Annotated in this window: 52 protein-coding genes (2 of these 52 only partly in view); 25 read left to right on the forward strand and 27 right to left on the reverse strand. The window is 73.8% G+C overall.

All coding sequences use genetic code 11. The annotated features are described in order from the left end of the window. The 9 genes from Cch01nite_RS03090 to Cch01nite_RS03130 form a co-directional block, all read left to right on the forward strand. Positions 1-403: the 3' end of a ricin-type beta-trefoil lectin domain protein gene (locus Cch01nite_RS03090; protein WP_203748439.1), read on the forward strand. It extends 962 nt beyond the left edge of the window; 403 of the gene's 1,365 nt are visible here — the last part of the coding sequence; its start codon lies off the left edge, out of view; the stop codon is at positions 401-403. 109 nt (positions 404-512) lie between these two features. Then, positions 513-2,153, forward strand: a complete 1,641-nt coding sequence (locus tag Cch01nite_RS03095) for a beta-1,3-glucanase family protein (protein WP_203748441.1) — start codon at positions 513-515, stop codon at positions 2,151-2,153. Positions 2,154-2,409: 256 nt separating this feature from the next. After that, positions 2,410-3,207, forward strand: coding sequence for a transglutaminase-like domain-containing protein (locus Cch01nite_RS03100; RefSeq protein WP_203748443.1), 798 nt, complete (start codon positions 2,410-2,412; stop codon positions 3,205-3,207). Positions 3,208-3,354: 147 nt separating this feature from the next. After that, positions 3,355-4,368 (forward strand): AAA family ATPase, encoded by a 1,014-nt coding sequence (locus Cch01nite_RS03105; protein ID WP_239069819.1) that lies wholly within the window; start codon positions 3,355-3,357, stop codon positions 4,366-4,368. Between the two features lie 7 nt (positions 4,369-4,375). Then, the gene (locus tag Cch01nite_RS03110) at positions 4,376-5,257 is read left to right on the forward strand and encodes a DUF58 domain-containing protein (RefSeq protein WP_203748447.1); all 882 of its coding nucleotides are present in this window, start codon (positions 4,376-4,378) and stop codon (positions 5,255-5,257) included. Next, positions 5,247-5,726, forward strand: coding sequence for a hypothetical protein (locus Cch01nite_RS03115; protein WP_203748450.1), 480 nt, complete (start codon positions 5,247-5,249; stop codon positions 5,724-5,726). The genes Cch01nite_RS03110 and Cch01nite_RS03115 overlap by 11 nt, the downstream gene beginning before the upstream one ends. Continuing rightward, entirely contained in the window at positions 5,711-6,760 is a 1,050-nt protein-coding gene (locus Cch01nite_RS03120) for a vWA domain-containing protein (protein ID WP_203748453.1), read from the forward strand. The genes Cch01nite_RS03115 and Cch01nite_RS03120 overlap by 16 nt, the downstream gene beginning before the upstream one ends. Continuing rightward, positions 6,757-7,746, forward strand: coding sequence for a vWA domain-containing protein (locus Cch01nite_RS03125; protein ID WP_203748456.1), 990 nt, complete (start codon positions 6,757-6,759; stop codon positions 7,744-7,746). Before Cch01nite_RS03120 ends, Cch01nite_RS03125 begins: the two co-directional genes overlap by 4 nt. Then, positions 7,743-8,555: a hypothetical protein gene (locus Cch01nite_RS03130; RefSeq protein WP_203748459.1), complete on the forward strand. Its 813-nt coding sequence runs from the start codon at positions 7,743-7,745 to the stop codon at positions 8,553-8,555. Before Cch01nite_RS03125 ends, Cch01nite_RS03130 begins: the two co-directional genes overlap by 4 nt. 63 nt (positions 8,556-8,618) lie before the next feature. Here Cch01nite_RS03130 and Cch01nite_RS03135 read toward each other — a convergent pair whose 3' ends face one another. The 3 genes from Cch01nite_RS03135 to Cch01nite_RS03145 form a co-directional block, all read right to left on the reverse strand. Next, a complete protein-coding gene (locus Cch01nite_RS03135; RefSeq protein ID WP_203748461.1) occupies positions 8,619-10,394 on the reverse strand; it encodes a hypothetical protein in 1,776 nt (591 codons plus the stop codon). Positions 10,395-10,512: 118 nt separating this feature from the next. Further along, positions 10,513-12,513 (reverse strand): DNA primase, encoded by a 2,001-nt coding sequence (gene dnaG, locus Cch01nite_RS03140; RefSeq protein ID WP_203748464.1) that lies wholly within the window; start codon positions 12,511-12,513, stop codon positions 10,513-10,515. A gap of 52 nt (positions 12,514-12,565) precedes the next feature. Further along, complete coding sequence (locus tag Cch01nite_RS03145) at positions 12,566-13,849, reverse strand: deoxyguanosinetriphosphate triphosphohydrolase (RefSeq protein ID WP_203748466.1); 1,284 nt, start codon at positions 13,847-13,849, stop codon at positions 12,566-12,568. 120 nt (positions 13,850-13,969) lie between these two features. On the opposite strand from Cch01nite_RS03145, the gene Cch01nite_RS03150 reads away from it, so the two are divergent. From Cch01nite_RS03150 to Cch01nite_RS03170, 5 genes are all read left to right on the forward strand, one after another. Continuing rightward, a complete protein-coding gene (locus Cch01nite_RS03150; protein WP_203748469.1) occupies positions 13,970-14,602 on the forward strand; it encodes a hypothetical protein in 633 nt (210 codons plus the stop codon). A 53-nt stretch (positions 14,603-14,655) separates the two neighbouring features. Beyond that, on the forward strand, positions 14,656-15,720 hold the full coding sequence (locus Cch01nite_RS03155) for an amidoligase family protein (RefSeq protein ID WP_239069821.1): 1,065 nt from the start codon (positions 14,656-14,658) through the stop codon (positions 15,718-15,720). After that, positions 15,717-16,337: an RNA polymerase sigma factor gene (locus Cch01nite_RS03160; protein ID WP_203748472.1), complete on the forward strand. Its 621-nt coding sequence runs from the start codon at positions 15,717-15,719 to the stop codon at positions 16,335-16,337. The genes Cch01nite_RS03155 and Cch01nite_RS03160 overlap by 4 nt, the downstream gene beginning before the upstream one ends. Continuing rightward, positions 16,334-16,996: a hypothetical protein gene (locus Cch01nite_RS03165; protein WP_203748475.1), complete on the forward strand. Its 663-nt coding sequence runs from the start codon at positions 16,334-16,336 to the stop codon at positions 16,994-16,996. The genes Cch01nite_RS03160 and Cch01nite_RS03165 overlap by 4 nt, the downstream gene beginning before the upstream one ends. A 154-nt stretch (positions 16,997-17,150) precedes the next feature. Then, positions 17,151-17,732, forward strand: coding sequence for a hypothetical protein (locus Cch01nite_RS03170; protein WP_203748478.1), 582 nt, complete (start codon positions 17,151-17,153; stop codon positions 17,730-17,732). Here the strand turns inward: Cch01nite_RS03170 and Cch01nite_RS03175 are convergent. From Cch01nite_RS03175 to Cch01nite_RS03195, 5 genes are all read right to left on the reverse strand, one after another. Further along, positions 17,725-18,519, reverse strand: a complete 795-nt coding sequence (locus Cch01nite_RS03175; RefSeq protein ID WP_203748480.1) for an AAC(3) family N-acetyltransferase — start codon at positions 18,517-18,519, stop codon at positions 17,725-17,727. The genes Cch01nite_RS03170 and Cch01nite_RS03175 overlap by 8 nt on opposite strands. Continuing rightward, on the reverse strand, positions 18,516-20,348 hold the full coding sequence (locus Cch01nite_RS03180) for a glycoside hydrolase family 13 protein (protein ID WP_203748482.1): 1,833 nt from the start codon (positions 20,346-20,348) through the stop codon (positions 18,516-18,518). The genes Cch01nite_RS03175 and Cch01nite_RS03180 overlap by 4 nt, the downstream gene beginning before the upstream one ends. Then, positions 20,345-21,283: a sugar ABC transporter permease gene (locus Cch01nite_RS03185; RefSeq protein ID WP_203748484.1), complete on the reverse strand. Its 939-nt coding sequence runs from the start codon at positions 21,281-21,283 to the stop codon at positions 20,345-20,347. The genes Cch01nite_RS03180 and Cch01nite_RS03185 overlap by 4 nt, the downstream gene beginning before the upstream one ends. Further along, positions 21,283-22,902: an ABC transporter permease subunit gene (locus Cch01nite_RS03190; protein ID WP_203748485.1), complete on the reverse strand. Its 1,620-nt coding sequence runs from the start codon at positions 22,900-22,902 to the stop codon at positions 21,283-21,285. The genes Cch01nite_RS03185 and Cch01nite_RS03190 overlap by 1 nt, the downstream gene beginning before the upstream one ends. A 115-nt stretch (positions 22,903-23,017) precedes the next feature. Next, the gene (locus Cch01nite_RS03195; protein ID WP_203748487.1) at positions 23,018-24,262 is read right to left on the reverse strand and encodes a sugar ABC transporter substrate-binding protein; all 1,245 of its coding nucleotides are present in this window, start codon (positions 24,260-24,262) and stop codon (positions 23,018-23,020) included. A gap of 246 nt (positions 24,263-24,508) precedes the next feature. On the opposite strand from Cch01nite_RS03195, the gene Cch01nite_RS03200 reads away from it, so the two are divergent. Next, entirely contained in the window at positions 24,509-25,549 is a 1,041-nt protein-coding gene (locus tag Cch01nite_RS03200; protein ID WP_239069829.1) for a LacI family DNA-binding transcriptional regulator, read from the forward strand. Between the two features lie 93 nt (positions 25,550-25,642). Continuing rightward, positions 25,643-27,367, forward strand: coding sequence for a glycoside hydrolase family 13 protein (locus tag Cch01nite_RS03205; RefSeq protein WP_203748491.1), 1,725 nt, complete (start codon positions 25,643-25,645; stop codon positions 27,365-27,367). Between the two features lie 75 nt (positions 27,368-27,442). Here Cch01nite_RS03205 and Cch01nite_RS03210 read toward each other — a convergent pair whose 3' ends face one another. After that, positions 27,443-28,909, reverse strand: a complete 1,467-nt coding sequence (locus Cch01nite_RS03210) for an alpha-amylase (RefSeq protein WP_203748494.1) — start codon at positions 28,907-28,909, stop codon at positions 27,443-27,445. Positions 28,910-28,998: 89 nt separating this feature from the next. Here Cch01nite_RS03210 and Cch01nite_RS03215 point away from each other — a divergent pair, with 89 nt between their 5' ends. After that, positions 28,999-29,895 (forward strand): carbohydrate kinase family protein, encoded by an 897-nt coding sequence (locus Cch01nite_RS03215; protein WP_203748497.1) that lies wholly within the window; start codon positions 28,999-29,001, stop codon positions 29,893-29,895. Positions 29,896-29,908: 13 nt separating this feature from the next. On the opposite strand, the gene Cch01nite_RS03220 is transcribed toward Cch01nite_RS03215, so the two are convergent. The 6 genes from Cch01nite_RS03220 to Cch01nite_RS03245 form a co-directional block, all read right to left on the reverse strand. Next, the gene (locus Cch01nite_RS03220; RefSeq protein WP_203748499.1) at positions 29,909-30,748 is read right to left on the reverse strand and encodes a MerR family DNA-binding transcriptional regulator; all 840 of its coding nucleotides are present in this window, start codon (positions 30,746-30,748) and stop codon (positions 29,909-29,911) included. 61 nt (positions 30,749-30,809) lie between these two features. Then, positions 30,810-32,015 carry a tRNA dihydrouridine synthase DusB gene (gene dusB / locus Cch01nite_RS03225; RefSeq protein WP_203748502.1) on the reverse strand — a complete coding sequence of 402 codons (1,206 nt, stop codon included), beginning with the start codon at positions 32,013-32,015 and terminating at the stop codon, positions 30,810-30,812. An 80-nt stretch (positions 32,016-32,095) separates the two neighbouring features. Continuing rightward, the gene (locus tag Cch01nite_RS03230) at positions 32,096-32,719 is read right to left on the reverse strand and encodes a response regulator transcription factor (RefSeq protein WP_203748505.1); all 624 of its coding nucleotides are present in this window, start codon (positions 32,717-32,719) and stop codon (positions 32,096-32,098) included. Further along, a complete protein-coding gene (locus Cch01nite_RS03235; RefSeq protein ID WP_203748509.1) occupies positions 32,716-33,963 on the reverse strand; it encodes a sensor histidine kinase in 1,248 nt (415 codons plus the stop codon). The genes Cch01nite_RS03230 and Cch01nite_RS03235 overlap by 4 nt, the downstream gene beginning before the upstream one ends. 50 nt (positions 33,964-34,013) lie before the next feature. Continuing rightward, positions 34,014-34,820: an ABC transporter permease gene (locus tag Cch01nite_RS03240; RefSeq protein WP_203748512.1), complete on the reverse strand. Its 807-nt coding sequence runs from the start codon at positions 34,818-34,820 to the stop codon at positions 34,014-34,016. Then, positions 34,817-35,797, reverse strand: a complete 981-nt coding sequence (locus Cch01nite_RS03245; protein WP_203748515.1) for an ABC transporter ATP-binding protein — start codon at positions 35,795-35,797, stop codon at positions 34,817-34,819. Before Cch01nite_RS03245 ends, Cch01nite_RS03240 begins: the two co-directional genes overlap by 4 nt. A gap of 130 nt (positions 35,798-35,927) precedes the next feature. On the opposite strand from Cch01nite_RS03245, the gene Cch01nite_RS03250 reads away from it, so the two are divergent. Continuing rightward, positions 35,928-36,533, forward strand: a complete 606-nt coding sequence (locus Cch01nite_RS03250; RefSeq protein WP_203748518.1) for a SigE family RNA polymerase sigma factor — start codon at positions 35,928-35,930, stop codon at positions 36,531-36,533. Continuing rightward, positions 36,530-37,522, forward strand: coding sequence for a hypothetical protein (locus Cch01nite_RS03255; RefSeq protein ID WP_203748520.1), 993 nt, complete (start codon positions 36,530-36,532; stop codon positions 37,520-37,522). Before Cch01nite_RS03250 ends, Cch01nite_RS03255 begins: the two co-directional genes overlap by 4 nt. 51 nt (positions 37,523-37,573) lie before the next feature. On the opposite strand, the gene Cch01nite_RS03260 is transcribed toward Cch01nite_RS03255, so the two are convergent. Further along, entirely contained in the window at positions 37,574-38,959 is a 1,386-nt protein-coding gene (locus tag Cch01nite_RS03260; RefSeq protein WP_203748522.1) for a glycine--tRNA ligase, read from the reverse strand. Between the two features lie 147 nt (positions 38,960-39,106). Here Cch01nite_RS03260 and Cch01nite_RS03265 point away from each other — a divergent pair, with 147 nt between their 5' ends. The 4 genes from Cch01nite_RS03265 to Cch01nite_RS03280 are packed head-to-tail and all read left to right on the forward strand — an operon-like array spanning position 39,107 to position 42,437. Next, positions 39,107-40,066, forward strand: coding sequence for a metal ABC transporter substrate-binding protein (locus tag Cch01nite_RS03265; RefSeq protein ID WP_203748524.1), 960 nt, complete (start codon positions 39,107-39,109; stop codon positions 40,064-40,066). Positions 40,067-40,074: 8 nt separating this feature from the next. Next, entirely contained in the window at positions 40,075-40,866 is a 792-nt protein-coding gene (locus tag Cch01nite_RS03270) for a metal ABC transporter ATP-binding protein (protein ID WP_203749152.1), read from the forward strand. Continuing rightward, complete coding sequence (locus Cch01nite_RS03275) at positions 40,863-41,822, forward strand: metal ABC transporter permease (protein WP_203748526.1); 960 nt, start codon at positions 40,863-40,865, stop codon at positions 41,820-41,822. The genes Cch01nite_RS03270 and Cch01nite_RS03275 overlap by 4 nt, the downstream gene beginning before the upstream one ends. A gap of 48 nt (positions 41,823-41,870) precedes the next feature. Continuing rightward, positions 41,871-42,437 (forward strand): DedA family protein, encoded by a 567-nt coding sequence (locus Cch01nite_RS03280; protein WP_239069831.1) that lies wholly within the window; start codon positions 41,871-41,873, stop codon positions 42,435-42,437. Positions 42,438-42,462: 25 nt separating this feature from the next. Here Cch01nite_RS03280 and Cch01nite_RS03285 read toward each other — a convergent pair whose 3' ends face one another. Next, a complete protein-coding gene (locus tag Cch01nite_RS03285; RefSeq protein WP_203748528.1) occupies positions 42,463-42,831 on the reverse strand; it encodes a VOC family protein in 369 nt (122 codons plus the stop codon). Positions 42,832-43,083: 252 nt separating this feature from the next. Between Cch01nite_RS03285 and Cch01nite_RS03290 the strand changes: the two genes are divergently transcribed. Next, complete coding sequence (locus Cch01nite_RS03290) at positions 43,084-44,259, forward strand: hypothetical protein (protein WP_203748530.1); 1,176 nt, start codon at positions 43,084-43,086, stop codon at positions 44,257-44,259. Between the two features lie 64 nt (positions 44,260-44,323). Here Cch01nite_RS03290 and Cch01nite_RS03295 read toward each other — a convergent pair whose 3' ends face one another. Further along, positions 44,324-45,106 carry an isoprenyl transferase gene (locus Cch01nite_RS03295; protein ID WP_203748533.1) on the reverse strand — a complete coding sequence of 261 codons (783 nt, stop codon included), beginning with the start codon at positions 45,104-45,106 and terminating at the stop codon, positions 44,324-44,326. 30 nt (positions 45,107-45,136) lie between these two features. After that, positions 45,137-45,574: an NUDIX hydrolase gene (locus Cch01nite_RS03300; RefSeq protein WP_203748535.1), complete on the reverse strand. Its 438-nt coding sequence runs from the start codon at positions 45,572-45,574 to the stop codon at positions 45,137-45,139. Positions 45,575-45,742: 168 nt separating this feature from the next. Here Cch01nite_RS03300 and Cch01nite_RS03305 point away from each other — a divergent pair, with 168 nt between their 5' ends. After that, complete coding sequence (locus Cch01nite_RS03305; RefSeq protein WP_203748538.1) at positions 45,743-46,234, forward strand: SRPBCC family protein; 492 nt, start codon at positions 45,743-45,745, stop codon at positions 46,232-46,234. A gap of 23 nt (positions 46,235-46,257) precedes the next feature. On the opposite strand, the gene recO is transcribed toward Cch01nite_RS03305, so the two are convergent. The 8 genes from recO to Cch01nite_RS03345 all read right to left on the reverse strand — a co-directional run. Next, positions 46,258-46,989: a DNA repair protein RecO gene (recO, locus tag Cch01nite_RS03310; RefSeq protein ID WP_203748541.1), complete on the reverse strand. Its 732-nt coding sequence runs from the start codon at positions 46,987-46,989 to the stop codon at positions 46,258-46,260. Positions 46,990-47,217: 228 nt separating this feature from the next. Then, positions 47,218-48,963, reverse strand: a complete 1,746-nt coding sequence (leuA, locus tag Cch01nite_RS03315) for a 2-isopropylmalate synthase (RefSeq protein ID WP_203748545.1) — start codon at positions 48,961-48,963, stop codon at positions 47,218-47,220. Between the two features lie 196 nt (positions 48,964-49,159). Beyond that, on the reverse strand, positions 49,160-50,650 hold the full coding sequence (locus Cch01nite_RS03320) for an outer membrane protein assembly factor BamB family protein (protein WP_203748548.1): 1,491 nt from the start codon (positions 50,648-50,650) through the stop codon (positions 49,160-49,162). Positions 50,651-50,696: 46 nt separating this feature from the next. After that, positions 50,697-52,184 carry a PQQ-binding-like beta-propeller repeat protein gene (locus Cch01nite_RS03325; protein WP_203748551.1) on the reverse strand — a complete coding sequence of 496 codons (1,488 nt, stop codon included), beginning with the start codon at positions 52,182-52,184 and terminating at the stop codon, positions 50,697-50,699. A 10-nt stretch (positions 52,185-52,194) separates the two neighbouring features. Beyond that, positions 52,195-53,400: an RDD family protein gene (locus Cch01nite_RS03330; RefSeq protein ID WP_203748553.1), complete on the reverse strand. Its 1,206-nt coding sequence runs from the start codon at positions 53,398-53,400 to the stop codon at positions 52,195-52,197. A 29-nt stretch (positions 53,401-53,429) separates the two neighbouring features. After that, positions 53,430-55,817, reverse strand: coding sequence for a transglutaminase TgpA family protein (locus tag Cch01nite_RS03335; RefSeq protein WP_203748555.1), 2,388 nt, complete (start codon positions 55,815-55,817; stop codon positions 53,430-53,432). Continuing rightward, positions 55,814-56,962 (reverse strand): DUF58 domain-containing protein, encoded by a 1,149-nt coding sequence (locus Cch01nite_RS03340; protein WP_239069833.1) that lies wholly within the window; start codon positions 56,960-56,962, stop codon positions 55,814-55,816. The genes Cch01nite_RS03335 and Cch01nite_RS03340 overlap by 4 nt, the downstream gene beginning before the upstream one ends. 2 nt (positions 56,963-56,964) lie before the next feature. Next, positions 56,965-57,671: the 3' portion of an AAA family ATPase gene (locus tag Cch01nite_RS03345; RefSeq protein ID WP_203748557.1), read on the reverse strand. 253 nt of this gene lie beyond the right edge of the window; the window shows 707 of its 960 coding nt (coding positions 254-960); the start codon falls outside the window, past its right edge; its stop codon occupies positions 56,965-56,967.

Raw genomic sequence — 57,671 nt, forward strand, 5'->3', positions numbered from 1 at the left:
CGGCGGGGGCGGCACCGTGACCAGCGGCTCGATCACGAACGCGAACGGCCTGTGCCTCGACAACAACGCGGCGAGCACCGCCAACGGCAACAAGATCCAGATCTGGGGCTGCAACGGCACGGTCGCCCAGAAGTGGACCTTCGTCGAGGCAGGCACGACGCTGCACGTCCAGGGCAAGTGCCTCGACATCGCCGGCGGCGGCACCGCCAACGGCACCAAGGTCCAGCTCTACGACTGCAACAACACCGGCGCGCAGGTGTGGATCCCGCGCAACGGCGGCTACTACAACCCGCAGTCGAACCGGTGCCTCGACAACCCGAGCGCCTCGACGACCGCGGGCACGCAGGTCCAGATCTGGGACTGCAACGGCAGCGGCGCCCAGAAGTGGACCCTGCACAGCTGACCTCCCGACCCGGTGCCGGGGAGCGGGATCGTCCACTCCCCGGCACCGCCCCGTGCGCGGGCGTCCCCGTCCCGCGCAGTCCGCCGGCAACAGAGAAGGAGCACGGCCTATGAGGCACAGGAACAGGTTGTTCGGAGCGCTCGGCGCGCTCGTCGTCGCGGTGTCCACGGCGGTCGCCGTGGCGCCGGCAGCACAGGCGGTCGGCCCCGACCGCCTCCCGTTCACCATCACGAACTCGAGCGGCCGCGGCGACGCGGTCTACGTGTACGTGCTCGGCACGAACCTGAGCACCGGCCGCCTCGGGTACGTCACCGCGGGTGGCACGTTCACGCCGTGGCCGGCGGGCGGGAACCCGCCGACGGCCGCGCCCGACGTCGCGATCGCGGGGCCGGCGAACGGCAGCAGCACGACGATCCAGCTGCCGCGCGGCATCTCCGGTCGCGTCTACTTCTCGCTCGGCGAGAAGCTGAAGTTCTTCCTGACGCCCGACGGGCTCGTGCAGCCCGCCCCCTGGTCGTCCGGTGACGCGAACAAGAACATCCTGTTCGACTGGAGCGAGCTCACGTACAACGACGCCGGTCTGTGGCTGAACAGCTCGCAGGTCGACATGTTCGCCGTCCCCCACACGGTCACCGTGACCGGCGCGTCCGGCACCCGGAAGTCCGGGGAGCTCGTCGCCGACGGCCGGGACAAGACGATCAACGGGATCGCCGCGCAGAGCGGCTGGGCGAACACGGTGGTCCGCCGGTCGGACGGCACCGTGCTGCGCGTCCTCGCGCCGGGCAAGGCCGCGGGCGCCGGTCTGCTGAGCACCACGTACCTGGACGCGTACATCGCGTCCGCCTGGAGCGCGTACACGAGCAAGACGCTCACGGTCGTGCCCTTCGCCGACCAGCCGGGCACGAAGTACTACGGCCGGACCTCGGGCACCGTCATGACGTTCACCAACGCGTCCGGCGGTCAGGTGGCGCAGTTCAACCGGCCCAGCAGCGCCGACGTCTGGGGCTGCGACGGTGCCCTGCTCGCACCGAACGACACGGTGGTCGGCCCGATCGCCCGGACCCTGTGCGCCGCGCTCAACCGCGGGACGCTCGGCACGATCGACACCCAGCCCAGCACGGACGCGTCGCAGTTCTACAAGAGCAACCCCGCCGACCAGTACGCGCGGATCGTGCACGAGAACATGAAGGACGGGAAGGCGTACGCCTTCGCGTTCGACGACGTCGGCAACTTCGAGTCGCTCGTGAACGACGGCTCGCCGTCCGCCGCGGGCCTCGTCATCCAGCCGTTCAGCGGTGGCGGTGGCGGGAGCACCGGTGGCGACACGGGCACCGGCGGCGGCGGCACGGGCGGCGGCGACGTGACCGCCGGCTCGATCACCAACGCCAACGGCATGTGCCTCGACAACAACGCGCAGAACACGTCCAACGGCAACAAGGTCCAGATCTGGGACTGCAACGGCACCGTCGCGCAGAAGTGGACCTTCAAGGAGGCCGGCTCGACGCTCCGGGTCCAGGGCAAGTGCCTCGACGTCGCGGGCGGTGACACGGGCAACGGGACCAAGGTCCAGCTGTACGACTGCAACGGCACCGGAGCGCAGGTGTGGCTGCCGCAGTCGAACGGGTCGTACAAGAACCCGCAGTCCGGCCGGTGCCTCGACAACCCGGGCGCGTCGACCACGAAGGGCACCCAGGTCCAGATCTGGGACTGCAACGGCAACGGGGCCCAGAAGTGGACCCTGCACAGCTGACGTGAGGCCGTCCGGCGCGGGCTCCACCCCGTGCCGGACGGAGCTCTCGCACCGGTCGTCACGGACATCGGGCAGGGCAGCGAGGAGCACCCCGCGGGGCCTCGACGGTGAGCCGTCGAGGCCCCGTCTCGTCGTCCGGCGGCCCGGTGCGGGTGATCCCCGTCCACGGACTGGACGGATGACCTGATGGGCCTCACACTTGCGCTGCTCCCTCTGATGGTCCGGCCACCGACGGCCGAGAAAAGGACCCGCGGCCGTGCTGCGCACCGTGACCTCTCACCTCTCTCTCGACGTGCGCGCGCCGCTCGAGATGCTCCTGTCGATCGCCGTCGCGGACGGGTCCTACGACCGCACCGAGGTGCTGTCCGTGCGGCACGAGGACGGCCCGCTCGACGTGGTCGAGATCAAGGGTCCGCACGGCGGGCGCACGCACCGCGTGCTCGCCCCGCAGGGCCGTGTGGTCGTCGACTACCACGCCACCGTCACCGGTCAGGCGGACCTGCCGCAGATCGAGGACATCGACCTCATCGAGTACCGCCGCCCCAGCCGGTACGCCGAGTCGGACCGGCTGCTGGCGTTCGCCCGCGACCAGTTCAAGGGGCTGTCCGGCGGCGAGCTGCTCGACGCCGTCGTCGGCTGGGTCAGCGGTCATGTGACGTACCTGTCGGGGTCGAGCCTGCCGACGGACGGCGCCACGGACACGCTGCTCAAGCGGCGCGGGGTGTGCCGGGACTTCGCGCACCTCGTCGTCGCGCTGCTGCGCGCCAAGGACGTGCCCGCCCGCCTGGCGTCCGTGTACGCGCCGGGGCTCAAGCCCATGGACTTCCACGCGGTCGCGGAGGCGTACGTCGACGGTGCGTGGCAGGTCGTCGACGCGACCCGGCTCGCGCCGCGGCCCACGTTCGTGCGGATCGCGACCGGGCGGGACGCGACGGACACGGCATTCCTGTCGTACTACGGCGGGTCGCTCACCGTCCGGGCGATGACGGTGACCGCGGCGTACCACCACACGCTGCCGGTCGACGACGGCACGGGAGCGGTCGCGCTGCGCTGAGCGCGCGCGATGATGCGCGCCCGACGCGGGTGACGACCTCCGACACGCCGCAGTGACGGGAGTCTCCCCCGTGTCACGTGCGTCACCCTCAGGAGCACGTCCGAACTGCCGATGAGCAGGGCTGTTGCCCATCGGAAGGACGCATCCGTGACCGCCACCACGACCCGCCACGACACACCGACGAGCGCTGCCGAGCTCGCCGGGGCGCGGGAGGTCCTCGGCCGGCTCGAGAGCGCGTTCGGGGAGTCCGTCGTCGGGCAGCCCGGTCTGCGCCGGAGCCTGCTGGTGGCGCTGCTCGCCGGCGGCCACATCCTGCTCGAGAGCCTGCCCGGTCTGGCGAAGACGACCGCCGCGAACACGCTCGCGACGCTCGCCGGCTCGACCTTCGCCCGCATCCAGTGCACGCCCGACCTGCTGCCCACCGACATCACCGGCACCCAGGTCTACGACGCACGCACCGGCGAGTTCCGCACCCAGCTCGGCCCCGTCCACGCGAACGTGGTGCTGCTCGACGAGATCAACCGGTCGAGCGCCAAGACGCAGGCCGCGATGCTGGAGGCGATGCAGGAGCGGCGCGTCACGATCGGCGGCCACACGCACGCGCTGCCGTCGCCGTTCCTCGTCATCGCCACGCAGAACCCGATCGAGCAGGAGGGCACCTACCCGCTGCCCGAGGCCCAGCTCGACCGGTTCCTGCTCAAGGAGCTCATCGACTACCCCTCCGCGCCCGACGAGCTCGCGATGCTGCGGGGCTTCACGGACCGGACGCTGCGCGACCCCGCGGCCGCTGCTCCCGTGCTCGACGTGACCACGGTGCGCCGGTTGCAGGACGTCGCGGCCCGCATCCACGTGAGCGACGCCGTGCTGCGCTACGCGCTGACGATCGTCGCGGCCACCCGTGACGCCGCGACGTACATCGGTGCCGACCGCGCCCGGTACGTCGAGTGCGGTGCGAGCCCACGCGCCGGGATCGCGTTCGTCACGGCCGCGCGAGCGCTCGCCGTCCTGGAGGGCCGCGACCACGTGCTGCCCGAGGACGTCCGCGAGCTGCGCCACGTCGTGCTGCGTCACCGGGTGCTGCTCCACTTCGACGCCGACGTCGACGGGGTCCGTGCGGAGGACCTCATCGACGCGATCGTCGACTCCGTCACCGCCCCGTAGCCGCGTCGTGCCCGCGCACCTCGTCCGCGTCAAGTCGAAGCTGTACGTCCGCAGCCGGCGCAGGATCGTGCACGCCCTGGACGGCGAGTACGCCTCACGCTCCCGCGGGCGCGGCTTCGACTTCGAGGACCTCCGCGACTACCAGCCCGGCGACGACGTCCGCGACATCGACTGGAAGGCGACGGCCCGGCGCGGCGAGCCGCTCGTACGCCGTCACCTCGTCACACGTCAGCGCAGCCTCGTCGCCCTCGTCGACACCGCGTCGACGATGAACGCCCGGACCCCGGCGCACGAGGACAAGGGCGACCTCGCGGTGCTGGCCGTCGGGGTGCTGGGGTACCTCGCCCTCAAGCACGGGGACCGGGTCGGGCTCGTCCGCGGCGACGCCGGCGGTGTCGTCGCCGCGCGTCCGCGCGAGGGTGAGCGCCACCTCGAGCAGCTGCTCGGGGCGACTCGGACGGCGATCGACACGTCGCGGTCGGCGCCGGACCTCGCGGGCGTCATCGAGCACGCGCGACGTCGCCTGACGCGCGACGCGATCGTCGTGGTGGTCACCGACGACGTCGAGATGGACGAGCGCCTCGAGCAGTCCGTCCGCCGGCTGGCCGCGGCGCACGACACGCTCTGGGTCGCCGTGGCGGACGCCAACCCCGCCCGGGAGCTCGCGCGCGGCGAGGTGGCCGACGCCCGCGGCGGGTGGCGGGTCCCGCGGTACCTGTCCCGCTCCCGGCGGATCGCCGACGAGCACGACGAGCTGACCACGCGCCTGCGCGAGTCGCTCGCCGACGTGCTGGACGACGCCCACGTGTCCCGATGCCGGGTCGAGTCCTCCGACACCGCCGTCCGCGAGCTGCTCACGATGCTGCGGAGGCGCCCCTATGCGCACTGACGCGACACTCCGGCCCACCCTCTACCCGCCGGTGACCTACGGGCACGGCTGGACCGTGCTCGGGCTCTGCCTCGTCGCCGGGGTCGCCCTGGTCCTCGTCGTCGTCCTGCTCTCCACCCGCCCCGGCGGTCTGCCGAGGCTGCCCGGGATGCGCCGCTCGACCCGCGTCCGGCGCCAGGCGCTCGCCCGGGTCGACGCGGTCCTCGTCGCGTACGAGGCGGGCCGCGTCGACGCACCCGGCGCGGCCAGCGAGCTGTCGCAGACCGTGCGTGGCTTCGCTGCCGCGTGGACCGGCGTGGCGTACGAGACGATGACGCCGAGCCAGCTCGCCACCGCCGGGCCCGTGCCGCTCCACGACGTGGTGTCGGCGCTGGCGGTCGCCACGTTCGCCCCTGCTCCGGGGACGGCCGACGTCGCCACCCTCGCCCGCGACGTCCGAGAGGTGGTGACCCGGTGGAGCACGAGCTGAGCCAGCCGGCCGTGCTGGTCGGCACGGCCGTCCTCGCGGTCGTCGTCTGCGCCGCTGCCGTCGTCGCCTCACGCCGGACGGGCCGGTCCCGAGCCGGGACGGTCCGGGTCGCGCACGTCGGCCGCCTGCGCACGCTGCCGGGCTACCGGCGTGCGGTGGCCCGTCGGCGTGCGGGCCTCGTCGTCGTCGGCCTGCTCACCCTCGTCACGCTCGGGACCGCCGGATGGCTGGCCGCGCGCCCGACGGCCGTCGAGTCACGGCAGTCGCACCTCGACAACCGGGACATCGTGCTCTGCCTCGACGTGTCGGGGTCCATGTCCGGGGAGGACCTCGCCGTCGTCCGGACGTTCCGCAAGCTCGTCAGCGGGCTGCACGGCGAACGGATCGGGCTGGTGGTGTTCGACAGCATGCCGCTGGTCCTGTTCCCGCTCACCGACGACTACGACCTCGTGCGCAGCAGCCTGGAGGCCACGGAGGCCAGCATCGCGGGGGCAGAAGGCCACCCCGACATCGCCGCCGGCACCCGGGACATGTCCATCGGCGGGTCACTGGTCGGGGACGGCCTGACCGGGTGCGCCGAGCAGTTCCGCGGCGACGAGGAGCTCGCCCGGCTCGAGGGGACCACGGACCCCGGGACCGTGGATCCCGTCGAGCGCTCGCGCGTCGTCATCCTCGCCACCGACAACAAGCAGATCACCGGCCGCGGGGGCCAGCTCTTCACCGTCCAGGAGGCCGCCCAGCGCACGGCCGAGCTCGGGGCCCTTCTCGTCGTCCTGGACGCCAACGACGACGGGAGCAGCACGTACTCCCAGGAGCTCGCTGCCGCCGCACAGACCACCGGGGGCCAGACGTACCCGGCGGTCGAGGGCGACTCCGCCGTCGGCGCGATCACGTCGATCGTGAAGGGCCTGCCCTCACGCACGGTCGTGGGCCCCCGGGTGACCTCCACGTTCGACGTCCCGGGTGTCGCGCTCGACCTGCTGCTCCCGCTCGTCGTCGGACTCCTGGTCGCGTGGCGGGTGGTGCGACCGTGACGCTCCAGCCCGTCGTCCCCGTCGCCCTCGTGGGCGCGTTCGTCCTCGCCGGTGTCGTCGTGTGCGCGCAGGGCGCCTGTTCGTCGGTCGGGGCGCTCGGTCGCGCCCGCTGGCTGACCAGGGCTCTCGTCGTGCTCGCGGCGGCCGCCGCGTGCCTGCGGCCCAGCACGCCGGCCGAGCTCACCACGGCTGCGCTGTCCGACGCGGACGTCTACTTCGTGATCGACACCACCGCGAGCATGGGGGCGACCGACGGGCCCGACGGGACGACCCGGCTCGACGCCGCGCGGGCCGACGTCGTCGCCCTGAGCGCCCAGCTCGCCGGGATCGGCGCCCGGACCTCGCTCGTCACGTTCGACCGCGAGGCCCGGACGGTCGTCCCGCTCACCACCGACACGACGGCCGTCCCCCGTGCGGCGGCGGTCCTGCGGCCCGAGCTCGCGCTGGCGTCGCACGGCTCCAGCATCACCGTGGCCGCGCCCCTGCTGTCCCGCACGCTGCGGGAGGTCGCCGCCGCGTACCCGGACCGCTCGACCGTGGTCGTGTACCTCGGCGACGGGGAGAACACCGCAGCCGGCGAGCCCGAGAGCTTCGCGCCGTTGCACGACCTCGTCCAGGGAGGACTCGTGCTCGGGTACGGCACCTCTGCCGGCGCACCGATGACCGCGCGGCTCACCGGCGACGGGGCAGGTCCTGTGCTCGACCCCGCCACCGGCCAGCCGGCCGTCTCGCACGCCGACGCAGAGGCGCTCGACACGCTCGCGCGGGACCTCGGGCTCACCCATGTCGCACGTGCGGGCGGTCCGGCCCCGACGGTTCCCGACCCGACCGTCCGTCAGGTCACGACGGACGTCAGCGGTCTGCCGTCCGGCAGCACCGAGTACACATGGATGGCGGCGCTCGCGGTGGTTCTGCTCCTGCTCCTCGACGGCGCCGGCACGGTGCTGTCGCTCGGCCGTGCCGCGGTGCCGAGGGGTGCACGATGAACGCCCCGGCCGACGTCCTGCGTCGTCGGCGCCGGATCCTGGCGTGGTCGTCTCCCGCGCTCGCCCTGTGCCTCGTGGGCGGCAGCACGCTGCTGCTCGGCTGCGGGGCCGCCGAGGTCACCCGGACCGCGTTCGTCGTCGGGCAGTCCCGGACGGCCGCACGCGCGGCCGAGCTCCTCGGGCTCGTCGACCTCGTGGAGCCGTGGAAGGCCCCGTTCGACGCCGGCACCGTCGCCGCGTCGCGCGCGCGCACCGAGCCCGAGTGGCGCACCGCCGAGCGCCTGCTCCGCGAGGCCCTGCGCTCGGCACCGCCGCAGGCGCAGTGCGCCGTGCGGGTCAACCTCTCGGCCGTGCTGGAGGCGCTCGGCGACCTCCATGCCGACGACCCTGCGGCGGCTGCGGCCGACTACGCCGCCGCACGCGACGTCGCGCGGGACGCACCGGCAGGCTGCGTCGACGAGCCGTCCGCGGCGCAGGCGCAGCGGGACGCCGAGGACGCCGCGGGCCAGGGCTCGGACGACGAGGCCGGCAAGGACGGCTCCGGCAAGGACGGCTCCGGGGGCCGGAGCGCGGCCGACGACCTCGCGGACGCGACGCAGCGCACGGAGACGAAGGCCACGGCGGCCGCGGGACGGGCCGGCAACGGCTCGCCGTCCGGCGAGGCCTCCCCTGCGGGCGAGCCCTCCGAGCGCGACCAGGAGCTCGCCCAGCGGACCCAGCAGGCGCAGCAGGACAGCCCCGGCACAGGCGGTGCCGGCGACGGGGCGGGCGCGGGCGACGGAGTGGTGGACGTCCCGTCTCCCTGGTGAGGCCGGGCGCGGACGCCCACGAGCGGCGCCGCCGACATCACGACCGGCGGCGCCGGACCGCCCTCAGCAGCTGAACGAACCCGTGACCGCCGCCGGCATCCCACCGCGGGAGACCACCTGGACGCCGTGTCCGTCGTCGGCCCGGCCGCGCAGCGACACCTCGACGGTGCTCGTCCCGGCGGCCAGGTCGACGACGAGCAACCCGTGGTCGTCGACCGTGAGCGCGTCGCCCGCAGGCCGGACCGTCCCGTCCACGGCCACCTCGGCCACGTCGGTCCGGGCCGGGACCTGCACGAGCAGGCGCGCCGCGGAACCGCCGTCGACCCCCGGGGCCGTCCGCACGGTCAGGCGGACCCCCGGGCGCTCGGCCCACAGGCGGCCGCAGGTCCCCTGCGCGACGACGAGGCCGTCCGCGACGACACCAGCAGGGCCTGTCCCGGCGTCGAGCGACACCACGACCGGCGTCCCGCCGACGGGGTCGGCGGGCAGACCGCCTGCTCCGCGCGAGCCGGCCAGCGCACCCTGGACGGCGGGATCGGCGAACCAGACGCGCAGCCCACCGTCGGTCACGGCGTCGCGCAGCGCGAACGCGACGAGGTCGGCCCGCCCCTGGAACGTCAGGGCGCCCCGCACGACTGTCTCGACGGTCGCGTCGATCGCCCCCGCGCGGCCCTCGGGAGGCAGACCGGCCAGCGTCGCGACGAACGAGGGGGCCGCGGGGACGGGCTCCGCGGAGGCACCGAGCAGGTCGTCCATGCCAGCTGCGGTCACCAGGACCACGGCGGCCGGGGCGGTCCCGGTGGCGGCGGCGACACCGGCCTGGAGGGCGGCGGAGGCGTCGGCCGTCGACGTGAGGCGTGCGACGTCGGGTGCACCGGCCGCGACGAGCGCCGCCTGCGGGCCGGCCGCCGCGGTCGTGTACGCCGCCGACGCGGTCGCGGCGGCGAGGACCGTCCCCGGGTCGACCGGTCGGACCTCGCGCACCGCCCCGTGCTCGGCCGTCAGGACCAGGACGCGCTCGACGCGGCCCCCGAGCGGCTTGGCTGCGGTGTCGTCGAGGAACACGACGGCGGTGCTCGTGGGACCCGAGCCGCCCGCCACCTCGAGCAGCGCGTGCACGGACGGGCTCGCCACGGCCGCGACGTCCGCCGCGGCGTCGAGGGTCCCGAGCGCCGACTCCAGGTAGCGCGTCAGCTCGGGCACGACGAGGTCGGTGCCGACGCCGTCGAGCCGGGCGTGCGCCTGCTGGACCGCACCGGCGATCGCGGCCAGGTCGGTGTCGTGCTCGCTCGCACGGACCAGCATCGCGTACCCGTCGTCCGGGTCGTCGAACGGCCCGAACGTCAACGTCCCCGCGAGGTCGACGACACGCGGCAGGGCGTCGTCGGCGAGGACGTCGGCGGCCTCGACGGTCGCCCGGACGGACGCCATCCGCCCGCCCACGCCCGGCACGTGCTCGTACAGCCGCCAGACCGGGTCGTCGAGCAGCCCTCGGGCGCGCCCGACGGCACCGCGTACCTCGGACACGCTCGCCAGCACGGTCGGGGTCGGGCCCTCGGACAGGGCCGACGCGACGTCCTGCATCGCGGGAGCCGCCCCGACGAGCGACTGCACGGCCAGCGCACCACGTGCACCCACCCACACCAGGGACAGCACCAGCAGCCCGACGACGGACCAGACACCGCGCACGACGACCTTGCGCGTTCGCGACCGTCCGCGCCCTGCACCGTCCTCGACCGGCGGGCTCGTGGCCTCCTCGGGCGCCGGCTCGCCACGCTTCGCCACGACCGGGCGGGCGACCGGTCGGACGGGTGGCAGCAAGGTGGTCGGCTCGGGCATCCGGCATTCGTAACAGCCGACCTCGCACCGACGAAGCCGGCGCCGCAGGTTCACCCGGATGGCCGATGTGAAACCGGTCAGAGGGTGCGGACCGCCCCGAGGTGGCGCACCGGGGTCGTCAGGCGCTCTCGCGCAGCATCCGCCGGCGGCCCTCGACCTCGACGAGCTCGGCGTACGCGGCCCGGTATCCGTCGGCCGCGGGGTCCATCCGCTGGAGGCGGCCGCGCAGCTCGGCGATGTGCCGGGTGTACCCGATCTCGATGAGGCTCATGACGACGCCGCGCACGTAGTTCGGCAGGCTCTCGGGCCGGTCCTCCGGCAGGGGTGCGACGGCGAGCTCGGTGACCAGCGGCCGCACGGGCTCGGCGGCCTGCTCGGCGACGAGCCCGACCCAGCCCGTGGCTGCTCCCCCGGCGGCGGCCTGGACCTCGCGCGCGGCGGCCACTCCGCCCGCCGCCCGGACGGCCTCGTGCACGGCCCGGTAGGCGGGTGCGGCGAACGCGTCGGCGGCGAGGGCGTCGAACTCGAGCGGGACGAGGGCGGGCTGCTGCAGGGCGACCTCGAGCGCGGTCCGCTCGATCTGCGCGACGGGGTCGCGGCGGTCGGGGACGGGCATGCGCGCGACCGGCACCCGGACGGTGTCGTCACGCCCCGGGGCGCCGTCCCGTCGCGGTGCCGGGCCGTCCGCACGGCCGGGGGGGCCGTCGGGGCGACCGGGCGCGCGCGCCGGGCGCTGGTCGGCGGGCCGCGACGGCGCTCGCGACGCCCCGGCGACCGCCCGGCGGACGGTGTCCAGGTCGTCGATGCCGAGCCAGCCGGCCAGCAGGCGGGTGTACTCGGGTCGCAGCGCGGCGTCCCGGATGCCGGCGACGACGGGCGCCGCGGCCCGCAGCGCCCCGATCCGCCCCTCGACCGTGGACAGGTCGTGCGCGGCGAGCGTGGACCGGATGACGAACTCGTACAGCGGCGTCCGGGAGGTCACGAGGGCGAGGACCGCGTCCGGGCCCTTCGCCTGACGCAGCTCGCACGGGTCCATGCCGGAGCGCTCCACCGCGACGAACGTCTGCGCCGAGAACGACTGGTCCTCGCCGAACGCCCGCAGCGCGGCCTTCTGACCGGCCGCGTCGCCGTCGAACGTGAAGATGATCTCGCCGCCCACGGACGTGCCGGACGCGAGCTGCACGCCGCTCGTCGAGCCGGAGTCGCCGAGCAGCCGCCGCACGATGCGCGCGTGGTCGGGGCCGAACGCGGTCCCGCAGGTCGCGACCGCTGTGCCGATGCCGGACAGGTGCATCGCCATGACGTCGGTGTAGCCCTCGACGACGACCACCCGCTTGTCCCGCTGCATGTCCCGCTTGGCGAGGTCGAGGCCGTACAGCACCTGCGACTTGCGGTACAGCGGGGTCTCGGGGGTGTTGAGGTACTTGGGGCCCTGGTCCTCGTCGAACAGGCGGCGAGCGCCGAACCCGAGCGTCTCGCCCGTGACCTCTCGGATGGGCCACACGAGGCGGCCGCGGAACCGGTCGTAGATCCCCCGCTGCCCCTGGCTGACCAGCCCGGACGCGGTCAGCTCGGCCTCCGTGAACCCGCGGCCGCGCAGGTGGCGCAGCAGCCCGTCCCAGCCCTGGGGGGCGAACCCGACGCCGAACTGCTCGGCGGCGCTGCGGTCGAACCCGCGCTCGGCGAGGAACGCCCGGCCCGCGGCGGCCGCAGGGGTGCTGAGCTGCTCGCGGTAGAACTCCTCGGCGACGCGGTGCGCGTCGAGCAGCCGGCGGCGGCGGCCGGGCTCCTCACCGGTGCGGGGGGCGGCGCCGTCCTCGTAGCGGAGCTGGATGCCGACCCGGCCAGCGAGGTACTCGACCGCCTCCGCGAACCCGAGCCCGTCGACCTTCTGCACGAACGAGATGACGTCGCCGCCCTCGCCGCAGCCGAAGCAGTGGTACCGGCCCACCTGCGGGCGGACGTGGAACGACGGCGAGCGCTCGTCGTGGAACGGGCACAGGCCCTTGAGCGAGCCGACGCCCGCGGTCTTCAGCGTGACGTGCTGGCCGACGACGTCCTCGATGCGGACGCGTTCGCGGACCGCCTCCACGTCCTCGCGCACGATGCGTCCCGCCACGCCGTGAGTCTAGGCGTCCGGCGGTGCCCTCCCGACCGGGTCCGTGGGCCGGTCAGTGCCGGGGCGGGTGAACCAGGCGCGCGTGCAGCTCGGCGGCGGAGACGTCCGTGAGCGAGGCCACCTGGTCGATGACGACACGCAGGCGGGCGGCGTCGTCCGCGGCCGCCTTCCAGTCGGCGGCGAACGGCGGCTCGAGGGCGAGCGGCGCGCGGTCGGACATCACGCGGACCAGGTCCGTGAGCACCTCGCGCTGCCGGTGGTACAGCGGCTCGAGCTCGCGCGGGGCCATGACGTACGCGACGGCGAGGCCCTTGAGGACCAGGATCTCGGCCGTCGTGTCGAGCGGCACCACGAGGTTCGCGGCGTACCGGGTGAGCGGGCCCGGGCCGTACTGCTCGCGGGTCGCCTGCTGCGCGGCCTTCGCGAACCGGCCGATGAGCTGGCTCGTCGCGTCCTTGAGCATCGCGAGCGCGCCGCGCGACCCGTCGAAGCCGGTGCTCCACAGCCGGGCGGCGACGAGCCGGTCCATGGCCGCGTGCAGTCCGGCGTCGTCGACGGTGTCGCCGTACCAGGTCTGCACGGCGTCGACGACGCGGGCGCGCTCGTCGGGCCGTCCCAGCACGGACAGGTCGAGGCGGCCGCCCACGACGGCGTCCTCGACGTCGTGCACCGAGTACGAGATGTCGTCGGCGAGGTCCATGACCTGCGCCTCGAGGCACTTGCGGCCGTCGGGCGCCTGCTCGCGCAGCCACGTGAACACCGGCAGGTCGTCCTCGTAGACGCCGAACTTGTGGGTCGGGCGGCCGCTCGCGGCGGACACCGGCCCCTGGCCGTGCCGCCACGGGTACTTCACCGACGCGTCGAGCGACGCGCGCGTGAGGTTGAGACCCACGGCCCGGCCGTCGGGGCCGACGACCTTCGGCTCGAGGCGTGTCAGCAGCCGGAGGGTCTGGGCGTTGCCCTCGAAGCCGCCGATCCCCTTGGAGAGCTCCGCGAGCGCCCGCTCGCCGTTGTGCCCGAACGGCGGATGGCCGAGGTCGTGCGCGAGGCAGGCGGTGTCCACGACGTCGGGGTCGCACCCCAGGACCTTGCCGATCTCACGGCCCACCTGCGCGACCTCGAGCGTGTGCGTGAGGCGGGTGCGGACGAAGTCGTCGGACGACGGGCCGAGCACCTGCGTCTTGGCACCGAGCCGGCGCAGGGCCGAGGAGTGCACCAGGCGGGCGCGGTCGCGCTCGAACGCGGTGCGCTCGCGGGACTTCGGGGCCTCGGGCGCCCACCGTTCCCGGTCGGCGTCGACGTAGCCGTCGATGTCGAGGGTCTCGAGGGCTGTCACGGGGTCCAGGGTAACGAGGCGGCACGCCGCCTCCGGACCGGCTGTGGATCCGACTGCACACCTGGGCGTCGAGCCGCGTTCTAAGGGGGCAGGACCGACCGCGACGCACTGGAGGAACCGATGAACCCGAGCACCACGAACGCCGCCCGCCGCCCGCACCGCCGGATCATGGCCGTGGGCGCCGTCGCCGCTGCCCTGTCCGTCGCCGGGTCCGGCGCCGCGCTGGCCGTCGCGCCGACCTCGTCCGTCGGCAAGGCCGTCTCGGGCGCGCTCGCGCAGGTCGGCGTCGACTGGTCGTCGATGCCCGACGGGTACACCCGCGAGCAGTACGAGGCGTTCTGGGGCGCCGGGTACACCCCCGAGGACGTCGCGGCGCTCGGCGCGCTGTGGAGCACCGACGACACGGAGACGAAGGCACGCGCGGGACAGCTGCTCCTCGACGGCGAGCCCGTGCCGATCGCGCCGGGCTCCACGGCCGGCGAGGTCACGACGCCGGACGCCGGGCCCGAGCAGCCCGCCGCGGGCGCGGCCCCGGCCGACGCCGACGAGTGGGCGTCGATGCCCGACGGCTACACGCAGGCGCAGTACGAGGCGTTCTGGGGTGCCGGCTACACGGTCGACGACGTCGAGGCGCTGGGCGCGCTGTGGAGCACGGAGGCCACCGAGACCAAGGCACGGGCGGGGCAGATGCTCCTGGACGGGCAGACTCCTCCTGTGGCGCCCGGCAGCACACCTGCGAGCGCCTCGTCCTGACCACGCCGCCCGGCACCCCGACGCACCCCGCACGCGAGGAGACGAGCACCGACGTGGACATCCTGACGATGCGCACCGGCTTCGAGGTCGAGCTGCTCGCACCCCCGGGCTCGGACCGGCAGGTGCTCGCGGACGAGATCGCCGCCCGGCTGCACGGGCACGTCCGGCGCGCGTTCCACGCGGACAGCGAGCCGTCGACGGTGCCGGGGGTCGGCGTGTTCCGCCACCTGTCGCCCGCGTTCGACGTGGTCGACGCGGACGGCCGCCCGGTGGCGCGCCTCGTCGACGACATCACGATCGCCGCCGACCTGGCCGCGGTGCCCTCACGTCCGGGGCACCGCGGCTGGTACCGGCTGCTGTCCGACGACGCCCGCCTGCTGCGGCTCGTCGAACGGCACACGGACCCCGCGGCCCCGCTCGCCACGGTGCTGGAGCCGGTGGCCGCGCTGCTGGGCGTCGAGGTGGACGTGGTCGGCTCGGCGGCGCGGGTCGACGACGCGGCGGGTGCGACCGTCGCCGTGGCCCTGCCCCTGCCGCGGGGGCGGGAGCGGCCGTGCGAGATCGTCACGCCGCCGCTGGTGGCGGGGCACCGGGAGGCGCTGGAGCGGCTGCTCGCGCCCGCGCGCGACCTGGGCTTCACCGTCCCGCACGAGGCCGCGGTGCACGTGCACGTGGACGGCGAGCCGTTCCGCAGCCCGCACGCGTTCGCCAACGTGGTGCGGCTGTTCGGGCACTGGCGCGAGGTCCTGTGGGCCGTGCTCGGCACGAACCCCGCGTGCGTGCGGCTCGCCCCGCTGCCGACCGCCCTGCTGGACCTCGTCGAGCAGGACAGTGCCGACTGGGCGGGGCTGCGGGACGCCGCACGCGCGACGGGCCTGACCAAGTACGCGGACGTCAACCTGACCCAGCTGGTGAGCGCCCGCCCCCTGCGGGACACCCTCGAGGTGCGGATCCTGCCCGGTGCGACCGACGGCGACACCGTCGTCCGGTCCGCGGCGCTCGTCGAGGCCCTGCTGCGGCGCTGCCTCGACCCCCGCCCGCTCCCCCGGCCGGACGGCGACGCGGCTCACGACCCGCACGGCGCGCTCCAGGACCTGCTCGGGGTGGGGCACCGATGACGACGTGGACGACGACGGGCGGCCCGGACAGCGCCGCGATCCCCCGGGTCCGGCCGGCACCGGGCTCCGCCAGCTCCGCCGCGGACGCCGACGAGGTGGTCGCCCGCCGCCTCGACGACGTGGTCCGCGACCATCTGCCCGGCCTGCTGCGGTACGCGACGGTGCTCACCGGTGACGGGCACGTCGCGGCGGACCTCGTGCAGGAGGTGCTGCTGCGCGCCCACGTGCGGTGGACGCGCATCGCCCTGATGGCCCGGCCCGACCTGTACCTGCGCCGGATGGTCACCAACGAGCACCTGTCCTGGCGACGCCGCTGGCACGTGCGGACCATCCACGCCACGACCGACGACGTGCTCGCCGCCCGCCTCGCCCCGCAGGCCGACCACGCCCAGCACGTCGTCGAGGACGACGCGATGTGGCGCCGGCTCACCGAGCTGCCGCCCCGCCAGCGCGCCGTCCTGGTGCTGCGCTACTACGAGGGCCTCGACGACGCAGAGATCGCCGACGTGCTGGGCACGTCCGGCGCGACCGTCCGCTCCCACGCCAGCCGCGCGCTCGCCACGCTGCGGCAGACCACCCGTCCCACCGACCTCTCGACCCCTCCGGAGACGTCATGAACGACCAGGCGGACATCCCCCCGAACGACGAGCTGACCGACCGGATCACCCGGGCCCTGTCCTCGCGCGCCGCGGCTCACCCCGACCCGGCGGTCGTCGCCGCCCGTCTGGAGGCCCTGCTCGCGCAGCAGCCGACGCCGGTGGCGACGCTGACCCGCCGCGGCGCCAAGGTCGTCGCCGTGGGCGTCGTCACGGGTGCGCTCGCCGTCGCGGGCGCCGGCGCGGCGGCCGCGGCGAACCCCTACTCGGGCGTCGCGCGCACCGTCGAGGAGGTCGCGCACGCCGTGGGGATCGAGTGGTCGGCGATGCCCGACGGGTACACCCGCGCGCAGTACGAGGCCTTCTGGGCGACGTACACGGTCGACGACATGGAGGCGCTGTCGGCGCTGTGGGGCACCGACGCGGTCGAGACGAAGGCGCGCGCCGGGCAGATGCTGCTCGACGGGCTCACGCCACCCCTCGCACCCTCCGTCGCGGCAGGTGTCTCGACGGACGAGCAGCAGGCGTTGCTCGACGCGTTCTGGGACGCGGGCTACAGCGCGGAGGACCTGGACGCGCTGAGCGGGCTGTGGCACAGCGACCCGTTCGAGACGAAGGCGCGCGCCGGGCAGATGCTGCTCGACGGGCAGACCCTGCCGTTCGCACCGGGGTCCGGGTGACGAACCGGGTCGATTCGGCCCTGCAGGAGCCGGCACGGGTCTAGGGTGTCGAGCGCCACGAGCGTCCCGGCGCAGGTCACGACCCTCGAGCCCGGCGCCGGGCCGCCCGGTCCGGACAGGCACGAAACCTCGCACGAGCGCTCCAGGAGGACCGTTGAAGCCCCTCGCGAGCACCACCCGCTCCCCCCGCCGCCTCGCAGCGGCCGGCGTCGTCGCGGCGACCCTCACGGTCGGGGCCGCGGGAGCCGCCTACGCCCTCGCGCACGACGCCCGCCGAGAGGGCGCGCCGGCCGCGGCGGCGCCGGAGCAGGCCGAGGTCCCGGACGCCTCTGCGACCTGGGTGCTGCCGTCGCCGATACCCAGGCCGGCGACGCCCCTCACGCAGGAGCAGTCCGACGCCTTCTGGGCCGCGGGCTACTACATGGAGGACGCCGACGCGCTCGCCACCCTCTGGGGGACGGACCTCCAGGAGGCGAAGTCACGCGCGGGCCAGCTCCTGCTGGACGGCCAGCCCGTGCCGGTCGCGCCGGGCTCGAGCCTCGACCTGTCCGACCCCGGGACGGTCATGATGCTGGAACAGGGCGCGTTCTGGGACGCCGGGTACACGGCCGAGGACGGGGCGACGCTGGCGGCCCTCTGGCACGTCGACGTCACCGAGGCGAAGATCAGCGCGGGCAAGATCCTGCGCGACGGGCAGGCGCTCCCGATCCCCCCGAGCGGCACGCCGGTCAGCTGACGGTCACCGCCCGGGTGCGGCGGAACCAGTCGGCGGCGAAGTCGACGAGCGTCCGCACCGGCACGAGCCGCGCGTCGGCGCACCCGACGAGCCCCCGCCGCTCACCGGGCCCGTCCGCGAAGGCCGTCCCGACCGCCTCGAAGTCCGCGTCGTCCACGACGGGCTCGTCGAACGTGACCCACCGGCGCACCCCGTCCACCAGCAGGGGCGCACCGTTGGGCACGGTCTCGACCGGCAGACCCGACCGGGCTTCCGCCAGGTGGAGCGACGTGTTCTTGTCGTGCCCGACGCCGAGCAGCAGCACGTGGGCGTCGAGCCGGTACAGCGCCGCGAGCGGGGAGCCCTCTCCGACCGGGTCGGCGAGGTCGTGCCGGGCGACGACCTCGGCGGCGTGCGGCCCGACGGCCGCGAACGACCGGTGCGGGTGGGGCGAGCGGACCGCTCCCGCGCGGGTCCGGACCGCGTCGGCGACCGCGCCCATCGTGCGGGTCGGCGTCCACGCCGGGTCGTACGCGGGCAGCGCGGCACGCACCTCGCCCCACCGGTCCGCGGGGATCCGCGGGTCGGCCAGGTACGCGGGGTCGCACAGGTGCCACGACTGGGTCGGCACGACGAGCGTGCCGTCCGGGCCGAGCACCTCCTCGAGCGCGAGCACGACCGCCTGCTCGCCGCCGACGACCGTCCCCAGCCGGGACAGGCTCGCGTGCACGAGCACCACGGACCCGGCGCTCAGGCCCAGGGCCCGCAGGTCGCGGACGAGGTCAGCCTGCGTGACGACCGCGCTCATGCCAGGCGCCACACCTGCACGCCCGGTCCGTCGCCGCCGACGTGCAGCCCGTCGGGCCGGATCCCGAGCAGGCCGTCGCCGTAGAGCCGCTCGGCGACCTCCCCGGTGAGCAGGTGCCGCGGCAGCCGTGCACCGGACCACGGCGCCCGGGCGGCGACCACGAGCACGCGCTCGTCGGCCGTCTCGCGCAGGAACGCGACGGCGTCGTCCTCGACGACGGCCCACCGCAGTCCGCCCTCGCGCAGCGCACGGCTCGACCGGCGCAGCGCGATGAGACCCCGGTACAGCTCGAACGTCGACGCGTCCCACCGGGGTCCGCCGCCGGCGGCGATCTGGTCCCACGGCATCGGTACGCGGCCGTGCTCACCGTTGGTGCCGGTCGCCCCGCCCTCGTCGCCCGCGAACAGCGCGGGCGTGCCCGGGTAGGTGAACAGCAGGCCGGCGGCGACGCCCACCAGGGCCGGGTCGCCGACGACGGTCCGCAGGCGCGGGGTGTCGTGCGAGCCGAGCATGTTCCACTGCCGGGCGGTGACCTTCCACGGCACGGTCGAGTCGAACTCCCGCATCGTGTCGACGACGGAGCGGCCGCCGCGGCGCGGGATCGTGGTGGGGATGCCGAGGAAGTCGAGCGTGCTGGCCGGGTCCACGAGCCACGTCCACAGCGGCTTCGTGAACGCCGAGTAGTTCATGTTGGCCTGCCAGCCGTCTCCGGACAGGTCGGGGCCGGCGTCGTGGAAGTGCTCGCTGACCAGCACGGCGTCGGGGTTCGCGACCGTCATCGTGCGGCGCACCATGCGGGCGACCTCGTGCGTGAAGTCGTCGGGCCCGTACCGGCCGGTCATGTTGGCGACGTCGATGCGCCACCCGTCGAGCGAGAACGGCTCGGCGAGCCAGCGACCGATCACCGACTCGGGGCCGTCCACCATCCGCCGGGCCAGTGAGCCGCCGCCGTAGTTGAGCTTCGGCAGCGACGGCACGTCGAGCCAGGCCGCGTACCCGAGGTCCGTCTCCTTGTCCCAGTAGTAGTAGCCGGCCTCCTCGGAGCTCTGGTCGCGCAGCGCGTGCTCGAACCACTCGTGCGTGACGCCGGTGTGGTTCGTCGTGAAGTCGCCGACGAGCCGCATGCCACGGGAGTGCAGCGCGGCGCTCAGCGACACCAGGGCCGCGTCGCCGCCGAGCAGCGGGTCGACGTGCGCGAAGCTCGTGGCGTCGTAGCGGTGGTTGGACCGCGATGGGAACACGGGCGTGAGGTACACGGTGTCGACGCCGAGCCGCTCGAGGTGGTCGAGGTGCTGCTCGACGCCGGGCAGGTCGCCGCCGTAGTACTGCACGGGCGTCGACGGCCCGCGGCCGATCGGCTCGTCGTCCCAGGCCGCGGCCTCCGCCCAGGACGGCAGCTCGTTCGCGGCACCGGACCGCGCGAACCGGTCCGGGAAGATCTGGTAGACGACCGCGTCCGACGTCCACGCGGGTGCCGGTGCGTGGACGGTGAGCCGGAAGTCGCCGGCGTCCCCGACGTCCCGCGCGTGCGTGCCGCGCCCGTTGAGCCAGCGGTAGCCGCCGGGCTCGTCGAGCAGCGCGCGGTACTGCGTGACCGGGTTGTGCACCGGGATCTCGGCGACGTACCACCGCTCGTGCTCGTCGGACCGGTCGAGGCGGGCCTCGACCATCCGCGGCTCGGCGTCGCGCACGGTCCGGACCCACACGGCACGCTCGGTGCCCGAGGCGGGAACCCGGAACCGGACCGGGACCACGTCGCCCAGGGCGGGCGTCCCGGCCGGGACGTAGAGCTCGGAGCCGTCGTGGTGAGGCTGGTCGAGCAGTGTCATCCCTTCACCGACCCGGCGGTCAGGCCCGAGACGATGTAGCGCTGCAGGAACTGGAACAGCAGCACGACGGGGATCGCCGCGAGCACGGCCCCGGCGGCGAACACGCCCCAGTACTCGGAGAACCGCTGGCTGACGAACTGGTACAGCCCGACGGGCAGCGTCTGCGAGTTCGGGTCGACCAGCACGACGGACGCGATGAGGAAGTCCGAGAAGACCCCGACGAACGACAGCAGGCCGACGACGGCGAGGATCGGGGCGACGAGCCGCAGGATGATCGTGAAGAAGATCTGCGCGTGGCTCGCGCCGTCGATCTTCGCGGCCTCGTCGAGCTCGCGCGGCACCGTGTTGAAGAACCCGTACATGAGGTACGTGTTCACGCCGAGCGCCCCGCCGAGGTACACGAGGATCAGGCCGAGGCGCGTGCCGAGACCGATCGCCGGGAACACGTCCTTGAGCGTGACGAGCAGCAGGAAGATCGCGACGTACGCGAGCATCTGCGGGAACATCTGCACGAGCAGCAGCGACAGCAGCCCGCCGCGACGCCCGCGGAACCGGAACCGCGAGAACGCGTACGCGGCCGCGGCCCCGATCATCACGGTCCCGAGCGCGGTGACCGTCGCGATCATGAGCGTGTTCCAGAACCACCGGGCGTACGGGTGCACGGGGTCGGTGAGCAGGTCCACGTAGTTGTCGAACGAGACCGCGCTGAACAGGTGGTTCGAGCCGGTCAGCGACCCGGTCGGGTTCAGCGACGACGACACGACGTACAGGATCGGGATGAACGCGAACGCCAGGGCGCCCCACGTCACGACGTGCCGCCACCCGAGCTCGCGCCACCAGCGCAGGCCGTGGGGGTGGACGTCGTTCTGGCCGGGCAGGCCGACCGTGGCCTTCTGGCGCCGGCGGCTGGGCAGGGTGGTGTCGACGGCAGCCATCAGATCAGGTCCTCCAGTGCACGCGTCTTGCGGAACGTGATCGCCGAGATCGAGGCGACGATGGCGAAGATGAGGATCGACACGGCGCAGGCCAGGCCGTACTGCCGGTTCACCCCGCCGAACGCGAGCCGGTAGACGAACGTGATGAGGATGTCCGTCGCGCCGACGTCGACCGGGGCCGACAGGTCGTCGGGCCCGCCCTCGGTGAGCAGGTAGATCACGTTGAAGTTGTTGAAGTTGAACGCGAACGACGCGATGAGCAGCGGCGCGGTCGAGACCAGCAGCAGCGGCATCGTCAGCGACCGGAACAGCCGCCACGGCTTGGCGCCGTCGATCTTGCCCGCCTCGTAGAGCTCGGCCGGGATCGACTGCAGGGCGCCCGTGCAGATGAGGAACATGTACGGGAAGCCGAGCCACAGGTTCACGACGAGCACGGAGACCTTCGCGAGCCACGGGTCGGTGAGCCACGGGATGTGCGCGCCGCCGAGCAGCGTCTGGTTCACGAACCCGAAGTCCCGGTTGAGCATGCCCTGCCACACGAGGGCCGTGAGGAACGCCGGGAAGGCGTACGGGACGATGAGCAGCGACCGGTAGATCTTGCGGCCGCGCACCTTCGGGTGGTTGAGCACGATGGCCATGAACAGGCCCAGCCCGAACGTGGTCGCCACGGAGAGGATCGCGAACGCGAACGTCCAGATGAGCACCCCGACGAACGGGCCGCGCAGCGTCGAGTCGGTGAACACCTTGGTGAAGTTGTCGAGGCCGACGCGGACCTTCCAGCCGGTGCCGAGCTGCGCGCCGATCGGGGACGTGAACGTGCCCGTCTCCTGGTCCGCGGTGTAGACGACGTCGCGGGCCGTGTCGGTGATCGTCTGGGTGTCCTCGTCCCACACCATCGTGGAGCCGTAGACGTAGGCGGTGGAGCCGTCGGGGGTGCGCAGGCTGCCGTCGTTGGGGTCCTGCGAGATCGGCACGCGCAGCGCGAAGACCTCGGCCTGCTGCTCGAGGATGTCGTTGAACGACAGCGTGATCCACCCGTTCACCGAGGCGACGTGACCGTTCTCGATCGGCGCCTCGACGGGGTGCAGCGGCTCCTCGGCGGTGCCCATCTGCGCGGCGCCCTCGGCGTCGACGACGGCGAACCCGAGCTGGTCGCCGTCGCTGATCACCGTGAGCGGGAACGCGGGCGAGTCGGGCAGGCGCGTCTCGTTCTGCACGAGGATCGCCTCGACGGCGTCGGCCTGCGTGGAGTTGTGGCCGTCGCCGTAGTTCGTGAACGCCGTGTAGCCCGTGTAGAGCACCACGAACACCTGGTAGACGAGCAGGAACAGCAGGCCGGGCACGAGGTACTTGGCCGGCAGCATCCGCTTCGAGAAGTAGACGACGTTCACGGCGACGAGCGCGACCACGAGGAACGCGACGATGCCCCACTGCGACTGCGCGCCGGCCGCGAGGACGCCGTACACGCCGAGCGCGTCGACGAGGGCGACGAGCACGAGCTTCACCCAGAAGCCGCGCGTGATGTCCTGCCGGGCCCACCACGACGTGCTGCGGGCGACGGGGGCGGGCGGGGCTCCCCCGGAAGAGGTGAGGGTGGGGCGGGTGGACGTGTCCGTCATGGGGTCACTCCGAGCGGGATCGACGCTGATCAGGGGGGTGCTCACGCGGTTGTGCGTGCGGTGAGCCCGGTGGCCCGGCCGAAGGGCTGCTCGGCCGGGCCACCGGGTGAGGGGATCAGGCCGCGGCGATCTTGCCCGCGATCGATGCCGTCATCTGGTTCCACAGGGCGGCGGGGTCGCCCTGCTGGTTGACGATGGCGACCTCGGTGGCACCCCAGTCGGCCCACACCGTGTCCATGGCGGGGATCGACGGCATCGGGACGCCGTCCTGGCCGACGGCGGCGAAGCCGGCGACGATCGGGTCGTCCGAGATCTGCTCGAGCGCGGCGGTCAGCGCGGGGGCGCGGCCACCGGCCTGGTACAGCGCGAGCTGCACGTCGGGCGTCCCGAGGTAGTTGACGACGAACTCGTTGGCGAGCAGCGCGTTCTTCGACTTCGACGAGATGAAGAAGCCCTGCACGCCGACGAACGGCTGCGACGGCTGTCCACCGGCGGACGGGACCTTCTCGATCGAGATGTCCAGGCCGGCCTTCGCGAAGTCACCCGTGTTCCAGGGGCCCGTGATCATGTAGGGCGCCTTGCCGGCGAGGAACGCCTCCTTGGCGACGTCACCGGAGATCGAGGTGTTGACGACGCCCTCGGTGCCGAGCTTGGCCAGGTAGGCGGCGAACGCACGGCCCTGGTCGGAGTCGAGCGTGAGCTTGTTGGCGTCGTACGCGCCGGTCGAGTCGGTGCCGAAGACGGGCGAACCGAACGACGTCTGCAGCGGGTACATGTGGTACGGGTCGCCGGTCTTCTCGTCCTGCTGGATGAGGACCGAGTAGTCCGTGCCGGCCGCCTTCGCCTGCGCGACGAGGTCGTCGAACGTGGCGGGCGTCGCGTCCTTGACGAGCGCGTTGTTCTTCACGAGGGCGATGTTCTCGACCGAGTACGGCAGGCCGTACAGGGTGCCGTCGTAGCTCATGGCCTGCGTGGCGACGGGGAGGAAGTCCGAGGCCTTGTCGCCGAGCTCGATGGGGGCGACGACGCCGTTCTGCACGAGCTTGCCGAGCCAGTCGTGCGCGCCGACGATCACGTCGGGGCCCTGGCCGGCGGGGACCTGCGAGATGAAGTCGTCGCGGATGTCGCCGAAGTCCTTCTGGACGAACTTGACGGTGACGCCCTTCTCCTTCTCGAAGACCTTCGCCACCTCCTTGACCGGCCCGGACCGCGTGTCGTCGACCCAGACGGTGAGGGTGGCCGCGCTGGCCGGGGCCGCCGAGGTGGCGTCGCCCGACGGCTCGTCGTTCGAACCGGCGCACGCGGCGAGCGTCAGCGCGAGGCCGACCGTCGCCGCGACGACAGGGATGCTCCGTCGCATCGTGTGTCTCCCAGTGGTACGAGGGTTGCCGGGTGCCGGCGTTCCCCGCCGACCCTGGCCTGATGGCGAGGAACGTAACGTCGTTGCAACGCGCCTTGCAAGTCGTTACGGTAACTTTCAGGCAACGGTTTCAGCGGCTCGTCAGCGGTCCGCCCACGCCCCTGTGCAGGCCGTCTGCAGGACCACTGCACGACCCACTGCACCGACCCAGGACGAGGAGGTCCCGTGTCCTTTACGCTGCCAACCGTGCGCACCCGTCTGACCGACCTTGCCGAGCAGGCCGGCGTCAGCACGGCCACGGTCTCGCGGGTCCTCAACGGCAAGCACGGTGTGTCGGCCCAGGCGCGGCAGGCCGTGCTGGCGGCCCTCGACGTGCTCGGCTACGAGCGGCCCGAGAAGCTGCGCACCCGGTCGGCCGGCCTCGTGGGGCTCGTCGTCCCTGAGCTCTCCAACCCCGTCTTCCCCGCGTTCGCGCAGGTCATCGAGTCGATGCTCACCGAGCGCGGGTACACGCCGCTGCTGTGCACGCAGTCCCCCGGCGGCACCACCGAGGACCAGTACGTCGAGATGCTCCTCGAGCACGCGGTCGACGGCATCGTCTTCGTCTCCGGCCTGCACGCCGACACGACCGCCAGCAAGGAGCGGTACCACCGGCTGCGCAGCCGCGGGATGCCCGTCGTGCTCGTCAACGGCCACGCCGAGGGCGTCGACGCACCGAGCCTGTCCACCGACGACGCCGCCGCGCTCGACCAGGCGTTCCGGCACCTCGTCTCGCTCGGCCACCGCAACATCGGCCTCGCGATCGGCCCCACCCGGTTCGTGCCCGCCCTGCGCAAGCAGGAGGAGTTCGCCGTCAACCTCGAGCGGCACCTCGGCATCACCGACCTCGACGGGCACGTCGTCTCGACGCTGTTCACCGTCGAGGGCGGGCAGGCCGCCGCGCTCGAGCTCATCGACAGCGGCCACACCGCGATCATCTGCGGATCCGACCTCATGGCCCTCGGCGCCGTCCGTGCCGCCCGCTCGCGCGGGCTGTCGGTGCCCGAGGACGTGTCGATCGTCGGCTTCGACGACTCCCCGCTGATCGCGTTCACCGACCCGCCGCTCACCACCGTGCGTCAGCCGGTGGCCGCGATGGGTCACGCGGCCGTGTCCGCCCTGGTCTCCGAGATCAACGGCACGCCTGCGTCCCGCACCGAGCTGAAGTTCCACCCGGAGCTCATCGTGCGCGGTTCCACCGGAGCCGCACCGGTCCCTGCTGCCACCCAGGCGCCCGCCGTACTCTGAACGGTCCGGAGCACCGCGCGCCACTGCGCCGCACGGCTCCGATCTCGGCGACGCCGCCTCCCCTCACGCCCCCCTGAAACGAGGCATGCCCGCATGACGACGCTCGACACCCTGCCCACCGGCACCTTCGTGCACGCCCCCGGATCCCCCGACGGCGAGTGGTGGCGGGACGCCGTGATCTACCAGGTGTACCCGCGGTCCTTCGCGGACGCCTCGGGCGACGGCATCGGCGACCTGCCCGGCATCACGTCCAGGCTCGGCCACCTCGCCGAGCTCGGGGTCGACGCCGTCTGGCTCTCGCCGTTCTACCGGTCGCCGCAGGCCGACGCCGGGTACGACGTGGCCGACTACCGCGACGTCGACCCGCTGTTCGGCACGCTCGACGACTTCGACGCGCTGCTGGCCCGCGCCCACGAGCTCGGCCTGCGCGTCATCGTCGACCTCGTGCCGAACCACACGTCCGACGAGCACGTGTGGTTCCAGGCCGCCCTCGCCGCGGGTCCGGGTTCACCCGAACGCGCGCGGTACCTGTTCCGCGAGGGCCGCGGCGCCGACGGCGAGCTGCCGCCGAACAACTGGGAGTCGATCTTCGGCGGCCCCGCCTGGACGCGCCTCGCGGACGGTCAGTGGTACCTGCACCTGTTCGACTCGCGGCAGCCCGACCTCGACTGGGAGCACCCCGAGGTCCGCGCCGAGTTCGAGGACGTCCTGCGGTTCTGGCTCGACCGCGGGGTCGACGGGTTCCGCATCGACGTCGCGCACGGCATGGTCAAGGAGCCGGGCCTGCCCGACTGGGACGGGCACGTCTCCATGATCGAGGGCTCGGAGGAGACCGAGCCCACCGACCGGGCCGACGAGGTCACCGGCTCCGGCAACCAGGGGCCGATGTTCGACCAGGAGGGCGTGCACGAGATCTACCGCGCCTGGAACCGCGTCCTCGCCTCCTACGCCGGCGACCGGGCGCTCGTCGCCGAGGCGTGGGTCGAGCCGCTGTCGCGCCTCGCGCGGTACGTGCGGCCCGACGAGATGCAGCAGGCGTTCAACTTCGCGTTCCTCGCGACCCACTGGGACGCCGCGGCGCTGCGTTCGGTCATCGAGGCGTCCTACGCGACGGCGGACGGCGTCGGCGCGCCCACCACGTGGGTGATGTCCAACCACGACGTCGTGCGGCACGCGTCCCGCCTCGGCCTGTCCGTCCCGGGCTCGCGACCCAACGGCATCGGCCACGGCGACGAGCAGCCCGACGAGGAGCTCGGCCTGCGCCGCGCCCGCGCCGCCACGCTGCTCATGCTCGGACTGCCCGGGTCGGCGTACCTGTACCAGGGCGAGGAGCTCGGCCTGCCCGACCACACCGCGCTGCCCGACGACCTGCGGCAGGACCCGGCGTTCTTCCGGACCGGCGGCGCCGAGCGCGGCCGCGACGGGTGCCGGGTGCCGCTCCCCTGGGCCGCGGACGAGCCCGGCTTCGGCTTCTCCCCGACCGGTGTCACGTGGCTCCCCCAGCCCGAGGCGTGGGCGGCGTACGCGCTCGACGCGCAGCGCGGGGTGGACGGCTCGACGTACGAGACCTACCGGACGGCGCTCGCCGTGCGGCGGGCCGAGGTGCTCGGCTCGGGCGGGCTGGCCTGGGCCGACGGGTTCGGCGACGACGTCATCGCGTTCGTCAACCGGGACGTCCTCGTCGTCGCCAACCTCGGCGGGTCTCCCGTGCCGCTGTCCGAGGGGGCCGTCGTGCTGCACTCCTCGGTCGACGTGGTCGTGGCGGAGGACGGGTCGACGTCCGTGCCCGGCGACGCGACGGTGTGGCTGCGCGCCTGACGTCTCACCGGCGACCTCGTCGGACGCCGTGACGGGGGCGGTGCGACTGCGGTCGCACCGCCCCCGCCGGCGTCGTCAGGGGCGTGCGGCGACGTCCCAGGCCTGCGCGGTGTGCGGCGGGACCCGGACGTCGACGGTGCCGTCGTGCACGGTGACCTCCGCGCAGCCGGACGCCAGGACGTCGCAGTACCGGCCGTCGGGCAGGCTCGTCGTGAGGGTGGTGACGAGCTCGTCGTCGCCGGCGTTGACGACCACGAGACCTCGCTCGCCCCGCCCGAGCGCGACCGCGTCGGACTGCGACCACCGGTCGACGACGGGGGCGTCGCCGACCACCGCACGCCAGCCGACCATGCCGGCGATCGCGGCCCAACGGTGCTGGCAGACCCAGTCGTCGTCCGCGAGGTCGGCGTCCGGTCCGGGGGCGTCACCGCAGGTCACGTCGAGCACCCGGCCGTCGGCGTCCTGGGCGGGGCCGAGGTCGGTGTCGTCGAACGCGTAGCCGGAGTACACCGTCGGCGTGCCGTACGTGCCGGCGAGCATGAGGACGTTCGCCAGCACGTAGGTCGCACCGTCGCGGTAGCTCAGCGTGGAGCCGTTGCGCTCGGTGTCGTGGTTGTCGACGAAGACCACCGCGTCGTCGGACGGCAGGTAGCCCGCGCCCGAGCCGAGGTCGAGCGCCAGGTCGGGCGACCCGGCGAGCACGGCCTCCACGTCCCTCCCCCACGCGAACTCGAAGACCTTCCCGTTCGCGGTGTACTGCTCGGGCGTGACGGGTTCGCCGCTGCCGCGGATGACCTCCTGGACGATCCCCGTGCCGTCGGGAAGGCCGGCGACGATCGCCGCGACGTCGGCGGGCGGCAGGTGCTTCGCGGCGTCGATCCGGAACCCGTCGACGCCGAGGGACAGCAGGTCGGTGAGGTAGGCCGTGACCGTGTCGCGGACGTGCGGGGTGTCCGTCGCGAGGTCGGCGAGGTTCACGAGCTCGCACGTCTGCACCTGCGCGGCGTCGTCGTAGTCGTGGATGTCGTCGTCGGGCGTCAGGCCGCAGTGGTGGAAGTCGGCGTCGTCGTACAGCCCGGGGTACGCGTAGTGCTCGTACGCGGACCCCGCCCAGCCGGTGCCGGGCACGTCCGTGCTGGTCGAGGTGCCGGTCATGTGGTTCACGACGGCGTCCGCCCACACCTCGACGCCCGCGCCGTGGCAGGTCGCGACCATCGCCGTGTACTGCTCGCGCGTGCCGAGCCGGGACTCCACGCGGTAGCTGACGGGCTGGTACGCCGTCCACCACTGCTCGCCGCGCACGTGCTCCTGCGGCGGTGACGTGAGCACCCAGGCGTACCCGGCAGGCCCGAGCTCGTCGGTGCACTCGGCGGCGACCGCGTCCCAGGTCCACTGGAACAGCTCGACGCCGACGTCGTGGCCGCTGCCGTCGGTCGCGGGTGCGGCGCCCGGGTCGGCGTGCGGGGAGCACGCGGCGACGGTCGCCGCCAGCAGGGCAAGAACCGTCAGGGCACGGGCGGACGTGCGGGGCAGGTGCGTCATCGTCACCACCGTCAGCGGGCTGCAATTCGTTGCAGCAAGTTTCAGGAATCGCCTGACAGTACTGCCTCGCAGCCCCTACGGTGACCTGCGTGCCCCGAGTCCTCGTCAACGGCCCCGCCGCGTGGAACACGCTGGTCCGGCTGCCCGCACTGCCCGAGACCCGCAGCCACACGCTGTTCGCCGACGGCCACACCGACGGTCTCGGCGGGACGTCGGCCGGCAAGGCCGTGACCCTCGCGGCCCTCGGCGTCGACGTCACGCTGCGGACCGTCCTGGGCGACGACCGCGAGGCCCGGCTCGTGCGGCACGCGCTCACCCACCCCCGCGTCACCGTGGTCGGCGAGCTCGCCCGCGCTGGCCGCACCGAACGGCACGTGAACCTCATGGCCGCCGACGGCGGCCGCGTGTCGATCTACCTCGAGCTGCCCGAACCGTCGCCCGTGGCCGCCACCGCTCCGACCCACCTGCTCGCCGGGGTCGACGCCGCCGTCCTCGACCTCGCCGACCACAGCCGCCCGCTGCTCGCCGAGGCCCGGGCCGCCGGGGTGCCCGTGTGGTGCGACGTGCACGACGACGACGGCACCGCCGACTACCCGCGCGCCTTCGCCGACGCCGCCGACGTCCTGCTGGTCAGCGACGTCCGGCTCCCCGACCCGCGGGCCTACCTGCGGGCGCGCGTCGACGGCGGGGCCACCCTCGCGGTGTGCAGCCGTGGCGCCCGGGGGGCGCTCGCGCTCGACGCCGACGGGTGGTGGGAGATCCCGCCGGCACCGGTCGACGAGGTCGTCGACACGAACGGCGCCGGGGACGCGTTCCTCGCCGGTCTCCTGTCCGGCGTCCTCGACGGCCTCGACACCGCGAGGGCGCTCGCCCGCGCGTCGGCGTGCGGCGCGCTCGCCGTGGCCGACGCACGGCTCGGAGCGCCCGGCGCGACGACCGTTGCGGCCGACGCGCTCGCGCAGCACCTCGACGTCCGCCGCGTCTGACCAGGTCAGGTCCTCACCAGAAGCGCGGCTGCCCCGGGATCGTCTCCAGGTCGGTCAGCAGCAGCTCGCGGTCGTCGTCCTCCGCGATGTCGTCCGCCGCCGCGAGCGCCTGCTCGGTCCACTCCCGCGCGGCGACCCGGTCGCCCGCCACGGCGCTCGCCCGCGCGAGCGACTCGTACGCGTACGCGAGGTCCCAGTCCCCGATGCCGTGCTCCCGGCAGATCTCCAGGCCGCGCCGCGCGTGGTGCAGCGCGGGCTCGGCGCGGTCGAGCACGGAGTACACGCGTGCGCACTGCCACTCGCCGCGGCTGAGGTTCTCGGGCTTGCCGACCTGGCCCCAGTGGTACCGGGACGCGTGCGCCATGTGGACCATGCGGTCGTCGTCCTCGACCGTGCGGATCTCCTGCTCGAGCAAGCGCCACACGCCGTTGAACAGGTCGACCGCGAGGCTGCGCTCGTCGTCGGGCGTCACGTCGGTACGGGGGGTGCCGGTGCTGGTCATGAGTGCTCCTGTGCCGTCGTCGATGAGGTGGTCGAGCCGGTGGACGTCGCCCCGGACCCGGTCGAGCCGTGCCCGCAGGCGCCGCCGGTGCGCGACGAGGAGCCGCCGGAGGGCGTCCTCGTCGCCGGGTGCGGCGAGCGCCGCGCGGACGTCCTCGAGCGGGACGTCGACCGACCGCAGCACGCCGACGAGCCGCGCGAGGGCGACCTGGCCGGGTGCGTACAGCCGGTACCCGTTCACCGGGTCGACCCGTGCGGGGACGAGCAGCCCGATGCGGTCGTAGTGCCGCAGCGCCTTGGCCGTCAGGCCGCACTGGCGTGCCACCTGCCCGACCGTCAGGAATCCGTCCATGCAGGTGAACCTAGGACGTTCCTGCGGGGCAACCTCAAGCCCGTCACCCGACCGGCCCGGCTCAGCCGCCCGAGACGCTCAGCTCGGCCTCGTGCAGCTCCCGACGGAAGTCCTCGGAGAGCTCGCGGGAGTCCAGCCACCCGTACGGCAGGATCGGCCGCTTCGGCGACCCGGCCCGGCCGCGCTGCCCCTCGGCCGCCTCGCCCGGGTACGGCTGGTCGAGGTCGAGGCCGGCGAGCCGGTCGTCGAGCTCGGCCATCGTCGAGACGAGGCCGAGCGCCGCGCGCGACTCGCCGCCGACGACGTACCCCTTGAAGTACCAGGCCATGTGCTTGCGCATCTCGCGCAGCGCCTTCGACTCGTCGTCGAAGTGCTCGACCATGAGCTCGGCGTGCCGCCGGACGACGCGTGCGACCTCGCCGAGCCCGGGGCGCACCCGCTCGGACGAGCCGGCGAAGGCGGCCGCCAGGTCGGCGAACAGCCACGGCCGACCCTGACAGCCGCGGCCCACGACGACGCCGTCGCAGCCGGTCTGCTCGACCATCGCGATCGCGTCCTCGGCGGACCAGATGTCGCCGTTGCCGAGCACCGGGATGTCGGTCACCGTCTCCTTGAGCCGGGCGATCGACTCCCAGTCGGCGGTGCCCGAGTAGTAGTCGGCGGCCGTGCGGGCGTGCAGCGCGACGGCGGCGACGCCGACCTCCTGCGCGACGAGCCCGGCCTCCAGGTACGTCAGGTGGTCCTCGTCGATGCCCTTGCGCATCTTCACCGTCACCGGGACGCCGTACGGCGCGGCGGCGTCGACCGCGGCGGACACGATCGAGCGGAACAGGTCCCGCTTCCAGGGCAGCACCGCTCCCCCGCCGCGGCGGGTCACCTTCGGGACCGGGCAGCCGAAGTTGAGGTCGACGTGGTCGGCACGGTCCTCGCTCGCGATGAGCCGGACCGCCGCGGCGACCGTCGTCGGGTCCACGCCGTACACCTGGACCGACCGGGGACGCTCGTCGGGCTCGTGGGAGATGATCCGCATCGACTCCTCGCCGCGCTCCACGAGGGCCCGGCTGGTGACCATCTCCGCGACGTACAGCCCGGCGCCGGACTCACGGCACAGGCGGCGGAACGCGGCGTTCGTCACGCCCGCCATCGGCGCCAGCACCACGGGGGTGTCGATGGTGAGCGGGCCGATGTGCAGCGGCGGCAGCACGGCGCCGGCGGCCACGGGGGCGTCGTCCGGGCGCACCTCGGCCGTCGGAGTCGTGGTGGTCATCGGACCAGTGTCCCATCGGACCTCGCCGGACGACGAAGCGGCTGGACCGGGCGGCGCCGACGTGCCCGGCGACGGCGGCATCAGCCGAGCAGCCAGCCGTTCTCCTGCGCGATCCGGGCCGCCTCGGCGCGCGTGCGCCCGCCCGTCTTGCCCATCGCGGACGACAGGTAGTTGCGGACCGTCCCCTCGGACAGGAACGTCTCGCGGGCGATGTCCGCGACGGTCCCGCCGGCGGCCGCGCACACGAGCACGTCCCGTTCCCGGTCGGTCAGCGGGCTCGCACCCACGGCGAGCGACTCGACCGCCAGGTCGGGGTCGACGACCCGCAACCCGCGGTGCACCCGGCGGACCGCTTCCGCGAGCTGCTCGGCCGGGGTGTCCTTCACGACGAACCCGCTCGCACCGGCGTCGAGCGCGCGCCGCAGGTACCCGGGCCGCCCGAACGTCGTGACGATGAGCGACCGGCACGCCGGGTACCGCTGGCGCAGCTCGGCCGCGACGGCGATCCCGTCGAGGCCCGGCATCTCCACGTCGAGCAGCGCGACGTCCGCCTGCTGCTCGCGCACCGCGTGCAGCACCTCGTCGCCGCGGCCCACCTGCGCGACGACCGTGAGGTCGGGCTCGAGGTCGAGCAGCGCGGCGAGGGCGCCTCGCACGAGCGCCTGGTCGTCCGCGAGGAGCAGGCGGATCGGGGTGTCGGTCATCGGGCTCCGTCCGGGGCGGTGGTGACGAGCAGGCGGTAGCCGCCGAGCGGGCCGCGGGACATCTCGACGCGGGCGCCGACCTGGCGGGCGCGCTCGGTGAGCCCGTGCAGGCCGTTGCCCGCGGGCGCGTCACCGTCGGGGCCGGCACCGTCGTCGTCGATCGTGAGGGTGTCCGGCGTCATCGTCACGCGGACGTGGGAGGCGGCCGAGTGCCGCAGCACGTTGGTGGTGCCCTCGCGGATCGCCCACGCGAACAGCTCGCGCAGCCGGTCGGGGACCTCCTCGATCGTGCCGGGGACGTCGGCCTCGATGGCCGCGGAGTCGAACGCCTGCCGGGCGCCCGCGAGCTCCCCGGCCAGCGTCACGGCACGGGTCGCGCTGACCATGCCGCGCACGTCCGCGAGCGCCGACCGGGCCAGCGTCTGCACCTCGAGGATCTCCGCGCGGGCCCGCTCGGCGTCGACCTCGAACAGCCGGCTGGCGAGCTCGGCCTTGACGCTGATGACGGTGAGCGAGTGGCCGAGGATGTCGTGCATGTCCCGGGCGATCCGCTCGCGCTCCCGCTCGACGGCCAGCACGGCGACCTCGTCGCGCGCGAGCTGGAGCTGACGGTTGCGGAGCACGAGCTGCGTGAACCCGAACACCGCGAACGTCGCGAGGAACACCGAGATGATCAGGTCGTCGATGGTGTCCCAGCCGGTGACGAGCCGCGGGACGACGAGCACCGCGACCGCGGCGGCTCCGGCGACCATCAGGGCGCGGGGGTCGCGCAGCAGGAAGACGGCGGACACGCACACGAACACGAGGCCGACGAGCCCGTCCTGGTCCGCGGCGAGGCACGCCAGGGCGACGAGCACGCACTGTCCGCCGAGGAACAGCGCGGCCCGCCCGGTCGGCATGCGGGTGCCGTGCGGGCCGGCGTGCGTGAGCACGACCCACGCGAAGCTCAGCGCCAGGCCCGCGACGGCGAGGAGCGACACGGTGCGCTCCCAGCCGGGCGGGCTCGCCCACGCCGACTGCCACGGCTGCAGCAGGAAGACCGCCCAGACGACGCCCATCACGGGGCCGACCACCCGCATCACCCGGCGTGCGCGCCCGGGCGGGCCCCACTCGGGTGCGAACGGCGTCTCGTCGCGGTGCGTCGGCCACATCGCGGAGTCGCCGTCCGCCCAGTCGCCACGGAGCCGGCCTCGCCCGCCGGGCGTGCCGGACGGGCCGTCGCCGGTCCCGGGTTCGCGCCTCACGGCGCCCACCGTAACCGGGCGACGACCCGCCCTGACGTCGTGCCCGTGCGTCACACGCGGGCCGTGTCGCGGCGGAACCGCCACGCCGCGCCGGAGACGAACACGGCGGCCCAGCCGAGGACGTTGACCACGGCCCACACCGAGACGCCGTCGCCCGTGAGCGGTGCCCGCACGATCTCCGCGAGGCCGTACGTCGGCACGACCTTCGCGATGGTCGCGAACAGCCCGTCGCCGAGCGGGACGAACAGGCCGCCCGCGAACGCCATGAGCGCGAGGATCGGGCCGAGGATCTGCATGACGTTCTCCGCCGGCAGCAGGTAGCCCATGAACAGGCCGAACGCGGCGAACACCGCGGACCCCGCCCACGCGAGCCCGACGGACAGCGCGATGCGGCCCGCGTCGCCGTCGGCCCCGGACACCAGGCCGACGGCGGTGACGACGAGCGCCGAGACGAGGCCGAGCACCATCGCGACGAGCACCTTGGTGGTGACGTACGTCGTGGGGCGCAACGGCGTGAGCCGCAGCTGCCGGGTCCATCCCTGCGCCCGCTCCACGGACACGCTCGCCCCGCCACCGGTCGTCGCGAGCATCGCGCCGTACAGCGCCATCGAGACCATGATCCAGGCGGTCACGTTCGCGTGGCCGACGGAGGTCGTCTTGTACTCGTCGGCGGTCCCGAAGATCAGGAAGAACGCCGGCGGCATGATGAGCGTGAAGATCATCGTGCGGCGGTTGCGCAGCAGGCGGCGCAGCTCGATCGCGAGGAACGGCAGGTTGAGCAGGCCGGCGCGCGGGGCGCGGGAGGCGTCCGTCACCGCCGCGGCGGTGGTGCGGGCCGAGGTGCTGACGGTGCTCATGCGAGGCTCCCGGTGGTGTCGTCGGTGCGGGTGGTGTCGCCCGTGAGGGCGAGGAACGCGTCCTCGAGCCCGCGGGCGGTGATCTCGACGTCGCTCGCCGTCGTCGCGGTCAGCAGGTGCCGGGCGACGCCGTCGGAGTCCTGCGTCCGCACGAGCACGCGGTCGCCGCGCACCTCGACCGACTGGACCCCGGGCAGCGTGCGCAGGGCGTCGGCGCCGCGCTCGTCGAGCCCGGCGAGCCGGGCTGAGACCAGGCGACCGGACGCGAGGTTCTTGACCTGCGCGGCGGACCCGTCGGCGACGACGCGCCCGTGGCTCACCAGGACGATCCGGTCCGCGTACGCGTCCGCCTCCTCCAGGTAGTGCGTCGCGAACAGGATCGTGCGGCCGCGGGCCGCGTCGGCGCGCAGGGCGTTCCAGAAGTCACGGCGGCCCTCGACGTCCATGCCGGTCGTCGGCTCGTCGAGCACCAGCACGTCCGGGTCGGGCAGCAGCGCGAGCGCGAACCGCAGGCGCTGCTGCTGGCCGCCGGAGCACTTGCCGACCTGCCGCGCGCCGATGTCGGCGATGCCCGCCCGCTCCATGACCTCGGCCACGGAGCGCGTCGCGCGGAAGAACGAGGCGGTGAGCTGCACGGTCTCCAGGACGGTGAGGTCCTTGAGGAGCCCGCCGCTCTGCATGACGGCCGAGACGCGCCCCTCGGCGATCGCCCGGCTCGGGTCCATCCCGTGCAGCGCGACCGTGCCGGCGTCCGGGCGGGCCAGGCCGAGGAGCATGTCGATGGTGGTCGTCTTGCCGGCGCCGTTGGGGCCCAGGAAGGCCACCACCTCGCCGGGCCGGACGGCCAGGTCGATGCCGTCGACGGCACGCACGGTGCCGAAGGACTTGTGCAGCCCCCGCAGGTCGATCGCCAGGGGGACTGTGCCAACGGGAGCCGGAGCCGGCTCCGGGGCCGGGAGCGTGTCGGTGAAGGTCATGGCACGATCCTGGGCCCGCTGACCTGCGCGTTCCCCCTCCGGTCGTCACGACCTGCACATGACGGATGTCACCTCGTCCGGGTGACTCAACCTTCGCGGGGACTCGTGCGTCTCCTACGGTGTGACCACGATGCCGCTCGCCCGAGACCCGCAGCCCCCACCGCCTGCGCCACGGCCCACCGAGCCCGAGACGGTCGAGGTCCTCGCACCGGCCGGGCGTCCCGACCGTCGGGGCGCCCGCGACGACGAGTTCACGGCGTTCATGTCGGCGCACGCGGACGCCCTGCTGCGCACCGCGTGGCTGCTGTGCGGCGACGCGCACCGCGCCGAGGAGCTCACCCAGCAGGCGCTCGTGCGCATGTACGCGTCGTGGGGTCGCGCCGGGCGCGGGGACGAGCTCGCCTACGCACGGCGGATCCTCGTGAACCTCCGGATCGACACGTGGCGTCGGCGACGCCGGGAGGTGCTCAGCGCCCCGGAGGACCTTCCGGAGGTCACGGCCCCCGACGAGCACACGTCGACCCATGACCGTGACCAGCTGATCCGTGCGCTCGCGCTGCTCTCGCCGCGGCAGCGGCGCGTCGTCGTGCTGCGCCACCTCGTGGGGCTCCCGGAGGCGGAGGTCGCCGCCGACCTCGGCGTGAGCCTCGGCACCGTCAAGTCGACCGCGTCACGCGGTCTCGGCGTCCTGCGCGCCGCCCTGAGCGAACCGACCACGGAAGGGAGCCGGCGATGAGCCCGACCACGACCGACGAGCAGACGACCGAGCTGGTGGCCGAGCTGCGGCGGAAGGCAGCGGTCGGCGCTCCGCACACCACCTGGGACGCGCCCACCGTGATCGCCGCGGGACGTCGCCGTCGCCGGTGGCAGACGGCGCGCCGCTCCGTCGGGGTCGCGGCGGTCGTCGTCGCCTGCGCCGTCGCGCTGCCGGTCCTGCTGGACCGCCCCGACCGCGGGACCGTCGCGCCGGCCACGGAACCGACGTCGGCGGCACCGGACACGGGCCCGCTCGTGCAGGAACCCCGTCAGGTCGAGGTCGCACCCGGTGTGGTCGCGTCGATCGGGGCCGCACGCAGCGACGGGTCGGTCGACCTGGGGCGGCTCGCCGCCACGTCCGCCTCGCTGATCAGCGACGACGCGGGCTCCGGGCCCCTGCACGCCGAGCTCCACGTGGAGGGCCCACAGCTGGCGGGAGGGTTCGGGGTCTTCCCGCTGGACGACGGCGTCGGCGCTCCCCTGGGTGTGTGGGTCCTCGACGCCAAGGACAACCCGTCCGACAAGGTGCAGCTCGATCGATCCACCGGTCGGCTCGCCGGCCCGCTGGAGGCGACGTCGGTGTTCGACCCCGCCCGGGGGCTGATCATCCTGTCCGCCGGGGCAGCACCCACCACCCTGCGGGACGCGCGGGTGTTCCTCTTCGCGACGACCGGGCTCCTCGCCGGCGACGGCTCCGGGGTGCACGTCGTGGAGATCCCGACGTTCGCGGTGCCTTCGGGCCTGACGGCCGACAGCGCGGCTGCCGCACGGTGGTTCGCCCTGGAGGCGACCGGTCCTGCCGCCGACGGGTTCGCGGCGTCGCCCGGCGGGTTCGCGTTCGCCGGTGCCGACGGCACGATCGTCGTCCCGGGCTGCCTGGACCTGTCCGAGGCGGCGTGCGAGGCGCGGACCGTGCCTGGCCTGTTCGAGGACGTCCGGGGCCTGCTCGCCGAGCCGTCGCACGGGTGAACGCACGAACGGCCCGGTCCCGCGGGGGCCGGGCCGTTCGTGCGCCGGGCGTCAGGCGCCGACGAGCCGCTGCGCGAGGTAGCCGGTGACCTGGTCGAGCGAGACCCGCTCCTGCGACATGTCGTCGCGGTGGCGGATCGTCACGGCCTGGTCGTCGAGCGTGTCGAAGTCGACGGTGATGCAGAACGGCGTGCCGATCTCGTCCTGGCGGCGGTACCGGCGGCCGATCGCACCGGCGTCGTCGAAGTCGACGTTCCAGCTCTTGCGGAGCTCGGCGGCGAGGTCGCGGGCCTTCGGCGAGAGGTTCTCGTTGCGGGACAGCGGCAGCACGGCGGCCTTGACGGGGGCGAGGCGCGGGTCGAGCTTGAGCACCACGCGGGTGTCGACGCCGCCCTTGGTGTTGGGCGCCTCGTCCTCCGTGTAGGACTCGACGAGGAACGCCATGAGGGACCGGGTCAGGCCGGCCGCGGGCTCGATGACGTACGGCACGTAGCGCTCGCCCGACGCCTGGTCGAAGTACGACAGGTCCTGGCCGGAGTGCTTGGTGTGCGTGGACAGGTCGAAGTCGGTGCGGTTGGCGATGCCCTCGAGCTCGCCCCACTCGCTGCCCTGGAAGCCGAACCGGTACTCGATGTCGACGGTCCGCTTGGAGTAGTGCGACAGCTTCTCGGCCGGGTGCTCGTAGAGCCGCAGGTTGTCGCGGTCGATGCCGAGGTCGACGTACCAGTCGGTGCGCAGGTCGATCCAGTACTGGTGCCACGTCTCGTCGGTGCCGGGCTCGACGAAGAACTCCATCTCCATCTGCTCGAACTCACGCGTGCGGAAGATGAAGTTGCCGGGCGTGATCTCGTTGCGGAACGACTTGCCGATCTGGCCGATGCCGAACGGCGGCTTCTTGCGGGCCGCGGTGAGCACGTTCTGGAAGTTCACGAAGATGCCCTGGGCCGTCTCGGGCCGCAGGTAGTGCAGGCCGGACTCGTCCTCGACGGGGCCGAGGTACGTCTTGAGCATCATGTTGAAGTCGCGCGGCTCGGTCCACTGGCCGCGGGTGCCGCAGTTGGGGCAGGCGATCTCGGCGAGGCCGCCCTCGGGGGCGCGGCCCTTCTTCTCCTCGAACTCCTCGAGCATCTGGTCCTCGCGGAACCGCTTGTGGCACGAGAGGCACTCGGTGAGCGGGTCGGTGAAGACGCCGACGTGACCGGAGGCGACCCACACCTGGCGGGGCAGGATGACGGACGAGTCGAGGCCGACGATGTCGTCGCGGCTGGTCACCATCGTGCGCCACCACTGGCGCTTGATGTTCTCCTTGAGCTCGACGCCGAGCGGGCCGTAGTCCCACGCCGACCGGGTGCCTCCGTAGATCTCGCCGCTCGGGAAGACGAAGCCCCGGCGCTTGGCCAGGGAGACGACGGAGTCCAGGCGGGACGGTGCAGCCACGAGCGATCACTCCAGAGAGGTGGCGCCCGCGGCTGGAGGTCGCGGGCTGGGAGGACCGTGGCCGGGTGCCACGGTCGGCGTTGTCGCACAGGCTACCGGGCGGGGGCTGCGCCGCTGGTCAGCGTTTTGACAATGGTTCTCGATTCAATGAGAATCATTGTCATGTTCTCCACGGGTCGACGAGCGCTGCTGCGCCTCGCGCCGCTCGCCGCCCTCCCCGTCGTGCTCGCCGGCTGCGCAGCAGGCTCGTCCGCGGCCGACGACGACACGGTCGCCGTGCTCGCGTCCTTCTACCCGCTGCAGTTCGTCGCCGAGCAGGTGGGCGGGGATCGCGTGACCGTCGACAGCCTCACACCGCCGGGTGCCGAGCCGCACGACGTCGAGCTCTCCCCCGCCCAGGTCTCCCGCGTCGACCGCGCCGACCTCGTCGTCTACCTGTCCGGCTTCCAGGCCGCGGTCGACGACGCCGTCGCCCAGACCGCTCCCGAGCACGTCGTCGACGCGGCCGACGTCGAGGACCTGCTCACGCTCGAGCAGGAGGGTACGGAGAGCCACGCCGACGAGGTCGACGAGCACGGCCACGAGGAAGGCGGCGCGCTCGACCCGCACTTCTGGCTCGACCCCAGCCGCATGCCGGCCTTCGTCGACGCCGTCGCCGCCGAGCTGTCCGCCGTCGACCCGGAGGGCGCCGACGACTACGCCGCGAACGCCGAGGCCCTCAACGCCCGCTTCGAGGACCTCGACCAGCGCTACCAGGACGGACTGGCCACCTGCGAGTCGCGCACGTTCGTCACGTCGCACGAGGCGTTCGGCTACCTGGCCCACCGGTACGACCTGCACCAGGTCGGCATCTCCGGGCTCGACCCCGACGCCGAGCCGTCCCCGAAGCGCCTCGCCGCCGTCGAGGACATCGTCCGCGAGGAAGGTGTGACGACGATCTTCTTCGAGCAGCTCGTCAGCCCCAAGGTCGCCCGGACCCTCGCCGCCGACCTGGGCATCGACGCCGCCGTCCTCGACCCGATCGAGGGCGTCACGGGCGACGCGGACTATTTCTCGATCGCCGACGACAACCTCGCCGCGCTGCGCGTGGCATTGTCCTGCTCGTGAGCAAGGCCATGCCGCACGCGACCGTCGAGGCACCCGTCGTCCGGGCCGACGGCGTCGGGGTCGCGCTCGGCGGCCAGCACATCCTCACGGGCGTCGACCTCTCGGTCGCCAGCGGCGAGGTGCTGGCCCTGCTCGGCGCCAACGGCTCCGGCAAGTCGACGCTCGTGCGCGCGCTGCTCGGCGTCGTCCCGACCAGCACGGGCACCGTCCAGCTGTTCGGCGCGCCGCTCGGCCCGTCCGCGCCGTGGTCCCGCATCGGGTACGTCCCGCAGCGCCTCCCCGCCGCGGCGGGCGTCCCGTCGACCGCCCTCGAGGTCGTCACGTCGGGCCTCCTGCATGGCCGCACCCTGCGCCTCCCGCACGGCGCACGCCGCCGGGCGCTCGACGCGCTCGCCGAGGTCGACCTGGCCGACCGCGTCCACCAGCGCGTCCAGGACATGTCCGGCGGCCAGCAGCAGCGCGTGCTCATCGCCCGCGCGCTCGTCCGCCGGCCCGACCTGCTCGTCCTCGACGAGCCGACGTCCGGCATCGACATCCCCACGCAGGCGACGTTCGTCGACACCGTCGCCCGGCTGCGCGAGTCCGGCACCACGATCGTCGTGATCCTGCACGAGCTCGGCCCGTTCGCCCCGCTGATCGACCGCGCCGTGGTGCTCCGGCACGGGCGCGTCGTGCACGACGGCGCACCGCCCCGCCCGCGCGGGGACCACGCCGACTCGTTCCACGACCACACGCACGCCCACCCGGACCCCGAGCCGCCGCCGACCGGGCCGACGCTCTCCGTGGAGGTGGGGCCATGACGTGGGACCAGGTCGTCGAGATGCTCACCTCCCCGCTGATGCAGCGGGCCCTCCTCGCGGCGGTGCTCGTCGGTGCGGCCGCCCCGGTGGTCGGGACGTTCCTGGTGCAGCGCCGCATGGCGCTCATGGGCGACGGCATCGGGCACGTGGCGCTCACCGGTGTGGCGCTCGGCTGGCTCGTCGGGAGCTGGGCGAACCTCGTGCCGCAGGACGCCCTCGCGGTGCCGGGCGCCGTCGTCGCGGCCGTCGTCGGGTCGATCGTCATCGAGCTCGTCCGCGAGCGCGGCCGCACCAGCGGCGACCTTGCGCTCGCCCTCATGTTCTACGGCGGCATCGCGGGCGGCGTGCTGCTCATCAAGGTGGCCGGCGGCAGCAACGCCAACCTCATCAGCTACCTGTTCGGCTCGATCTCGACGGTCTCGACGACCGACCTGTGGTGGACCGCCGGGCTCGCCGCCGTCGTGCTCGGGGTCGGGCTCGGGCTGCGGACAGCGCTGTTCGCCGTGAGCCACGACGAAGAGTTCGCCCGCGCGAGCGGCCTGCCGGTACGGATGCTGTCGATGCTGGTCGCGACGATCGCCGCCCTCACCGTGACGATCGCCATGCGCGTCGTCGGCCTGCTCCTGGTGAGCGCGCTCATGATCGTCCCCGTCGCGATCGCCCAGCTGTACGCCCGCTCGTTCGGCCGGACGATGGCCGCCGCGAGCGTCACCGGCGTCGCCGTGAGCGTCGTCGGGCTGGTCCTCACCTACTACCAGGACATCCCGCCCGGGGCGACGATCGTCGTCCTCGCGGTGCTCGTCTACGGCGTCGCCGCCGCGCTGCGTCCGGTGCTGCGACGCCCGCAGCCCGTCCGTGACCCGCACCCCGACATGGTCGACGACGTGCTGCTCGCGGACGACGACGTCGACGAGGTCTGCGTCGAGACGCCCGACCCGGCAGCACCCGGCCGCTGACCTCCGTTCGATTCGGCCCGGACCGGCCCCGCGGGGGAAGATCGGGGCGTGACGGACGTCCGGGAGGCCTACGGGCTCGGTGGTGCACCCATCGGGATCGCCGTCATCGTGCTGTTCGCGATCGTGATGGCCCGCTCGCACGCCACCTACTGGGCCGGTCGCGCGGTCGTCCGGGGCGCCCAGCAGGTCCACGACAGCGACTCCGGACCGGGCTGGTGGCGGTCCACGATCGAGCGGCTCGAACGATGGACGAGCACGCGGGCGGCGCAGCGCGGGCTCGACCTCGTGCGGCGCTGGGGTGCCGTCGCAGTGACGCTCGCCTACCTGACGATCGGGCTGCAGACGGCGATCTTCGCCTCCGCCGGACTCGTCAAGATGCGCTACCTGCGGTTCTCCCTCGCGTCGATCCCGGGCGCGATCATCTGGGCCGTCGTGTGGGCGACCGTCGGGTTCGGCGCGTTCTGGGGGGCGTTGGCGCTGTTCGCGGCCTCCCCGTGGGCCCTGCTCGCCGTCGTCGTCGTGCTGATCCTCGTCGTCGTGTGGGTCGTCCGCAGCCGCCTGCTGCGACGCGCGGCAGACGCCCCCGAGTCCGAGCCGGCCGACGCGCTCGACTGAGGTCGCCGGCGCACGGCGGGAGCACTCAGGCCGTGGCCGCGGCCTCCGGCTGGGAGACGCAGAACTGGTTCCCGTCCGGGTCCGCCAGCACCGCCCACGAGAACGAGCCTTCCTGGTGCCGGGCGACGAACGTCGCACCCGCGGCGACGAGCTCGTCGACCGCGACAGCCGGGTCCGCCGGGTGCAGGTCGAGGTGGACCCGGTTCTTGCCGGGCGTCGGGTCCGGGACCTTCTGGAAGCCGAGCCGCGGCCCAGCACCCTCGGCGGGCACCACCATCACGAACCAGCCGTCGGTCTCGTCGACCACCGTGCCGCCGGTCCGGTCGGCCCACCAGGCCGCGAGCGCGGGGGCGTCGAGCGTGTCGAACGTGATCATCTCCACCGTGAGCGTCATGGCGCCGACCGTAGCGGCAGGGTCCGACAGCGCCCTCTCCTGCGACCAGCCACGCCCGACACCGGGGTGCCCGTTCGTGCGGCACGAACGGGCAGCCCCGACCTCGCGGCGCCCCGCTACCGTGGACAGTGCGACAGATCTCCTGCCACGACGCAGGTGCATCGCAGTGACGACGCCCGGCACACCGCTGCCCCGGACGCCCACCTTCACCACAGAGCCTCGGCGATAGCTGCTTGTTCTGAGGAGCACGCGATGCACGTTCGTCTCGACCGCAGGTTCAGCACGGCTGGATTCCTCCTGGCGCTGGCGGTGACGCTGCCCGCGCACTCCCTGACGTTCGCCCCCATCGCGCAGGCAGGGGACAGCGTCGGTCAGTACCGAGTGATCGACCTCGGAACACTGGGCGGCACGTTCAGCTCTCCCCTCGACATCAACAGTCGTGGCGAAGTGACCGGCGTCACCGTCCCGCTCGGTGACGGTGCCCTCCGTGGATTCGTCTGGAAGCGCGGACTGATGACCGATCTCGGAACCCTGGGCGGCCCCCAGGGGGCGGGCGCCAGCATCAACGCGAAGGCGCAGGTGGGCGGCTGGAGCGACATCGACGTGCCCGCCCCGCCGTCGATCTTCAACGAGACCTCACTGTTCTGCAATCCACCGATGACCAGTGGCGAGGCCGCCGTGGCATGCCGCGCCTCACTGTGGCAGCACGGCCGGCTCAGGGATCTCGGGACCCTGGGAGGCCTGAACAGCACCGCGTGGAACAAGGGCATCAACGATCGGGGGCAGGTGGTGGGCGCTGCCGAGACGGCCGTCGTCGACCCCACCTCGACCAGGGGATCACCGCAGTTCCACGCGTTCCTGTGGAGCAGCGGGAAGATGTCCGACCTCGGTGCGCTGGGGAACGATCCAGACAGCATCGCGACCGGGATCAACGAACGGGGCGAGGTCGTCGGCCTCAGCGTTGCGGATGGCGACACCTACAACGGACAGAATGTGCGCGGTTTCGTGTGGGCAGCCGGGAGGATGGCCGCGCTGGCAACCCTGGGTGGCAGCCACGCCGGCCCGGCGGCGATCAACAACCGAGGGCAGGTCGTCGGCCAGTCCCAGCTCCCGGGTGACGCCGTCAGCCACGCAGTCCTCTGGACGCACGGAAGGGCGAACGACCTGGGGACTGTCCCCGGCGACGTGTCGAGCGCTGCGGTCGACATCACCGATCAAGGCCGGATCGTCGGACAGTCCTGCGCGTCGACAGGGGCGTGTCGGGCCGCCCTGTGGGTCCATGGCAGCGCGGTCGATCTGAACACCCTGATCTCAGGCTCGTCCGGGTGGCAGCTGACAGGCGCAGCGGCCGTGAACGAGCGCGGTCAGATCGTGGGCGACGGCATCCATGACGGCGAGCCTCACGCCTACCTCCTGACACGCAAGTAGCGGAGTCTCGACCGCGACCCGGCCGTGATCGCCGCGCGCTGCACCCCGAGGAGCGCGGCTCACCTCAGGCCGAGCTGGTCCCCGGCCGGTCCACCGCGCCGCCGTACCGGCGGTCCCGCTGCGCGTAGATCTCGCACGCACGCCACAGGTGCCGCCGGTCGACGTCGGGCCACGGCTCGTCGAGGAACACGAGCTCGGCGTACGCGGCCTGCCAGATCATGAAGTTCGACGTCCGCTGCTCGCCCGACGAGCGCATGAACAGGTCGACGTCGGGCAGGTCGGGCTCGTCGAGGTACTTCGCGAACAGCTTCTCGTTGACCCGGTCGGGCTTGACCCGGCCCGCGGCGACGTCCCGCGCGATGGCCTGCGCGGCGTCCGCGATCTCGGCCCGGCCGCCGTAGTTCACGCACATGGTCAGGGTGCAGGTGCTGTTGCCGGCCGTCAGCCGCTCGGCCTCCTCCAGCTCGGAGATCACCGACCGCCACAGCCGCGGACGACGCCCGGCCCACCGGACCCGCACGCCCCACGAGTTCATGATGTCCCGGCGGCGGCGCAGCACGTCCCGGTTGAATCCCATGAGGAAGCGCACCTCCTCGGGCGAGCGCGACCAGTTCTCCGTCGAGAACGCGTACGCCGACACGTGCTGCACGCCGATCTCGATGGCGCCTGCGACGACGTCGAGCAGCGACGCCTCCCCCGCCCGGTGCCCCTCGATGCGCGGCAGCCCGCGGGCGTTGGCCCAGCGTCCGTTGCCGTCCATGACGATCGCGACGTGCTTCGGCACGAACTCGAGCGGGATCGCAGGCGGACGCGCGCCGGACGGGTGCGGGAAGGGAGGCTGAGGCACGCGCCCATTGTGCCGGGTCGGGGTCGGACCTCAGTCGACGACGGGGACCAGACCCGCGAACCGTCGCGAGGCGTCCACGAGCTCCACACGGTCGAGCGCGTCGACCTCGGCCGGCGTGAACCAGGCGGCGTCGTCGCTCGACCCGCCGACCTCCGCGGTGAGCTCGCCTCCGACGACGTGTGCCCGGTAGACGATCCGCAGCGCGTGCAGCGGCACGTCGGCGTGGGGGTGCCGGCGCTCCGTCGGGACGACCAGGGAGTCGATCCCGAGCAGGTCGTCGACCACCACGTCGTAGCCCGTCTCCTCGCGCACCTCGCGGACGACCGCGTCGACCGGGTCCTCCCCCGGCTCGATGCCGCCGCCGGGCATCGACCAGGCGATCCGCGGCGGCCCCTCGTTCCAGTGCGACAGGAGCATCCGCCCGTCGTCGTCGAGCACGACCGCGTACGCCGCGACCCTCAGCTGCACGTCACGCCCTCTCGTCGATGATCCGTCGCCGACCCTCCCACCCCCCGCCCGTCGCCGTCCATGGCGCCGCGCGGTCACCACCGGATGTGAAACTCGATGGTTGCAGATTGCGAAGTCGGCAGCTACCGTGACATGCAACACATCGGTTGCACATGAGAGGAAGCCGGCATGAGCGAGAGCCTCACCCTGACCTTCACCGTCGACCGGACCCCCGAGGAGGCGTTCACGGCGATCAACGACGTCCGGGCCTGGTGGTCCGGGCCGCCCGCCCCCACGCAGCCGCACATCGAGGGCCGCACCGACCGGCTCGGCGAGGAGTTCACCTACCTCGTCGACGGCGTGCACTACACGAAATTCCGCATCACGGAGCTCGTCCCGAGCAGCCGCGTCGCCTGGCTCACGCTCGACAGCGAGCTCACGTTCATCGCGGACCGCCAGGAGTGGACCGGCACGACCGTCACGTTCGACGTCACCGAGCAGGACGGACGTACCCAGGTCGTGTTCACGCACGTCGGCCTCGTCCCCGAGCACGAGTGCTACGACGTCTGCGACGGCGCCTGGAGCTCCTACGTCCTGGGCAACCTGCGCCGCTTCATCGAGACGGGCTCGATCCTCCCCGCCCCGAGCGGCTACCCGACGGCGACCGACGCGCTCGCCTGATCACGACGCCGGTGGTCGGGAGGTCAGACCCTCTCGACCATCGGCAACGAGCGCAGCTGGCGCTCCAGGTGGAACTGGCAGAACGCGGCGACGAGCCCGTTCCCCTCGCCCCGGTGCCGCTCGGCGCTCGCGTCGGCGACCGCCCAGTCCCCCGCCAGCAACGCCGCCAGCAGGGCGAACGTCTCCGGAGCGGGTGCAGCAGCACCCGGCGGCCGGCACGCACGGCACACGGCACCGCCCGACGCCACCGCGAACGCGGCGTGCGGGCCCGGCTCGCCGCACCGGGCGCAGTCCGTGAAGCTCGGCGCCCACCCGGCGACCGCGAGCGCCCGCAGCAGGTACGAGTCGAGCACCAGCCCGGGCGCGTGCTCCCGACCGGCCAGCGCCCGCACGGCACCGACGAGCAGCCAGTACTGCTGCAGGGCCGGCTCGTGCTCCGCCTCGACGAGCCGCTCGGCGGTCTCCAGCATCACCGTGCCCGCCGTGTACAGCGTGTAGTCCTCGCACACCGGCCGCCCGTACGCGCCGATCGTCTCCGCCTGCGTGACGATGTCGAGGTTGCGGCCCGTGCTCAGCTGCAGGTCGACGTGCATGAACGGCTCGAGCCGCGACCCGAACCGCGACGACGTGCGGCGCACGCCCTTGCCCACCGCACGGACCTTGCCGTGCGTGCGGGTCAGCAGGGTGACGATCCGGTCGGCCTCGCCCAGCTTGTGGGTGCGCAGGACGATCGCCTCGTCGCGGTAGAGGCTCACCGGGACATTGTCCCCTGCACCGCCGACACCCTCCGCGGGACACGCCTGGCCGGGGTGAGGGCGGCGTGCAGAACGGGTGCCGGCGGCGCGGGGCTCGCACGGTCAGGACGGTCGCCGGGGTCGCCGACGGCCGGCCTGCCGCATCCGTCGCGCCGCGGTGGTGGGCGGTGCGGACGGACGATCAGGACCGGCGTGCCGACGGGTCCCCGCCGGCAGACGTCGGTGGACTCAGCGCTCGTGCCGGTTGACGGCCGAGATGATGGCCTTCAGCGAGGCCGTCGTGATGGACGGGTCGATGCCGACCCCCCACAGGATCTGGTCGCCGATCGCGCACTCCACGTACGCGGCGGCCGTCGCGTCACCGCCCGACGAGAGGGCGTGCTCGGCGTAGTCGAGGACGGCGATGTCGACACCGACCTGCTTGACCGCGTCGACGAACGCCGCCACCGGGCCGTTGCCCGACCCCTCGAGGGTGCGCGGCACGCCGCGGTCGAGCAGATCCACGCCGAGCGTGTCCGGCCCCTCCTCGACGCTCGTCGCCCGCGTGGCGCGCAGCTTGAACCGCCCCCACGGGTCCAGCGGACCGCCCGGCTCGACGGGAAGGTACTCGTCGTTGAAGATGCGCCACAGGTCGTCCGCGGTGACCTCCGAGCCGTGCTCGTCGGTGTGCCGCTGCACCACCTGGGAGAACTCGATCTGCAGCCGGCGCGGCAGGTCCAGGTCCTTCTCGGACTTCATCAGGTAGCTGATGCCGCCCTTCCCGGACTGCGAGTTGACCCGGATGATCGCCTCGTACGAGCGGCCGACGTCCTTCGGGTCGATCGGCAGGTACGGCACGGCCCACACCAGGTCGTCGACCGCCTTGTGCTGCCGGGCCGCGTTCGCCTCCATGGCCGTCAGGCCCTTCTTGATCGCGTCCTGGTGCGAGCCCGAGAACGCGGTGAAGACGAGGTCGCCGCCGTAGGGGTGCCGCTCGGCCACCGGCAGCTGGTTGCAGCGCTCGACGGTCCGGCGGATGTGGTCGATGTCCGAGAAGTCGAGCTCCGGGTCGATGCCCTGGCTGAACAGGTTGAGCCCCAGCGTCACCAGGCACACGTTGCCGGTCCGCTCGCCGTTGCCGAACAGGCAGCCCTCGATGCGGTCCGCGCCGGCCAGGTAGCCCAGCTCCGCGGCCGCCACGCCGGTGCCCCGGTCGTTGTGAGGGTGCAGCGAGAGCACCACGTTCTCGCGGTGGCGCAGGTTGCGGCTCATCCACTCGATCGAGTCGGCGTACACGTTCGGGGTCGCCATCTCCACCGTCGCCGGGAGGTTGATGATGACCTTCTTGTCCGACGTCGGGCCCAGCTCGTCGAGCACCGCGTTGCAGATCCGCAGCGCGAACTCCAGCTCCGTGCCCGTGTACGACTCGGGGCTGTACTCGTAGAACACCTCGGTGTCCGGGACGAGCTCCTCGTACTTCTTGCAGAACCGCGCCCCCGACACCGCGATGTCGACGATGCCGTCCTCGTCGGACCGGAACACGACCTCCCGCTGCAGCGTGGACGTCGAGTTGTACAGGTGCACGATGGCCTGCTTGGCACCGGCGATCGCCTCGTACGTGCGCTCGATCAGGTGCTCACGGCACTGGGTCAGCACCTGGATGACGACGTCGTCCGGGATCCGGTTCTCCTCGATGAGCATCCGGACGAAGTCGAAGTCGGTCTGCGACGCCGACGGGAAGCCGACCTCGATCTCCTTGAACCCCATCTGCACCAGCAGCTCGAACATCTCGAGCTTGCGCGCCGGGTTCATCGGCTCGATCAGGGCCTGGTTGCCGTCCCGCAGGTCGACCGCGCACCAGCGCGGGGCCTTCGTCACCTTCGCGTCCGGCCACCGGCGGTCCGGCAGGTCGACACGGATCTGCTCGTGGAACGGGCGGTACTTGTGGATCGGCATCGTCGACGGCCGCTGGGGGCTCGTCTCGAGGTAGCTCATCGGGTTCTCGTCCTTCGTTGCGGTTTCGGCGGGCTCAGCCGGCGCACGGAACTCCGCGACGAGGATGCGGCCTAGAGGGCCTCGTCGCGGCAGCGAAGAAGGAGGGTGATCCGGAGCACGTCGTCACCATACCCCTGCGAGCGCGCAGGTCCGCAAGCCGGTCCGCGCCGCAAGACAGCCCGCCCCGCACCGGTCGTCACCGCAACGCGACGAGGTCGCCGTCGCCGGCGGCGTACAGGTGCCCGCCGAGCTGGATCACCCGGCTCGTCCCGTCCGGCAGCGGCGACGTCCAGTCCACCCGCCCCGTCTCGAGGTCGAGCGCCATCAGCGTCGCCCCCTCCTCCGGCGTCGTCCGTTCCAGGACGAGGTGCCGGCCGTCCGTGAACGCCCGGCCCAGACCCAGGCCGAACGTGCGACGCCACATCTGCACGCCGTTGCGCGAGTCGACACCCACGAGCGCCCCCGCGACCCGCAGCACGACCCGGTCGCCCACGACGGCGGCGATCTCCCGCGCCGGTGCGAACGCGCGCCACACCGGCTCCGAGCGCCCCGGCCGGTACGCGCTCACCCGTCCGACGAGAGGCCCGCCCGCGAGCGCACCCGAGGTGAAGACGAGACCCGACGCGTCGTCGTCGACCTCGGGCTCCACCGGGACCCCCCTCGCGGTGAGCCACGGCTCGCCCTCACCGGTCGACAGGTCCGACATCACGTCGACCCCGACCGCCTCCAGCCGGTACCGGGTCCGCACGAGCGTCCCGTCCGCCAGCATGCGCGTCTCGTCCGTCCCGGCCGTCCGCTGCGCGGGCCGCACCCGTTCCCCCGTGGCTGCCCGCAGCACGAGCGTCGCGCCGCTCACGGTCGCGACGACCAGACCGCCCCCCGCCCGCAGCGTCACGTCACCGACGGCGGGCACCGTCACCGCGGCACCGTCGAGCCGCTCCCAACGGACCTGCGCGGTCAGCGGGTCGATCCGGCGCACCGCGAACGCGCCCCACCAGTACGTCGCGACGACGACGTCCCCGCCGGTCATGGCCGCCGCGACGACCCGACCCTCGACGCGGTGGGACGCGAGCACGTCGCCCGTGCGCGCGTCCACCACGAGCAGCACCGCAGGTGCCGGCTCGGGCGGCCGCTCACCCGGCGCGAGCGCACGCTGGTCCGGCGGCGGCCCCTCACCGGCCAGGCACACCAGGTGGCCGGCGAGCTCCTGGCACCGCACCTGCGTCGGCGACGGCTCGGCCCCGAGCGGGACGGACCAGCGGCGGGCGCCCGTCACGACGTCCAGGCCGACGAGCGCTCGGTGCTGCAGGTCGGGCCCGTCGACGACGACGATCGTGTCGCCGACGAGCAGCGGCGGCACGCTCTCGTCGTACGACGCCGACCACCGCACGGCGGGACCCGCGTCGAGCACGTGGACCGCACCGGGGAACGCCGTGGCCGCCAGCACGTGCCGACGCTCCTGCGCCGTGACGATCGCCGGCGCCGCCAGGCCGAACGCCACGACCAGGCCCACGAGCGCGGCCACCGCCGCCGCCGCGAGGAAAGGACGCCGCACCGCCCAGCCGCCGAGCCGCCGCCCCTCGTCCTGCCACCGCGCCGGCGCCGGGCGCAGGTCCGCCGTACCGTCGGCCTCGACCTCGTCGACCACGACGGACTGCATCGGCGCCCCGAGGCTCGCGGGCCTCATGCACCCACGGTAGACCGCGCGCCGCAGGGCGCCGCCCCGCTCCGGCTCAGTGCAGGACGACGGTCTCGTTCGCGGTCTCGACCACCAGGCTGCCCCCGACCCCGACGACACGCTGCACGTGCGACGGCAAGGACACCGACCAGAACCGGGTGCCGTCCTGCACGCCCAGCCCGACCAGCATCGGAGTGCCGGCGTCGTCGATCGCCGGGCCGATCACGAGGCTGCCGTCCGAGATCGGCCACCACGGGACCTGCTGCCCCACGTCGAACGACCACAGCTCCTGCCCGTCGGCGGCGTCCACGACCCCGTAGTGGGTCAGACCGGAGACGAGCAGCCGGTGCGCGACGATCGTCCGCACGTCCAGCGCCTGGTCCGCGGTCCACCGCCGCTCGCCCGACTCCGCGTCGATCGCGGACAACGACTTCCCGTCGTCGAGCACCACGACGTCGCCGGTGCTCCCGTCGTCGACGGTCGGCTGCACGGGCAGCCCCGGCACGTCGTACAGGACCTCGCCGTCGCGGTCGTACATGTGCCCGCCGCCCACCGAGGCCCAGGTCGCGAAGTGGTCCCCGACGGAGGAGACCTGGAGCCCGCGGAACCGCGGGCCGGCCAGCAGGACGTCGCCGTCAGCACCGTCGAGCACCACCGTCGACGAGTCGTCGACGACCACCACGTCGCCGTCGGACCGGACAGTCGGGACCGTGCCGGACCCGGCGTTCGGCAGCAGGCTCGGGCTCCGGTAGGACCACACGACCTCACCGGTCACCCCACGGCGCCGCTCCACCACGAACCGGCCCTCGTCGACCCAGCCCAGGACGACGTCGTCGGCGACCCGGGACGCGTCCACCGTGCCCTCGGGGACGTCCCACCCGCCGAGCCGGTGCCCGTCCGACGCCGACAGCGCCACCACCCGTGCCCGCACGGGAGTCTCCCCGACCGCGGCACGCGAGTAGAGGACCCCGGGACGGGTCACCAAGCACAGGAGCGTCGGCCCGACGTCGCCCCCGTCCGACGCGCACCACGCCGCGCTGCTCTCGAACCCCGCGCGCTGCGGCGGTCCGAGCGTCACCGTCCACCGGACCGCACCGGACGCCGCGTCGTGCGACGTGGCGACCCAGCCCTGCGGCGTCTCGCTGACCAGCACGAGCGTGTCGCCCGAGGCCACGATCCCGCCGACCGCGGGGACCGCACCCGCGCGCCAGGCCTCCGAGGGAGCGCCGTCGAGCGGCCGCACCAGGCCGGGCACGGCACCGATCCGCGCCACGTAGGCCCGGTCACGGGCCGCGCTGACGAGCGACGTGACGGCCACGGCCAGGACGACCACCGCCGCCAGCCACCACCACCGGCGGAGCCACCGGCCGGCACCACGACGGACCGGTGCAGCGCCCGACGCGTCGCCGCCGGGGTCCCGCTCGCCGGCGCGCTCGTGGACGGGCCGTCCGTTGTCGTGCGGGTGGTGCCTGGCGTCGACCTCGAGATCGGGGTCGTCGACCTCGATCTGCTGCATCCTCGCAGCCGGGCGCCTGCCAGCCATGACGTCGAGCCTAGGACAAACCGGGCAGTCCCGGGGCCCGGACCAGGCGCAACGAGCAGTCCCCGAACGTCACCGTCGAACCGACGCGCAGACGCACCTGCTGGTCCACCCCGCACACCACCTGACCCCCGTCCGGCAAGGTCACGACCGTGCCGTTCGTGGACCCGCGGTCGGCGATCCACACCCCGCCGGGCTCCACCCCGATCTGCAGGTGCGTCTTCGACACCGAGCGGCCCGGGTCGACGACACGGACCAGCTGGACGTCCACGTCGGAGGCCGGGTTGCGGCCCACCAGGGCAGTCCGCTCGATCGTGAGCAGCCGCCCGTCGCTCAGCTCGACCTCCGCGCTCGCGGGCGGCAGCGCACCACCCACGGACGGCTGCGCGACCACGTCACCACGCGGTGCGGCCCGACGCGTCACCTCCACGTCGGGGTCCAGGCCGACGGGCTCGGCGACCTGCCGGACGATCGGGACGGCACGCGTGTCGAGGTCCGGGCCGCTGCGCCGCGGGGCGAGCGGGGCGAGGACGAGCGACGGCTGCGCGCCCTCGTCCAGCCACGCGTCCAGCTGCGCCGTCCCGCCCGCGGCCTGGCCCGCCCACGCCGGGACGGACGCCGTGGTCGTCCGGGGCTCCACGTGCTCGTTCCCGTCCGGGGGCCACGTCGTGCTCACGGGGACGGCGAGGGCCGCCGCGCGCTCCGCGACGCCGCCCCCGCGCACGTCCAGCACCTCGTCGCGCGCCGCGAGGTCGAGCCAGCCGCGCCGTCGCCCCGTGCGGTCGAACAGCGGCGACACGAGGACCAACAGCTGGCCGACGCCGCACGCGAGCGACCCCGCCACCAGGACCAGGCCACGGCCGAGCACCCGCGAGGCGCCGATCGGCCGGCGGGACTCCACGTCGAGCGTCCGCAGACCCGTGAGGAGCCGGCCGACCGTCCAGCCACGACGCGCGAGCGTCATCCACTGCACGACCAGGACCACCACGACGAGCAGCGCGCCAACGAGCACGGCCGGACCCGACGGCTCGACGACCGTCACGCCGGACCCGTCGGCGGGGGCCCGCAGGCTCACGGCCCAGCTCAGCCACGCCCGCGCGACGACCCACCCGCCGAGCAGGAGCACGAGGGCCTGGTCCACGAGGTAGGCGGCGGCGCGGCGGCCCAGCGTGGCCAGGGCGGCGTCGTCGGCCGGCGTGGCGGGGAGGTGGTGCTGCACTGGGGCTCCGTCGGGTGGCGTGGTCGGGGTCATGACGAGGTGCCTCGGCCGCCGCGCGGCCTGGGCCGGTCGGCGGCCGGAGCCGGGCCACCGGCGGGCCCGCGGCCACGTCGGGTGTCACGACGCTGGCGGCGGCGGTGACGCAGCGACGCCGTCGAGACGCGGGAACGCCAGCGGCGACGCCATCCGACACCGCTGCGCATCGCCTGCACGGCGGCCTCGACCTGCGTCCAGTAGGCCGCCGCGGCCGTGTCGTCCGGGGTGCCGGCGCCGAAGACGGCGTGGTCCGCGGAGCGGGCCAGGTCGCGCACCGTCGCCTGCACCGTCGCCGCATGCTCCTCGGGGGCGTCCGCGAACGACGACGCGAGCACGTGCGCGGACTCCAGCCGCGTCGCGGTCGGCGGGCACGGCCGGCGCAGGTCCCGGGCGGCGTCGACCACCTCGTCCCAGCCGCCCGCGACCCGGACGACCGAGTCGGGCTCCCGGCGACGACGACGCCGGCGCCGGGCCTTCAGCGCGCCCACCACCAGGAACGGGGACGCGAGCACCAGCAGCGGGACGGAGGCGACGCCCGCCACCTCGGCGACCTTGCGCCACGCCGCGTCCGACCCGCGCTGGTCGTCGTCGGTGTCGTTGTTCGGCTGCTCGGTGTCCTCGTCGGGCGGGTTCACCACCGCGGGGGGTGCCGGTGGCGGCTGCACGACCTGCGGGTCCGGCTGGGTCGGCTTCTGCTCGACGTCCTCCTGCGGGGTCTGCGTGCGCGGCGGCGTCGGGTCGAACGGCACCCATCCCTGCCCCGCGAACGCGATCTCGACCCACGCCTGCACGTCCTCGCCGTGCACCTCGACCGGGCCGTCCGTGCCGGACGCCTCGGGCACGAAGCCCAGCACCACGCGGGCAGGAAGTTTCATCTCGCGGGCGAGCAGCGCCAGCGCGGCCGCGTACTGCTCGCCGTCGCCGACCATGACGTCACCGGCGAGCAGCGACGTGATCCGGTCCGCACCGTGCCCGGACAGCGACGGGAAGTCCCCCGCCTCGATGTTGCCGTGGCTGAAGTACCCCTCCTGCGAGAGCCAGTCCGTGAGGGAGCGCGCGATCCCGACGGGGCTGCCCGCGTCGCGCGCGACGTCGGTCGCGGTGACCGCCACGGCGTCGGGCGCACCGACCACGGCAGGCTGCGGGAGGGTGTCCGCCGGCGCCCGACCGATCTCGTCGTCGTCGGGCGTCCGCGGGACCACCACGTCGGCGCTGTAGGTCAGGCCCTTGTGCACGCCGCCCGTGAGGACCGCTCCCCCGGTCGCGTCGTTGTACCGCAGCCCCGCGGCGGCATCCAGGTCGTCGACCCGGATCGACCGGGCCTGGCCCACCGTCGGCAGCCACACGCCGTCGAGACCCTCGACCGTGAACTCCACGTGCGCCTCGTCGCCGCGCACCGACGGCTCGAGGTCGTCACCGACCCGGCGGAACTCGCCCGACGCCTCGGCGCTGCCGCTGCCGGCGACGTTCCAGACGACGCCGTCGTACCGGTCCATGGTCGCCAGGCGGACCCGGGCACCAGCCGGCAGGCCCTCGACCGTGAACAGCGTCGTGTCCTCGTCCTTCTTGACGAACTCGCGGAACGCCGCGAGCGGGCTCGGGTAGTCCCGGGGGTCGAACGGCGGCACGATCTCGTCGCGCACCACGAGCCGGGGCGTCTGCCCGACGACGGCGGGGGCGGCCGCGACGCCCGCCACGCCGGCCACCGTCAGCAGCAGCGCCGAGGCGACGACCCGACGGACCCGGAACGCCCCCGACCGGGCCACCGCCCACGGGAGCAGCACGAGCGCGAGCACCGTGCCGGTCAGCACGGGCGGCACCGTCGGGTTCCGGGTGCCGAGCACGATCACCGCGACCATCACGGCGGGCGGCACGAGCGCCGCCGTCGTCGCCGCGGTCCCCCGACCCACGCGCAGGGTCAGCGCCATCGCGGTCACCGACCCGACGAGCGCCAGTAGCAGGGCGGCGACCAGCAGCGAGCCCGTCGTGCCGACCGGGGGCTGGAGCGTCAGCAGCTGCTTCCACGCCGCCGCCGGACCGTTGACCAGCGCCGACAGCGTCGCGCGGGTCGGCAGCACGCCGTTCATCGTCGTCGGCGCCGCGAGCGGGCCGCCCACGAGCGCGTAGCAGGCGATCACGGCGGCCACGGTCGTGACCGCCGACCAGCGCCACACCGCCGAGGCCACGGCGACGGCCGTCCCGAGCAGGAGCCCGCCCGCGACCGCCGGCAGCGCCGACGTCCCGCCGTACACGGCGAGCAGAGGCGTCAGGACGAGGGCCAGGCAGCCGACGAGGCACAGCACGTCGACGAGCGACTGGACGGGCGTGCGCGGCCCGCCGGAGGTGGAGGCGCGGGCGGGCACACGGGCAGTGACGGTCATGCGACCACCCGGCGCATCAGCCGCGGCAGGTCGTCGAGCGTGCCGATCGTCGCGAGGCTCAGGGACCCCTGGGTCCGCACGGACACGTCCGCACCCCGCTCGCACCGGACCACGACGGTCCGCGTCCCCGTCGCCACGTGCCGTGCGCCCAGGCGCAGGTCGGACTCGGCCGGGACCGAGCCGCTCACGAGCATCGCGACGGACGCGTCCGGCGCCTCGCGCGCCACCCGACGGCCGAGCAGCGCGGCGCCCGCCCCGCTCGGGGCGAGCTCGAGGCCCGAGCAGTCGTCGAGCAGCAGCGCGGGGGTCTGCACCCGCAGCGCACCCGGACCGGCGAGCACCGCGAGGTCACGCTCCTCACGGATCGTCTGCACACCCACCGACGCCACGACGGACACCGCGAGCTCGAACTCGTCGTCGTCCGCGTAGTCCCGCGGGTCGGTCGCCAGGACCAGCGCCGTCTGCGTGCGCCGGGTGTCCTCGAACTGCTTCACCATGAGGCTGCCGCGCCGGGCGGTCGTCCTCCAGTGGATGTAGCGGCGGTCGTCGCCCGCGACGTAGTCGCGCAGGGCGTGGAACGACAGGTCGGAGTCCGACAGGTCCCGGGTGGACTGGCCCTCGAGGTCCCGCAGGAGGCCCGCGCTCGCCCCCGCGAGCGACACGAGCAGCGGGTGCACGTACAGGTCGACGGGCTGCGTCCACAGCACGCTGCGGCGGGCCAGCCCGAACGGGTCGCCCCGCACCGAGCGCACGGGGCCCACCACGACCACGGCACGCCGCGACGTCGGGATCGCGAAGAGCTCGTCGTGCGTCGCGCCCGCCGCGAGCCCCGGGACACCGAGGTCCGCGACCGCCGCGCCCACCGGCAGCTCGATGCGCGACGGGAGCGACCGGCGCCGCCCGACGTTGCGCACCTCGACACGACCGACCGCACGCTCCCCGATCCGCACCCGCCGGTCCGCCATGTCGAGGCGCACCTGGTAGCGGCTGCGGCCGGCCGTCAGCAGGAGCGCCACGACGACGACCGCGACCAGGGCGGACCCCAGCGCGGCCGCCTCCAGCCAGCCGAACCGACGGCCCAGCACGAGCGCGACCACGGCGACCGCGGCCACGCCCCAGCCGAGCGGGGAGATACGCAGGCTCACGCTCAGACCGCCGCCCGCAGCACCGGCGGCGCGGTGTGCTCGAGGATCCGCTCGAGCACGTCCGCGGCCTTCACGCCCGAGAACTCCGCCTCGGTGTCCAGCACCAGCCGGTGCGCGAGCACGGGCTGCGCCAGGTCCTTCACGTCGTCCGGGATGACGTAGTCGCGACCCTGCGACGCCGCCCACACCTTCGCGCACCGCACGAGCGCGAGACCGCCGCGCACGCTCGCGCCGAGCGCCGTCTGCGCGTCGTCACGCGTCGCCTCCGTGAGGCGGGCGACGTAGTCGAGCACGGTCGCGTCGACGTGCACCGTGAGCGCGATGTCGGCCATCGTGCCGACGGCCTGCGTGGTGATGCGCGGCTGCAGGTTCGTCGTGCGGTCCTTCGCGCCACCGAGGATCTCCACGGCCGACGCACGGTCCGGGTAGCCGAGCGACGTCTTGATGAGGAACCGGTCGAGCTGCGCCTCCGGCAGCCGGTACGTGCCGGCCTGCTCGATCGGGTTCTGGGTCGCGATCACCATGAACGGGCGGCCGACCGGGTGCGTCACGCCGTCGACCGTGACGTTGCCCTCCTCCATGACCTCGAGGAGCGCGGCCTGCGTCTTCGGCGACGCCCGGTTGATCTCGTCCGCCAGCACCACCGACGCGAAGATCGGCCCGGGGTGGAAGTCGAACCGGTGCGTCCCCTGGTCGTAGATCGTCACGC

Origin of the sequence: Cellulomonas chitinilytica (assembly GCF_016862675.1) — a bacterium.
GTDB lineage: Bacteria > Actinomycetota > Actinomycetes > Actinomycetales > Cellulomonadaceae > Cellulomonas > Cellulomonas chitinilytica.

Bases quoted from the DNA above. Each gene is read 5' to 3' on its own strand.
- Cch01nite_RS03240 (WP_203748512.1), bottom strand. From the start codon at position 34,820: ATGAGCACCGTCAGCACCTCGGCCCGCACCACCGCCGCGGCGGTGACG.
- Cch01nite_RS03195 (WP_203748487.1), bottom strand. From the start codon at position 24,262: ATGCGACGGAGCATCCCTGTCGTCGCGGCGACGGTCGGCCTCGCGCTG.
- Cch01nite_RS03270 (WP_203749152.1), top strand. From the start codon at position 40,075: ATGCCGCACGCGACCGTCGAGGCACCCGTCGTCCGGGCCGACGGCGTC.
- Cch01nite_RS03250 (WP_203748518.1), top strand. From the start codon at position 35,928: ATGCCGCTCGCCCGAGACCCGCAGCCCCCACCGCCTGCGCCACGGCCC.
- dusB (WP_203748502.1), bottom strand. From the start codon at position 32,015: ATGACCACCACGACTCCGACGGCCGAGGTGCGCCCGGACGACGCCCCC.
- Cch01nite_RS03095 (WP_203748441.1), top strand. From the start codon at position 513: ATGAGGCACAGGAACAGGTTGTTCGGAGCGCTCGGCGCGCTCGTCGTC.
- leuA (WP_203748545.1), bottom strand. From the start codon at position 48,963: ATGAGCTACCTCGAGACGAGCCCCCAGCGGCCGTCGACGATGCCGATC.
- Cch01nite_RS03290 (WP_203748530.1), top strand. From the start codon at position 43,084: ATGCACGTTCGTCTCGACCGCAGGTTCAGCACGGCTGGATTCCTCCTG.
- Cch01nite_RS03285 (WP_203748528.1), bottom strand. From the start codon at position 42,831: ATGACGCTCACGGTGGAGATGATCACGTTCGACACGCTCGACGCCCCC.
- Cch01nite_RS03275 (WP_203748526.1), top strand. From the start codon at position 40,863: ATGACGTGGGACCAGGTCGTCGAGATGCTCACCTCCCCGCTGATGCAG.
- Cch01nite_RS03320 (WP_203748548.1), bottom strand. From the start codon at position 50,650: ATGAGGCCCGCGAGCCTCGGGGCGCCGATGCAGTCCGTCGTGGTCGAC.
- Cch01nite_RS03190 (WP_203748485.1), bottom strand. From the start codon at position 22,902: ATGACGGACACGTCCACCCGCCCCACCCTCACCTCTTCCGGGGGAGCC.
- Cch01nite_RS03160 (WP_203748472.1), top strand. From the start codon at position 15,717: ATGACGACGTGGACGACGACGGGCGGCCCGGACAGCGCCGCGATCCCC.
- Cch01nite_RS03220 (WP_203748499.1), bottom strand. From the start codon at position 30,748: ATGGACGGATTCCTGACGGTCGGGCAGGTGGCACGCCAGTGCGGCCTG.
- Cch01nite_RS03165 (WP_203748475.1), top strand. From the start codon at position 16,334: ATGAACGACCAGGCGGACATCCCCCCGAACGACGAGCTGACCGACCGG.
- Cch01nite_RS03180 (WP_203748482.1), bottom strand. From the start codon at position 20,348: ATGACACTGCTCGACCAGCCTCACCACGACGGCTCCGAGCTCTACGTC.
- Cch01nite_RS03305 (WP_203748538.1), top strand. From the start codon at position 45,743: ATGAGCGAGAGCCTCACCCTGACCTTCACCGTCGACCGGACCCCCGAG.
- Cch01nite_RS03335 (WP_203748555.1), bottom strand. From the start codon at position 55,817: ATGACCGTCACTGCCCGTGTGCCCGCCCGCGCCTCCACCTCCGGCGGG.
- Cch01nite_RS03230 (WP_203748505.1), bottom strand. From the start codon at position 32,719: ATGACCGACACCCCGATCCGCCTGCTCCTCGCGGACGACCAGGCGCTC.
- Cch01nite_RS03265 (WP_203748524.1), top strand. From the start codon at position 39,107: ATGAGAATCATTGTCATGTTCTCCACGGGTCGACGAGCGCTGCTGCGC.
- Cch01nite_RS03115 (WP_203748450.1), top strand. From the start codon at position 5,247: ATGCGCACTGACGCGACACTCCGGCCCACCCTCTACCCGCCGGTGACC.
- Cch01nite_RS03245 (WP_203748515.1), bottom strand. From the start codon at position 35,797: ATGACCTTCACCGACACGCTCCCGGCCCCGGAGCCGGCTCCGGCTCCC.
- Cch01nite_RS03175 (WP_203748480.1), bottom strand. From the start codon at position 18,519: ATGAGCGCGGTCGTCACGCAGGCTGACCTCGTCCGCGACCTGCGGGCC.
- Cch01nite_RS03205 (WP_203748491.1), top strand. From the start codon at position 25,643: ATGACGACGCTCGACACCCTGCCCACCGGCACCTTCGTGCACGCCCCC.
- Cch01nite_RS03185 (WP_203748484.1), bottom strand. From the start codon at position 21,283: ATGGCTGCCGTCGACACCACCCTGCCCAGCCGCCGGCGCCAGAAGGCC.
- Cch01nite_RS03325 (WP_203748551.1), bottom strand. From the start codon at position 52,184: ATGGCTGGCAGGCGCCCGGCTGCGAGGATGCAGCAGATCGAGGTCGAC.
- Cch01nite_RS03130 (WP_203748459.1), top strand. From the start codon at position 7,743: ATGAACGCCCCGGCCGACGTCCTGCGTCGTCGGCGCCGGATCCTGGCG.
- Cch01nite_RS03150 (WP_203748469.1), top strand. From the start codon at position 13,970: ATGAACCCGAGCACCACGAACGCCGCCCGCCGCCCGCACCGCCGGATC.
- Cch01nite_RS03210 (WP_203748494.1), bottom strand. From the start codon at position 28,909: ATGACGCACCTGCCCCGCACGTCCGCCCGTGCCCTGACGGTTCTTGCC.
- Cch01nite_RS03135 (WP_203748461.1), bottom strand. From the start codon at position 10,394: ATGCCCGAGCCGACCACCTTGCTGCCACCCGTCCGACCGGTCGCCCGC.
- Cch01nite_RS03255 (WP_203748520.1), top strand. From the start codon at position 36,530: ATGAGCCCGACCACGACCGACGAGCAGACGACCGAGCTGGTGGCCGAG.